The organism is Mycobacterium sp. NGS58 (genome assembly GCF_059812385.1).
Genome location: NZ_JCALCO010000025.1, coordinates 1 through 57,111, shown reverse-complemented (window position 1 = coordinate 57,111; position 57,111 = coordinate 1). Strand labels below are relative to the sequence as shown.

The following is a 57,111-nucleotide window of genomic DNA, read 5'->3' as shown; positions in this document are numbered from 1 at the left end:
TGTCGTTGAACTGACGGATGCTGGAAAAACCGGCGGCGAATGCGACGTCGCCGAACGGCAGGTTGGTGGTTTCGATCAGCACCCGGGCGGTCTGCGCCCGCTGCGCGCGGGCCAGCGCAAGGGGGCCCGCCCCGACTTCGGCCTGTAACAGCCGCTCCAGTTGCCGGGTCGTGTAACCGAGGTGGGCGGCCAGGCCACCGACGCCTTCGCGGTCCACCGTCCCGTCCGCGATCAGCCGCATCGTTCGCGCCACGACGTCACCGCGCACATTCCACTCCGGAGAACCGGGGGACGCGTCGGGGCGGCACCGCTTGCACGCTCGAAAGCCCGCTCGCTGAGCGGCCGCCGCCGTCGGGTAGAACCGCACGTTTCGCGCGAACGGTGGCCGCACCGGGCAACTGGGCCGGCAGTAGATGCGGGTGGTCAGGACTGCGGTGACGAACCATCCGTCGAACCGGGCGTCCTTGGACTGGACGGCCCGGTAGCAGCGTTCGAAATCGTCATGCACTCCTCCAGACTTACACCCGCCCACCGACAAAACTGGCGGAAAAGCGACATCGTCGTGGAAGCGGGGTGACGCACTGATCCCGATGGAAGGCGCCGGCGGCGGACGGACGTGGCCGTCGCCGGGTCACCTAGCGCGACGGCGCGTGGCAGCGGCAGGCCCTCGATAGCGGCAGACCGACCGACCCGTGCCGCGGCGCCGCTCGTTCATCTCGCGAGCAGATGAAGTATCGAGCGGAAGTTATGTGGTTGTCGCTGAGCCTAATCCGGTGCAAACCGATCATTCACGAGTCGACGGGCGACGCCAGTCGGGTGGGACGCTCATGTCCGCGCAGGGTCACGGTGTCGCCCAACGACCAACGCTCCCGCTCGTCTTCACTGGCATGCTCGACGGCATCGGCCGTCGCGAGGAGCCGGCTCGAGCGCGACTTGGCGAGCTCACAGAGCCGGGCCGCCTCGTTGACCGGTTCACCGATCACGGTGTATTCGAAACGCTCCCTGGCGCCGACGTTTCCGGCGACGGCACGTCCCGCCGCCACACCAATGCCGGCGGAGAGCTCAGACATTTCATTGGACAGTCGCTCGGTGATGCAGCGGGCGGCCCCGAGTGCCGCGTCCTCTGGGCTGTCCAGGCGGTTCGGTGCTCCGAAGATGGCCAGCGACGCATCGCCCTCGAACTTATTGACCAGCCCGCGATGTCGGTCCACCTCTTCGACGACGATCGCGAAGAATCGGTTAAGCACACTGACGACTTCGGATGGTGGGCTGTTCGTCACCAACTGCGTGGATCCGATGATGTCGATGAATACGACGGCGACGTGGCGTTCCTCGCCGCCGAGCTTCGGCCGTTCACGTTCTGCGGCAAGGGCGACTTCGCGGCCGACGTGCCGGCCGAAAAGGTCGCGCACCCGTTCGCGTTCGCGCAAGCCGTCCACCATTGCGTTGAAACCGCGTTGCAGCTCACCGAGTTCGGTTCCGTCGAACACCACCAGGTCGCCCCGAAGGTTTCCGCGCTCGACGCGACGCAGCGCGTCGCGGACGACTCGCACCGGGGTCGCCGTGAGCCACGCAAGGATCCACATCAAGACGCAGCCGAAGATGAGTGTGGCGATCGAGACGATCAACACGCCGACTGCGAACTGCGTCTCGGTCAGGTTGCGCATCATGATCTGGAAGCTCGCCAGGAAGGCGATGCCGAGGACGGGCATGCCCGAGCCGACGAACCAGACCATCATGGTTCGGCCCATGAGACCCGCCGCCAACCGGCGCGGCGGCGGTCCCGCCTCGAGCGCCTGGGCCGCCACCGGCCGCAGCGCGAACTCGGCGAGCAGGTAGCTGCCGGTGGCGACCAGGACGCCGCAGATGGTCACCGCGACCAGGAAGCGCGGAATGAAGAGTGTGTTGGCCATGCCGAAGAGGGTCGTGAAGACCACCGCGCCGATGCCCCATAGGACGAGGTCGAAGACGGCGATCCGCCAGGGAGCGAGGAACGTATTGCGTTCATCCTCGGGATTGGGAGCGCGCTCCTCGATCGCCCAGCGCAGCGCGATGACCGTCCGGCGGGTGATCCAATAGGTGCCCACGGCCAGGGCGAGGGCGATGTACGCCGGTGAGGCTACCCAAGTGATCCACGCCGGCGCGTCGTCGAAAACGCTCGGTTGGGGAATGGCGACCGTCACGATGAGCAAGGCGACGGCGATGCCGATCAGGTTGGCCCCCAGGACGAGGACCGTCATGATGACCTGAATGCGGATGCGGCGGCGCCGCTGGCTTTCCGACACCCGGCCCAGCAACAGGGAGCCATATGCCGGGGTTTCCGGCAGCCGGCCGCTCTGACGGGTGACTCTTTCGAGCACCCTGCCCAGGCGTTTTGCAATGTTCTGGTTGGCCAACATGGTGGCGTCAGCCTATGTCGTCGGCCAGGCTCTAAGGTGAGTCGGGTGCGTCTCGTGATCGCTCAATGCACCGTTGACTACGTCGGCAGGCTCACCGCGCATCTGCCATCCGCCCGCAGGTTGCTGCTGTTCAAGGCCGATGGATCGGTCAGTGTGCACGCCGACGACCGCGCCTACAAGCCACTGAATTGGATGAGCCCGCCGTGCTGGCTGACCGAGGAGACCGGTGACCAGGCCCCGGTGTGGGTGGTCGAGAACAAGGCCGGCGAACAATTGCGCATCACCGTCGAGGAGATCGAGCACGATTCGAGCCACGAGCTCGGCATCGATCCCGGGCTGGTCAAGGACGGCGTCGAGGCACACCTGCAGGCACTGCTCGCCGAGCACGTGCAACTGCTGGGCGAGGGATACACGCTGGTTCGCCGCGAATACATGACGGCGATCGGCCCGGTCGACCTGCTCTGCCGTGACGAACGCGGCGGCTCGGTGGCGGTGGAGATCAAGCGTCGCGGCGAGATCGACGGCGTCGAACAGCTCACCCGGTACCTGGACCTGCTCAACCGCGACACGGTGCTCGCGCCGGTCAAAGGGGTGTTCGCCGCCCAGCAAATCAAGCCGCAGGCCCGCACGTTGGCCGTGGACCGCGGAATCCGTTGTCTGACATTGGATTACGACAAGATGCGCGGGATGGACAGCGACGAGTATCGGCTGTTCTGAGGGTCGCGATTAAAGTGGACCCATGGCTCGGCGCCGCACTCCGCCACGTCGGCAGCGGCCGTTGGCGCCGCCCCCGCCATTGCGCCGGGTGGAACTCGGGCCCGATGGCCGCGAGTACGAAGTCCGTCCCGTCCCGGCGGCCCGCGCGGTCAAGACCTACCGGTGCCCCGGCTGCGATCACGAAATACGCTCCGGCTCAGCACATCTGGTGGTATGGCCGATCGGCGCGACCCTCGCCGAAGGTCGGGGTCACGTCGAGGACCGCCGACATTGGCACACGCCGTGCTGGGCGCACCGCGCTACCCGCGGTCCAACCAGGAAGTGGTCGTGAACGGTCTCAGGCGCCCGGTTCGACGAGTTCGATGAGAACGCCGCCGCCATCCTTGGGGTGGATGAAGTTCATCCGGGAGTTTGCCGTACCGCGTCGTGGTGCGTCGTAGATCAGCCGCACACCTTGCTCGCGAAGCTGTTCCGCAAACGTGTCGAGGTCACTGACCCGAACGGCCATCTGCTGGATGCCCGGACCGCGCTTGTCGAGGAACTTCGCGATCGTCGAGGACTCGTCGATCGGGGCCATCAACTGGATCTGCGCGGTGCCCGACGGGGCGCCGCGCACAGCCAGCATGGCTTCGCGGATTCCCTGCTCCTCGTTGACTTCCTCGTGCACCAGGATCATGCCGAGGGTGTCGTGGTACCAGGTGATGGCGGCGTCCAGGTCGGCGACTGCGATGCCGACGTGATCGATCGCCGTGACCAGTGAGGTGGCCAGGATCTGACGGGCGTCAACTTGATCGGTCGTCATCACATAACGGTAACCTGGCGGCAAAGATTGCGCTTCTCCGGGATGCTGAAACGGCCATCGAGGGAGCGCCTAGTAGGCCTTAGGAGATAGTCATGACGACGTCGGTGATCGTTGCTGGAGCCCGGACACCCATCGGCAAGTTGATGGGTTCGCTGAAGGACTTTTCCGCCAGCGATCTGGGGGCGATCGCGATCGCCGGCGCGCTGGAAAAGGCCAAGGTTCCGGCCTCCGCGGTCGACTACGTCATCATGGGCCAGGTGCTGACGGCCGGAGCCGGTCAGATGCCGGCACGCCAGGCGGCCGTGGCGGCCGGCATCGGCTGGGATGTTCCGTCGCTGACGATCAACAAGATGTGTCTGTCCGGTATCGACTCCATCGCCCTGGCCGACCAGCTCATCCGCGCCGGCGAGTTCGACGTGGTGGTGGCCGGCGGCCAGGAGTCCATGACCAAGGCCCCTCACCTGCTGATGGACAGCCGCTCGGGCTACAAGTACGGCGACGTGACGGTGCTCGATCACATGGCCTACGACGGTCTGCACGACGTGTTCACCGACCAGCCGATGGGGGCGCTCACCGAGCAGCGCAACGACGCCGACAAATTCACCCGGCAGGAGCAGGACGAGTTCGCTGCGCGGTCCCATCAGAAGGCGGCCGCGGCATGGAAGGACGGCGTATTCACCGACGAGGTGGTGCCGGTCAACGTGCCGCAGCGCAAAGGTGATCCGCTGCAGTTCACCGAGGACGAGGGGATCCGCGCCAACACCACCGCCGAGTCGCTGGCCGGCCTCAAGCCGGCTTTTCGCCGCGATGGGACCATCACCGCCGGTTCGGCCTCCCAGATCTCCGATGGCGCGGCCGCGGTCGTCGTGATGAGCAAGGCCAAGGCTCAAGAGCTCGGATTGACCTGGCTGGCCGAGATCGGCGCGCACGGTGTGGTGGCCGGACCGGATTCTACCCTGCAGTCCCAGCCGGCCAACGCGATCAAGAAGGCGATCGGCCGTGAGGGCATCTCGGTTGACCAGCTCGATGTCATCGAGATCAACGAGGCGTTTTCCGCGGTGGCGCTCGCGTCGACCCGTGAGCTGGGCGTGAATCCCGACCTCGTCAACGTCAACGGCGGCGCGATCGCCGTGGGCCACCCCATTGGGATGTCGGGAGCGCGGATCACGCTGCACGCCGCCCTGGAGTTGTCCCGACGCGGCTCCGGATACGCCGTCGCCGCCCTGTGCGGGGCCGGCGGGCAGGGCGACGCCCTGATTCTGCGCGCGGGTTAGCCAAGTCAGGGGTTCGCGCCGAGGTTGCTGGCGCGACGCGCCGATGTCGAAGTGTGATCTTCGTCATATTTGCCGTCCATGATTCCGCCCGGGCTGCTTTTCGCCCCTTGTCGGGGTGGATGAGCGCCGTCGCGACCGGGTGGAGGGGTAGCCCGGGCACATGACAAACTTGACGGCGTGACGCGTCCGCGACCCTCTGTCGGCCCAGCCCTGGCTGGTGCGGTCGATCTCTCCGGTCTCAAACAACGGCCCCAGCCGGCGAGCGGGCCTCCCGGAGGGTCGGCGCCACCGGCCGCCGAGGGCGACCCCGGAATCATTGCGGTCACCGAGGCCAACTTCGAGGCTGAGGTGCTGCTCCGCTCCGAGGAAGTGCCCGTCATTGTGCTGCTGTGGTCACCGCGCAGTGACGCGTGCGTCCAGCTGCTCGACACGTTCGCCGGCCTGGCCGCGCAGGACAACGGCAAGTGGTCGTTGACGACGGTCAACGTCGACACCGCGCCCAGGGTCGCGCAGATATTCGGTGTCGACGCGGTCCCGACCGTCGTGGCGCTGGCCGCCGGTCAACCGATATCGAGTTTTCAGGGAATGCAGCCGGCGGAGCAGTTGCGCGGCTGGTTGGATCAGATTCTCTCGGCAACCGCCGGAAAGCTGAAGGGCGCAACGGGTTCCGGTGAGGCGGAGGCCGTTGATCCCGAGCTGGCCGCGGCCCGCCAACAGCTTGAAGACGGTGACTTCGAAGCGGCCAAGATGTCGTATCAGTCGATCCTGGATGCCAATCCGGCCAACGCCGAAGCCAAGGGTGCGATCCGGCAAATCGAATTCCTCACGCGCGCAACCGCGCAACGCCCGGACGCCGTCGCCGCCGCCGACGCCGCGCCCGGCGACATCCAAGCCGCCCTCGCGGCGGCCGACGTCCAGATCCTTAACCAGGATGTCGGGGCCGCCTTCGACCGTCTGATTGCTTTGGTGCGCAGCACATCCGGCGATGATCGCACCCTGGTGCGCACCCGGCTGGTCGAGCTGTTCGAGCTCTTCGACCCCGCCGATCCCGAGGTTATCGCCGGACGGCGTAACCTCGCCAACGCGCTGTACTGAAGAGGCCTTTACTCGGGTTCCAGCCACAGCGCCGACGTGGGCGGCAGCACCAACAGTGCCGAGGCCGGCCGGCCATGCCACGGGTCTTCGGTGGCATCGACGCCGCCCATATTGCCGATCCCCGAACCGTTGTACGTCGTTGCGTCGGTGTTGAGAACCTCGCGCCAGCGGCCCGCCGACGGCAGGCCCAGCCGGTATCCGCTGTGCTCGGCGCCCGCGAAGTTGAACACGCACGCCATCACCGAGCCGTCCTTGCCGTAACGCAGGAAGCTCAACACGTTGTTCCCCGAGTCGTTCGCGTCGATCCAGGAGTAGCCGTCGGGCACGGTGTCCTGGCTCCACAGCGCCGGGTGACTGCGGTAGACGTCGTTGATGTCGCGGACCAGGCGCAGAATCCCGTTGGAGAACCCTTGCTCATCGAGCTGCCACCAATCCAGGCCCCGCTCCTCCGACCACTCGGCGCGTTGCCCGAATTCCTGTCCCATGAACAACAATTGCTTGCCCGGGTGCGCCCACTGGTAGGCGAGCAGGCTGCGCAGCCCGGCCGCCTTGACATGGTTGTTGCCCGGCATCCGGCCCCACAGCGTGCCTTTGCCGTGGACCACTTCGTCGTGGCTGATCGGCAGGACGTAGTTCTCGCTGAACGCATACAGCATCGAGAAGGTCATCTCGTGATGGTGGAAGCTGCGGTAGATCGGATCCCGGCTGATGTAGTCGAGCGTGTCGTGCATCCAGCCCATGTTCCACTTCATCGAAAAGCCAAGGCCACCAAGGTTTGTCGGACGTGTCACCCCAGGCCACGAGGTTGACTCCTCGGCGATGGTGACGATGCCCGGGGCGGTCTTGTGCACCGTGGCGTTCATCTCCTGCAGGAACTGCACGGCCTCCAGGTTCTCCCGGCCGCCGTAGATGTTGGGGGTCCAACCCCCTTCGGGGCGTGAATAATCCAGGTAGAGCATCGAGGCGACCGCGTCCACCCGTAAGCCGTCGACGTGGAACTCCTCGAGCCAAAACAGCGCATTGGCCACCAGGAAGTTTCGGACCTCCCGACGCCCGAAGTCGAATACGTAAGTACCCCAATCGAGTTGCTCTCCCCGCTTGGGATCGGAGTGCTCATAGAGCGGTGTGCCGTCGAAGCGCCCCAGCGCCCACGCGTCCTTCGGGAAGTGCGCCGGCACCCAGTCCACCAGTACGCCGATGCCGGCCTGGTGCAAGGCGTCGACCAGGGCCCGGAATTCATCCGGTGTCCCGAATCGGGACGTCGGCGCGTAGTACGACGTCACCTGGTAGCCCCACGATCCGGCGAAGGGGTGCTCGGCGACCGGCAGCAGCTCGACGTGGGTGAACCCATGCTCCACCACGTAATCGGTCAGCTCACGAGCCAGCTGCCGGTAGTTGAGACCCGGACGCCACGAACCCAGGTGGACCTCGTAAGTGCTCATCGGCTCGAACACCGGGTTGCGCTGCGCGCGCTCCGTCATCCAGTCGGCGTCTTCCCAGGTGTACTCGCTGCGTGTGACCCGCGAGGCGGTGTGCGGCGGCACCTCGGTGGCGAAGGCCATCGGGTCGGCCCGGTCGGTCACGACGTCGTCGGCGCCGTGCACGCGAAACTTGTACAGCCCCTCGAGCGGGAACCCGGGCCAGAACAGCTCCCAGACGCCCGATGAACCGAGCACCCGCATCGGGGCTTCATTGCCGGTCCAGCCGTTGAACTCACCGATCAGGTTGACGCCCTTGGCGTTGGGCGCCCACACCGCAAACGACACCCCGGTGACGACGCCGTCGGCCGTGGTGAACGAACGAGGATGTGCGCCAAGGACTTCCCAGAGCCGCTCGTGGCGTCCTTCTCCGAACAGGTGTAGGTCGACTTCACCCAATGTCGGCAGAAAGCGGTACGCGTCGGCGATGACGTACGGCTCGGCACCTTCGTACGTGATCTGCAGCCGATAGTCGATCAAGTTGACGAACGGCAACACCACGGCGAAAAGACCGGAATCGACGTGCTGCATCGGGAACCGGTCGTCGCCGACCAGTGCTACCACTTCGGCCGCATGCGGCCGGTACGCCCGTATGACGGTGTGATCGTCGTACTCGTGGGCACCCAAAATGCTGTGCGGGTTGTGGTGCGTGCCAGCGACCAGGCGCGACAGGTCGGCCGGATCGGGCGCCAAGTGTGTCCGAGCGAGTTGGTCGGCTTGGCTCATGTCCCTTTCACCTCCGGTCCATTTCATCGCCTGCGTAGCAGGGTCATGCGTGAGTCATGCGGTATGAGTGGCATGTTGATGATGTGCGCGACCGCCTGCCCGGGGTCGATGCGAATGTAATTAGCCTGCCCCCATTGGAATTCCTGGCCGGTGATCTCGTCGCGCACCCAAAACCGCTCGTAGGGCTCCATACCCAAAGCGGCCATGTCTAAAAACAGCGTCGCTTCCTCGGCTCCGTATGCGTTGAGCGTGACGACCACTAACACACAGTCGCCGGTGGTCGGGTCGAACTTCGAGTAGGCGAGCAACGCATCGTTGTCCACGCTGTGGAAATGGATCGTGCGCAGCTGCTCCAGGGCGGGATGGAGTCGGCGAATTGCGTTGAGCTGCGTAATGAACGGCTCGAGCGATCGCCCTTCGGCGAGGGCGCCCGCGAAATCGCGAGGCCGCAACTCGTACTTCTCGGAGTCCAAGTACTCCTCGCTGCCCTCCCGCACCGCGCGGTGCTCGAACAGTTCGTAGCCCGAATACACGCCCCAGGCCGGACCCATGGTCGCCGCCAGCACCGCGCGGATGGCGAACATTCCGGGGCCATTGTGCTGCAAGATGGCGTGCAAGATGTCGGGCGTGTTGACAAACAGGTTGGGCCGGCGGAAGTCGGCGAGTTTGGCGATATCGATGCCGAACTCGGTCAGCTCCCACTTCGCCGTGCGCCAGGTGAAGTAACTGTAGGACTGGGTGAACCCCAGTTTCGCCAGACCGTACTGCCGTGCCGGTGGCGTGAACGCCTCGGACAGGAACAGCACGTCGGGGTCGGCGGCCTTGACTGTGGCGATCAGCCAGGCCCAGAAATCCGGTGGCTTGGTGTGCGGGTTGTCGACGCGAAAGAACTTGACGCCGTGGTCGATCCAGTGCCGAACCACGCGAAGCACCTCGTCGTAGAGGCCGGCCGGGTCGTTGTCGAAATTGATCGGATAGATGTCCTGATATTTCTTGGGCGGGTTTTCCGCGTAAGCGATGGTGCCGTCGGGTAATTCGGTGAACCAGTTGCGGTGGTCACGCGCCCAGGGATGATCTGGTGCGCATTGCAGCGCCAGGTCCAGCGCCACCTCCATGCCCAGCTCGCGCGTCGCGGCGACGAAGGCGTCGAAGTCATCGATGGTGCCCAGGTCCGGGTGGACAGCATCGTGGCCACCCTCGTCGCTGCCAATTGCCCAGGGAGACCCCACATCCCCGGGGGCAGCGGTCGGGGAGTTGTTGCGCCCCTTGCGATGTACCTTGCCGATGGGGTGGATCGGCGGCAGGTAGACGACGTCGAATCCCATTGCCGCGATGCGCGGAAGCTGGGCGGCGGCCGTGGCGAAGGTGCCGTGCACCGGGTTGCCCTCGGCATCCCACCCGCCGGTCGAGCGGGGGAACATCTCATACCAGGAGCCGAACCGGGCCAGCGGCCGGTCCACCCAGACGCCGTGCTGTTCACCGCGGGTGACCAGATCGCGCAGCGGATAGTCAGCCAGAATCTCTTCGATCTCCGGTCCCAGCGCCAGCGCGGTACGGGTGACCGGGTCGCCGGGCTTGCGCAGCGCAGTGGCGGCGGCCAGCAGTGGTTCGCGCAGTGGGCGCGGCACACCCGTCGCCGCGCGCTCGAACAGCCCGGCGCCGACCAGAAGGTCGTTCGACAACTCGGTCTCGCCCTGACCGGCGTCCAATTTGGCGATCACACCGTGCCGCCACGAATGAATCGGGTCGCCCCATCCGTCGACCCGGAACGTCCACAAGCCGACTTGGTCGGGGGTGAACTGACCGTGAAAAACGTAAGGCTCGAGACCCATCGTCATCGGCAGCGACAGCGGCTTGATTCGTTGCGGGTTGACCTTGCCATCGCGTTCGGTCAGCGGCTTTGCCGGCGCCTGGACCGCCTTGACCCGGCGGCTCTCGGTTACTTGCGGATAGCCGGACCCGAGGTAGCGCACGACCAAGGTGGCCGCGACGGCTTCGTGGCCTTCTCGCCATACCGCGGCGCTGACCGGGACGACCTCGCCTACCACCGCTTTCGCGGGATACGCGCCACAGGAAACGACCGGTTGGACGTCATCGATCTCGACACGACCGGGCACCAGTACTCCGTTCCGATTGTGTGCGGCCGACCCGCGATGTGCTGCGTGCGGAATGCCGCTCGTCGGGAAACTTCCTGTCGTGGGGAACTTTCTGTGCGGGGAGGCATCGTTGCGACCCCGATAACTACCCGATACCCACCCTAGTCTTCGGTCACACACCGGCGGGAGAAAGCGATCCTTCCCGCGGTGCGCGGGCCGAGAACCTCAGTAAGGTATTAACGCGTGAAAGCCCTCCGCCGGTTTACCGTCCGTGCTCACCTTCCGGAGCGTTTGACCGCGCTGGACCAGCTGTCGACCAACCTGCGATGGTCCTGGGACAAGCCCACCCAAGAGCTCTTCGCGACGATCGACCCAGACCTCTGGGAGCGGTGCAGCAGTGATCCGGTGGCGTTGCTGGGCGCGGTCAAGCCAGCGCGGCTCGACGAGTTGGCGCTCGACGAAGCGTTCCTAGGCCGGCTGGACGGGTTGACCGCCGATTTGAACGATTACCTGAGCCGCCCGCTGTGGTACCAGCAACAGCAGGAGCGCGGTGGCGAAATGCCGGCCACGGTCGCCTACTTCTCGATGGAATTCGGCATCGCCGAGGTGCTGCCCAACTACTCCGGTGGTTTGGGCATTCTTGCCGGTGACCACTTGAAGTCCGCGTCCGATCTGGGTGTGCCGCTAATAGCGGTGGGCCTCTACTACCGCTCCGGGTACTTCCGTCAGTCGCTGACGGCCGACGGCTGGCAGAACGAGACTTACCCGTCGCTGGACCCGCAAGGCCTGCCGCTGCGGCTGCTGACCGATGCGACCGGCGAGCCCGCCCTGGTTGAGTTGATGCTGCCGGACTCCGCGCAGTTGCACGCCCGGATCTGGGTCGCCCAAGTGGGCAGGGTTCCATTGCTGTTGCTGGATTCCGATGTCCCGGAGAACGAGCACGATCTGCGCGGCGTCACCGACCGTTTGTACGGGGGTGACCAGGAACATCGGATGAGGCAGGAGATCCTGGCGGGCATCGGCGGGGTGCGGGCGATCCGTGCATTCACCGGCATTCACGGCCCGCCCGCGCCCGAGGTGTTCCACATGAACGAGGGCCACGCTGGTTTCCTCGGAGCGGAACGCATCCGCGAGCTGATGACGGGCTCGGGATTGGACTTCGACACCGCGCTCACGGTGGTGCGCTCCAGCACGGTGTTCACCACGCACACCCCGGTGCCCGCCGGCATCGACCGGTTCCCCATCGAGATGGTGCGGTTGTACTTCGATGACCACGCGGGCGACGAAGCCGAACCGGGCGGGAAGGCCGCGACGTCCGACGCCTCGCCCGTGTTGTTGCCAGGAGTGCCGACGGCTCGCATCCTTGCTCTCGGCGCCGAGGACGACCCGACCAAGTTCAACATGGCTCACATGGGCCTGCGGCTGGCCCAGCGCGCGAACGGTGTGTCTTCGCTGCACGGACGGGTGAGTCGATCCATGTTCAACGAGCTGTGGCCCGGCTTCGACGCGAGCGAGGTGCCGATCGGCTCGATTACCAACGGAGTTCATGCCCGCACCTGGGCGGCGCCGCAGTGGCTGCAGCTGGGCCGCGAACTGGTCGGGTCGGATTCGTTCAGCGATCCCGGTGTTTGGCTGCGTCTCAAGCAGGTCGACGCCAGCCATCTGTGGTGGATCCGCTCGCAGCTGAGGTCCATGCTGGTCGACGACGTCCGGCTGCGGCTCCGTCGGTCATGGCTGGAACGGGGCGCCTCGGATGCCGAATTAGGTTGGATAGCAACGGCATTCGATCCAGAGGTGCTGACCATCGGGTTCGCCCGGCGGGTGCCGACGTATAAGCGGCTGACGCTGATGCTGCGTGACCCGCATCGGCTGGAGCAGCTGCTGCTCGACCAGGAGCGGCCAATTCAGCTGATCGTCGCCGGAAAATCGCACCCGGCCGACGACGGCGGCAAGGCGCTGATTCAGCAGGTGGTGCGCTTTGCCGACCGGCCCGAGGTGCGCCACCGCATCGCGTTTTTGCCCGACTACGACATGTCCATGGCGCGGCTGCTGTATTGGGGTTGCGACGTCTGGCTGAACAATCCACTGCGACCGCTGGAGGCATGCGGTACTTCCGGAATGAAGAGCGCACTCAACGGCGGGCTGAACCTGTCCATCCGCGATGGCTGGTGGGACGAATGGTACGACGGCGAAAACGGTTGGGCCATACCGTCTGCCGACGGCGTAGCCGACGAAAACCGGCGGGACGACCTGGAATCCAGTGGGCTCTACTCACTTCTGGAAGAAGCCGTAGCACCGAAGTTCTACGAGCGCGACGAACACGGCGTGCCGCCGCGCTGGATCGAGATGGTGCGCCACACCGTGCAGACGCTCGGGCCAAAAGTGTTGGCGTCCCGCATGGTGCGCGACTACGTCGAGCAGTACTACACGCCGGCCGCGCAGTCGCTGCGCAGGACGATCGCACCCGCCGACGGAGCCGAAGACGCGGCGGCCGGCGGCGAGTTCGGCGCGGCCCGGGAACTGGCCGCCTACCGCAGGCGCGCCCAGGAGGCCTGGCCCAAGATCGTCATCACCGACGTCGACAGCACCGGCCTGCCGGACAGCCCGGTGCTCGGCTCGAAGCTGACCCTGACCGCCACCGTCCAGCTGGCCGGGCTGGCGACCGACGAGGTCACGGTCCAGGCGCTGGTGGGCCGGGTCGACGCCAGCGACGCGCTGCTGGAGCCAATCACCGTCGAGATGTCCTACACCGGCACCGCCGAGGGCGGCAACCAGGTCTTCTCGACGACGACGCCGCTGCCGCTGGCGGGATCGGTCGGCTACACCGTGCGCGTGCTGCCCCACAATCCGATGCTGGCGGCCGGCAACGAGCTCGGCCTGGTCACGTTGGCGCGATAGCCGGATCGGTCAGGCCGACAGGCCCTCTTCCGACGGGGTCGCGGTGCGCAGTCGCTGCAGCGCCTGGCGCACCTGATCGCCGTTGGTGGTCTGCCAGAACGGTGGCAGCGAGGCCCGCAGGTAGCCGCCGTAGCCGGCGGTGACCATGCGGGAGTCGAGCACCGCGACCACGCCGCGATCGGTGACGCGGCGCAACAGCCGCCCCGAGCCCTGAGCCAACAGCAGTGCTGCATGGTTGGCCGCGACGGCCATGAAGCCGTTGCCGCCGCGCGCGGCGACCGCGCGCTGCCGCGCGCCCAGCAGGGGGTCGTCGGGCCGGGGAAACGGGATGCGGTCGATCAGCACCAATGACAGCGACGGTCCGGGCACATCGACGCCCTGCCACAGCGACAGCGTGCCGAATAAGGACGTCTGGGGGTCGGCGCTGAACTGCTCGACGAGCGCCGAGGTGCTGTCGTCGCCCTGACACAGCACCGGCGTCGACAGCCGGTCGCGCATCGCCTCGGCCGCCGCCCGGGCCGCACGCATCGACGAGAACAACCCCAGGGTGCGCCCGTCGGCGGCGGCGATGAGTCCAGCGATCTCGCTCAGCTGCTCGGTCGAGCCGGTGCCGTCGCGTCCGGGTGGCGGCAGGTGCGCGGCCACATACAGAATTCCGGCCTTGGCGTGCTGGAACGGTGAGCCCACGTCGACGCCGCGCCATCGCGCGTCGTCGCCATCCTCGGCCGTCAATCCCCACGCCGTGGCCATGGCGTCGAAGGAACCGCCGATGGTCAGCGTCGCCGACGTCAACACCACCGTCGAACGCGAGAACACCCGGGACCGGAGCAGGCCGGCGACCGACAGCGGCGCCACCCGCAACACCGGGCGCGACGAACCCCTGATCTCCTCGTGCTCCAGCCACACAACGTCGGTGCGGTCGGGGATTGCCGGGCCGAACGATTCCAGCACGCGCGAGGAGGTGTCAGATATCTCGCTCAGCGCCGCAACGGCTTCGGCGCGCGCCGACGCCGCCTTGGGGTCGTTGGTGGTGTCGATCGCCGAGCGCGCCGCCGTCGCCACGTCGCGCAGCGCGGTCAGGTAGGTCGCCAGCTCGTCGTCGAGGCGATCGATGCGGCCCGGCGTGCCGTCGTGGATGACCGAGGCGAAGTTCGCCGTCGTCGCCTCTAGACGCTGGACCATTTCCGGGTCCACCAGACGGGCGATCCGGCGGGCGGCCACGCCGAGGGAGGCCGACGTCAGCTCCGCGGTGGCCACCGACGTCACCCGATCCACCAGCTCGTGTGCCTCGTCGACGACCAGCAGCGCATGTTCGGGCAGCACCGCCGATTCGGCCACGGCGTCGATGGCCAGCAGCGCATGGTTGGTGACTACGACGTCGGCGCGGCCGGCGAGGCCACGCGCCCGCTCGGAGAAGCACTCGGTGCCGAAGGGGCAGCGCGTCACGCCGAGGCATTCCCGCGCGGAAACGCTGACCTGCGACCAGGATCGGTCTGGAACGCCGGGTTTCAGGTCGTCGCGATCACCGGATTCGGTGCTCGACGCCCATTCCGTGAGTCGTTGCACGTCGCGGCCCAACGCGCTGACCGCCATCGGGTTGAAGAGTTCCTCTTGCGGCCGGTCGTCGCCTTCTTCGCCGTCGGACGCCCCACCGTTGTGAATTTTGTTCAGGCACAGATAGTTTCGCCGGCCCTTGAGCAAGGCGAACTGCGGCCGCCGCGGCAGCGCATCGGCCAGGGCATCGACCAGCCTGGGCAGATCGCGGTCGACGAGCTGGCGCTGCAGAGCGATCGTGGCCGTCGACACGACGACGGGGGACTCGTCGTCGATCGCGTGGACGATCGCGGGCACCAGATATGCGAGCGACTTACCGGTACCGGTGCCGGCCTGCACCACCAGGTGCTCCTCGGTGTCGAAGGCCCGCGCCACCGCGGCGGCCATCTCCTGCTGGCCGCTGCGTTCACTGCCACCGAGCGCCGCCACCGCGGTGGCCAGCAGCTCGGACACGGAAACGTCGGACGTGGCTACCCTCTTCGCTGTTCAGGGCGGCGCTCGGGCCGCGGAGGTTTTCGCGCGGCGCTAGCGCCGGCCGGCGCCGATTTGCGTCGTCGTGATCGCCGGATCGCCGTGCGACAAGTTCAATCCCTCCCACGGCAGACTTCGCAGCCCGGAAGTTACCAGCTCCCGCGCCGCGGCGAGGTTCGGTTTGGACACCAATTCGCCACCACGGACCAGCGGTACGGTCAGCACCCGAGCCGGCTCGGAGACGGCGGGCCGATGGCCGGCCGAATACACCACCTCCTCGGTGACGATGCCGGAATCGCGCGCCAGGCGAAGCGCCTCCTTGCGCCCGCCGCGGGATTCCTTGTGACTGCTGCGCTTTTGGACCGGCAACCCGTCCACCTCGACGAGCTTGTACACCATGTTCGCCGTGGGGGCGCCCGAGCCCGTCACCAGCGACGTGCCCACGCCGTAACTGTCGACCGGCTCGGCGGCCAGGGCCGCGATGGAGAACTCGTCGAGGTCGCCCGAGACCACGATGCGGGTCCGGGTCGCTCCCAGCTTGTCGAGCTGTTCACGCACCTGTCGGGCCAGCACGCCCAGCTCGCCGGAGTCGATGCGCACCGCACCCAACCCGGTGCCGGCGGCGGCCACCGCATTGGCCACACCGGTCGTCACGTCGTAGGTGTCCACCAGCAGGGTGGTATCCACTCCGAGCGCGTCGACCTGCGCCCGAAATGCCGCCAATTCGGTCGATTCCGAAGGGGAGTCGGCGTGCGCATGCAGCATGGTGAACGCGTGCGCGGCGGTGCCCTCGGTGGGGATTCCGTAGCAGCGCTGCGCCTCCAGATTGGACGACGCCGCGAAGCCGGCCAGGTACGCGGCGCGGGCCGCGGCGACGGCGGCCTGTTCGTGAGTTCGTCGCGAGCCCATCTCGATCAGCGGGCGTCCCCTGGCCGCGCTCACCATGCGCGCCGCGGCGGACGCGACTGCGGTGTCGTGGTTGAAAATGGACAGTGCCAGCGTCTCGAGCACCACGCATTCGGCGAACGTCCCGCTCACCGAAAGCACGGGGGATCCCGGGAAATACAGCTCGCCTTCGGCGTAGCCGTCGATGTCACCGCCGAACCGAAATTCGCGCAAGTACCGCACCGTATCCGCGTCGAGGAACTGCTCCAGGGACTGGCACGCCTGGTCATCGAAAATGAACTGCGGCAGCGCTTCGAGCAGCCGGCCGGTTCCGGCGACTACGCCGTAGCGGCGGCCTTCGGGAAGCCGGCGGGCAAAAAGCTCGAACGTGGTCCGTCGATCCGCGGTGCCGCCGCGCAGCGCCGCCGCCAACATCGTCAACTCGTACTTGTCGGTCAGCAGCCCAGTAACGACCGGGTCGTTCATTCCATAACGGTATCGGCTGCGATTGGGGCTCGGTAACGTCGTCCATCCCTCGGTATCGTGTAGGCCATGGTTGTTATGTCAGCGCCCACTAAGCCGGGCACTACAGGACAACGAGAGTCCGCCCCGGTGGAGGCCACGGCGAGTCCGTGGGTCACGATCGTCTGGGATGACCCGGTCAATCTGATGACCTATGTGACGTATGTGTTCCAGAAGTTGTTCGGCTACAGCGAGCCGCACGCCACCAAGCTGATGTTGCAGGTGCACAACGAAGGAAAAGCCGTAGTGTCCGCCGGCAGCCGTGAGTCCATGGAAGCCGATGTGTCCAAACTGCATGCCGCCGGTTTGTGGGCGACGATGCAGCAGGACCGCTGAATCCGAGGCGCTGGCGATTCCCTGTGCGCAAGTGGAAGCGGGTCGAGACCGCGAGCGGTCCCCGCTTTCGGTCGTCCCTGGCATCGCACGAGGCGGCCCTGCTCAAGAACTTGGCCACCGCGATGATCGGCCTGCTCGACGAGCGTGAATCTTCCTCGCCCGCAGACGAACTCGAGGAGATCACCGGGATCAAGACCGGCAACGCAGATCCGCCGAAGGATCCCACGTTGCGCCGGCTGCTGCCCGACTTCTACCGGTACCACGACGAGGACACCGCGCCGCCCGATGCCGCCGACAGCCTCAACGCCGCGCTGCGCAGCCTGCACGAGCCCGACATCATCAACGCCAAACGCGTTGCCGCACAGCGGTTGCTGAGCACGGTTCCCGACGCCGGCGGCCGCTTCGAGCTGACCGAGGACGACGCGAACTCCTGGATTGCGGCGGTCAACGACATCCGGTTGACCCTCGGAGTCATGCTCGAGGTCGGACCGGAGGGCCCGGAGCGTCTGCCCGCCGACCATCCCCTGGCCGTGCACTTCGACGTCTATCAGTGGTTGACGGTGTTGCAGGAGTACCTGGTCCTGGTGCTGATGGGGCCCCGCGACCGATGAACGCCATCACCGACGTCGGAGGCATTCGCGTCGGTCACTACCAACGACTGGACCCCGACGCGTCCCTGGGCGCCGGCTGGGCCCGCGGCGTCACCGTCGTGCTCACTCCGCCGGGCACCGTCGGCGCCGTCGATTGCCGCGGCGGCGCACCCGGCACCCGCGAGACCGACCTGCTGGATCCGGCCAACACCGTGCGGTTCGTGGACGCGGTGTTGCTCGCCGGCGGCAGTGCGTATGGGCTGGCCGCCGCCGACGGTGTCATGCGCTGGCTGGAGGAACGCGAACGGGGCGTGGCGATGGACGGCGGGGTGGTGCCGATCGTGCCGGGAGCGGTGATCTTCGATCTGCCGGTCGGTGGCTGGGAGCGCCGTCCGACGGCCGAGTTCGGTTACGCGGCCTGTGCCGCCGCCGAAGACGGCACGGCGATGGAAGTCGGGACCGTCGGCGCCGGGGTGGGGGCCCGCGCCGGCGCGCTCAAGGGCGGTGTCGGGACGGCGTCGAGGGCGCTGCCGTCCGGCGTGACCGTCGGAGCGGTCGCCGTGGTGAACTCCGCGGGCGAGGTCGTTGACCGGGGCACCGGCTTGCCGTGGATGGCGGAGTTGACCCGAGAGTTCGCTCTGCAGCCGCCGCCGGCGGAGCAGGTCGACGCCTTCGCCCAGTTGCCCTCACCGTCGGATCCGGTGGACAACCCGCTCAACACTGTCATCGCGGTCGTGGCCACCGACGCAGCCCTGAGCCCGGCGGCATGTCGGCGGGTGGCGATCTCCGCCCACGACGGCCTGGCCCGCAGCATCCGGCCGGCGCACACGCCGCTCGACGGTGACACGGTGTTCGTGCTGGCCACCGGGGCGGTCGAGGTGGCTCCGGCGGCCAGTTCGAAACCGGTGCCCGCCGCCTTCTCCCCGGAGACCCGGCTTGCCACCGAGGTCGGCATCGCCGCCGCCGATTGCCTGGCGCAAGCGGTGCTAGGCGGTGTGCTCGCGGCGACATCGATCGCCGGCATACCCAGCTACCGCGACGTGCTGCCCGGGGCATTCGGTTGATGGGATCGTCCGGCCCAAGCGCCGGTAGCCTTGACGATGCTGGAAAACGCTGGAAGGGCAGCCATGGGTAAGACCGCGTCGCGACGATGCGGAGCGAAGCGATGAGGAGCGGCGCCCGCGGCTCCTCGCGGGGACGGCCCGGCGCACCCGCAGCCCAGGGAAAGAAGCGATCCACCGCGGCCGTGGGAGCCGCCACGATCCTCACCTTCGTGGCGTTGCTCTACCTGATCGAACTGATCGACCAGTTGACCCGGCACTCGCTGGACGTCAACGGCATCAGGCCACTGGAGACCGACGGCCTGTGGGGCGTCATCTTCGCCCCGGTGTTGCACGAGAGCTGGCAACACCTGATGGCGAACACCGTGCCGCTGCTGATCCTCGGATTTTTGATGACGCTCGCCGGCCTGTCCCGGTTCGTCTGGGCTACCGCGATCGTGTGGATCCTGGGCGGCTTCGGCACCTGGCTCATCGGCAACGTCGGCAGCAGCTGCGGGCCCACCGACCACCTCGGCGCGTCCGGCCTGATCTTCGGCTGGCTGGCCTTCCTACTCGTGTTCGGCATCTTCGTCCGCCGGATGCGCGACATCATCATCGGGATGATCGTGCTGTTCGCCTACGGCGGCGTCCTGCTCGGAGCCATGCCGGTGCTCGGCAGATGCGGAGGCGTGTCATGGCAGGGCCATCTGTGCGGAGCGATCGCGGGCGTCGTGGCCGCGTACATGTTGTCCGCACCGGAGCGTGAGGGCCGGACCTCGAGGAAGGGCGGCACCCCAGTGCCGCGGCCCAAGATATGAGCTCGGCGCTGGCACCCATCGGGGTCTTCGACTCCGGTGTCGGGGGACTTACCGTCGCACGGGCGATCATCGACCAGCTGCCCGACGAGGACATCATCTACGTCGGCGATACCGGCCATGGTCCGTATGGGCCGTTGACCATTCCCGAGGTCCGCGCGCACGCGCTGGCCATCGGTGACGACCTCGTCGCCCGCGGCGTCAAGGCGTTGGTGATCGCCTGCAACACGGCGTCCGCGGCGTGCCTGAGGGACGCACGCGAACGCTACGACGTGCCCGTCGTCGAGGTGATCCTGCCCGCGGTGCGCCGCGCGGTCGCCACCACACGCAACGGGCGTATCGGCGTCATCGGCACCCTGGCGACCATCAACTCGCACGCGTATCAGGACGCGTTCGCCGCCGCCCGCGACACCGAGGTCACCGCGGTGGCCTGCCCGCGCTTCGTCGACTTCGTGGAGCGCGGCGTGACCAGCGGACGTCAGGTGCTCGGACTGGCCGAGGGCTATCTGGAGCCGCTGCAGCGCGCGCAGGTCGACACGCTGGTGCTCGGCTGCACGCACTACCCACTGCTGTCCGGGCTCATCCAATTGGCGATGGGTGACAACGTCACGCTGGTTTCCAGCGCCGAGGAAACGGCCAAGGAAGTCCTTCGGGTGCTGACCGAACGGGATCTGCTTCGCCCCCACGACGCACCGCACGCGACTCGGGTCTTTGAAGCCACCGGTGACCCCGAGGCATTCACCGCATTGGCGGCGCGCTTCCTGGGTCCCGCGGTCACCGGTGTGCAGCCCGTTCACCAGGTCCACGTTGATTAGCGACCGGACGAGATTCTCGTCACACCAATGCGGCGATGTTTTCGTCACGGTCCTATCGGGCATGGCACAGTAGTGTCCGTGCGAATAACCGTGCTCGGCTGCTCGGGCAGCGTGGTCGGTCCGGATTCGCCCGCGTCGGGTTATCTGCTCCGGGCACCGGACACTCCGCCGTTGGTCATCGACTTCGGCGGGGGCGTCCTCGGCGCGCTACAGCGGTATGCCGATCCCGGTTCCGTGCACGTGCTGCTGTCCCATCTGCATGCCGACCATTGTCTGGATTTGCCCGGACTGTTCGTGTGGCGGCGCTACCACCCGACACGTCCGCTGGGCAAGGCGTTGCTCTACGGGCCGGGGGACACCTGGTCGCGCTTGGGCGCCGCGTCGTCGCCCTACGGCGGTGAGATCGACGACTGTTCAGACATTTTCGATGTTCGCCATTGGGTCGACGGTGAGCCGGTGACGATCGGCGCGCTGACCGTGACACCGCGCGTGGTGGCTCATCCCACCGAGTCCTACGGCCTGAAGATCACCGATCCCTCCGGCGCATCCTTCGTCTACAGCGGTGACACAGGCGCCTGCGATCAGCTCGTCGAGCTGGCTCGTGGTGCCGACGTCTTCCTCTGCGAGTCCTCGTGGACGCACTCGCCGGAGCGGCCGCCCGCACTGCATTTGTCGGGCACCGAGGCCGGCCGGGCCGCGGCCGCGGCCGGGGTTCACGAACTGTTGCTGACGCACATCCCGCCGTGGACGTCGCGTGAGGACGTGATCAGCGAGGCCAAGGCCGAGTTCGATGGACCCGTGCATGCGGTGGTGTGCGGGGAGACATTTGATATCCGCCGCTCCGAGCGGGTCTGAGCCACCCGCGGCGGCGCTGAATTGCCCGCTAGTGTTGGCGGCGTGACGAGACGAGAAGACGGCCGCCTCGACGACGAGCTTCGACCCGTTGTCATCACCCGCGGTTTCACCGACCACCCCGCCGGTTCGGTGTTGATCGAATTCGGCCACACCAAGGTCATGTGTACGGCGAGCGTGACCGAGGGCGTGCCGCGGTGGCGCAAGGGATCGGGCTTGGGGTGGTTGACAGCGGAGTACGCGATGTTGCCGTCGGCGACCCATACCCGCTCGGACCGCGAATCGGTCAAGGGCCGCCTGTCCGGGCGCACTCAGGAGATCAGCCGCCTGATCGGGCGGTCGCTGCGGGCCTGCATTGACCTGGCAGCGCTGGGGGAGAACACCATCGCCGTCGACTGTGACGTCTTGCAGGCCGACGGCGGCACGCGCACCGCGGCGATCACGGGCGCGTTCGTGGCGTTGTCCGACGCGGTGACCTATCTCGCGGCGTCGGGCAAGCTGTCGGATCCCCGGCCGTTGTCCTGTGCGATCGCGGCGGTCAGCGTCGGCGTCGTCGACGGGCGGATCCGCGTCGACCTGCCCTACGAGGAGGACGCGCGCGCCGAGGTCGACATGAACGTCGTCGCCACCGACACCGGGACCCTCGTGGAGGTACAGGGGACCGGTGAGGGGGCGACGTTCCCGCGGTCGACACTGGACAAACTGCTCGATGTGGCGCTGGCCGCGTGTGACAAATTGTTCGCCGCGCAGCGCGAGGCGCTGCAGCTCCCGTATCCCGGTGTGCTGCCGGAGGGCGCCCCGGCGCCGAAGGCGTTCGGAAGCTGACCCGCCTGTTGGTGCGACCCTGAACTTGGCCTAACCGCCCCGCCGTTTGTCGTCGCCGATGCAGCGGCCAAGACCAGACCCCTTCCCGTCGGTCATGACTCGTACTTCTGCAGCTCGAATATCGGGATGGTGCGTGTGGTTTTCGACTGGTAGTTCGCGAACGCGAATGCGGGTACGGCCGCGTTGATCTTGGGGATGATCGCCTCACGTTCGGACGAGTCGAGCTCGTGCGCGACGACGTCGAATGAGTCGGTGGCGACTTCAACGCGGGCCCGCGGGTTGGCCCGCAGATTATGCACCCACGCCGGGTTGACGTCGGCGCCACCGTAACCCGCGACGATCAGCAGCCTGCCGTCGACACGGAAGACCACCAGCGGCGCGACGCGCGGCTCGCCGGACTTCGCGCCCGTCGTAGTGAGCAGCAGCAGCTCGTTGCCTTCGAATCGCCCGCCAACCTTGCCGGCGTTGGTGCGAAACTCATCGGTGATATTGCTATTGAGCGCCTTGAGCGTCTCGGAATCGGGTTTTTGGCTCATCCTGGGGGAAGCTGGTTCGTCGCCCTGTCTATTCCTTGCGCTCCGTAAGGTGGCGGGTGCATCGGCAACTGCCCGGACGCACATTTTAGGAAGAGATGATGACCCGCCTGTTGGTCGCCAGCCGCAACCCGAAGAAGCTGGCCGAGTTGCGCCGGGTGCTCGATGCCGCCGGCCTGACGGGGTTGAGCGTGGTGTCGCTCGACGACGTGGCGCCGTTCGAGGAAGCACCGGAGACCGGCCTGATCTTCGAGGACAACGCCCTGGCTAAGGCGCGCGATGCGTTCAGCGCGAGCGGGCTGGCGAGCGTGGCCGACGATTCCGGGCTGGAGGTCGCCGCGCTGAACGGCATGCCGGGTGTGCTGTCGGCGCGCTGGTCGGGCACCCACGGCGACGACGCGGGCAACACCGCGTTGCTGTTGGCGCAACTGCGCGACGTGCCCGACAAGCGCCGCGGTGCGGCATTCGTGTCCGCCTGCGCGCTCGTCTCGGCCGCAGGAGAGGTCGTCGTGCGCGGTGAGTGGCCCGGAAGCATCGCGCGCGAACCGCGCGGTGACGGCGGCTTCGGGTATGACCCGGTCTTCATTCCCGATGGGCACGACCGCACGGCAGCAGAGCTGAGCCCGACGGAGAAGGACGCGATCTCGCATCGTGGGCGCGCGCTGCGGCTGCTGTTGCCGGCGCTGGAAACGCTGGCCCGAAACGGGGGGTAGTTACGTTGGCGAGCGCCGGCCGGGCGTCGTTGACTCTCGTCTTACCAGACGCTGCGCAGGTTGACCTTTTGCCCGCCTTCTAGCGACAACTTGTCTGTGCCCCGCGTTGTCGCTCGGAGCTGGGCACTCGCGGTGCCATGCCCGGGAGAGACCGGCGTGGCAGAGGTGGCCTATAAGCCGAAGCGCGCCTTGACGTCCCGGGTCTGGAAGTGTTCGACGATGATGCCGAGCAGCGGGATGGTCCCGGAAAGCAGCACACCGACGGTTTTGCCGAGTGGCCAGCGCACCTTGACCGCCAGATTGAACGCGGTCAATACGTAAATGAAGTACACCCAACCGTGGACGACTTCGATCCACCGGATCTCGTGGTTGAAGGCGAGGTGCGAGACGATCTCGTAGCACAACGCGATGAGCCACAGGCCGGTCGTCCACGCCATGATCCGGTAGCCGAGCACTGCGGTGCGGATCTTGTCGACGGGGACTGCAGGCACTGATGTTCCGGGCTCCGGTGTCGTCATGCGGATGTCCTCTTCTGCTTTTCGGCGTCTTGCGCGGCGAGCTCGGCCAGGTAGGTGTTGTACTCGCGCAGCGCTGGGTCGTCGGATGTCTGCGGCGTCGGCTCGGGCCGGTCGGGCAGCAGCCCGGCGGGTATCTCCTGCATCGCGTCCGCGCTTCGCGGCTGTGGTGGTTCCTCTTCGTAGCGAACGAATTTGCGGTACGCGTACACGCAGAATCCAGCAAAGAGCGGCCATTGCAACGCATAGCCGAGGTTCTGGAATGAGCCGGAGACGGAATTGAACCTCGTCCACTGCCACCAGCCCAGGGCCAGGCACCCGCACGAGGCGACGAAGACCAGCGCGATGAGCGCCGGCCTGCGACGATGCGTAGTGGACACCCCTTGACCGTACCGCTCATGATTTGGACCCGACGAATTCGCCGGCCCCGCTCGCGCGCACTCGGAGCTCTCGCAAGCGATACGATCGCTACGCGCGCGGGCGTGGTGAAATCGGCAAACACGCCGGCTTTAGGTGCCGGTGCTCGTGAGAGTTTGAGGGTTCGAGTCCCTCCGCCCGCACCGATGTTGAAGCAGCTCAGAGGAAATTTGGTGCCCCGACTTCGTGCCCGTGGTGTCTAGGTCGTCACCGCAACGGGTTCAACTGTCGTGCGTGCCGCGGAGCGCCCACCATATCCATGCCCTCGATGCCGACAGGTAGACAAGAGCAAATTACGAGCGCCGCGGCAGACGCACTATTCCGCCCTGAATGCTCCAAGGTCGATCGTTACCCAGCTCGACGACCCCAGAATCACACTGGTGAGTACTGCGAGCGCTGCAACGGCTTTCAGTATGTTGATGCCCTTCATCCCCATCGGTCACACCTTTATAGTGGTGAGATCACTGCGGCAGGCTGATTCCCCCGGGCCAGCTGATGCTACCGCGGTCTTTTGACGCATGTGCAATATTGCGTAAATCGCGAGTAAACCATCGGTGCACTCCAAGGCCGTGGCGCTCGCCCGTTGTGGCACCTGCCCTGGTCTTGCTACGGCATCCAACGCAGGCACGCAGCTAGCCAGTGCAGCACAGCGCAAGAGAATTGGCGCAGCTGCGATTTGGTGGTTAGTTCAGGCCGACTGTCTGGCCTACGCACAGCCTGAAGAGGTGCCAGGAGATCTCGGCGCGCACGCCGGCCTGGTCCAGGTACCTTCGCCAGTCGTTGCGGCGGAAGCTGCGCGCAATGGAGATGACCCCATCCTCTCGTAGGATGCGATGCCAGCCCATCAGCCGTGCCAGAGCCGGGAAACTGTAGTACGGCAGCGCGTGGCGGTGCAGGTCGACGATATGCCAACCGTAACCAGAGTTTTCGTTGAGCCAGGTCAAGAACCTGACGACATCTTCGTCGCTGAGGTGGTGGGTGAAGTCTGAAGTGACGATGAAGTCGGGCCGCTCGGCGAGCGCGTACGAGAATACGTCCGCAGTCTGGTACTCGATATCCATCCATCGAGGCGTCGCCTCGCGTGCGATGGCTGCGCTGCGCGGGTTGACGTCGATGCCCGACAGTCGCACTTTCAGCCCACGTTGGTGCGCCCACACAGCGACAGCGCGCAACAGGTCGCCATGCCCGCAGGCAACGTCCAACACGCTGACTGTGCTGTCGGTCGGGCGTGCCTGGGTGGCTCGCGTCAGCCACCGAAGCGTCGGGTAGTGGGTGAAGGTCAAACGATTGACGGCGGCGAGCTCACCCAGGCACCGGTGATAGGTGGCCAGGTCTGTGCTTTGGTCGTCCAATTGTTCCGGTTGCGTACTGCGCGCCGAGAGGCGCATCGGCTGCCCCTTAGCTTGCCTCTGCTGTCGCAGCGAGCGTATGACGCTCAGACGTGGCGCGGGGCGAAACAGCGAACATGCAACGTCGCGTCGACGTGGCCGACCGGGGTTGGCCCGGCGCTCTTATTTTCCAGGACGCACGCCGAAATGGACCGTTGCAAAGCCGGTGCGCAGCGAGACGTAGCGGACATTCCCAAAGCCCGCTTCCAGCATCGCCTCGCTCAGCTCGTCCCGCGACAGCCAGGTGCGGATGGAATCGGACGTGTAGTGGTGCGCGTCGCGGTGCCAGGAAAACGCCCATCCCGCCGCCGGCATCACGCGGAAGTACAGCAGGTCATGAATCACTGCGAGCAGCTTTGATTTCGGCCTGCTGAAGTCCAGCACCATCAAGCGGCCACCAGGCCGCAGGACACGCCGGAACTCACGTAGCGCCTGCCCGCGATCGGCAACGTTGCGCAGCCCGAAGCCGATTGTCACTGCGTCGAACCCTGCGTCCGGGAACCTCAGATCCGTGGCGTCCCCTTCCTGGAAGGCGACGGCGCCGCTCCGCCGGCCCCGGGCGACCTCAAGCATCGCCGCGCAGGAGTCGACCGCCACGACTTCGCCGTCGGGCCCCACCGCGGTCTCCACCGCGAACGCCAGATCGCCCGTCCCGGTGGCAACATCCAGCACGCGCTCGCCGGGACGAAGGGCGCACAGCTCCAAGGCCTGTCGCTTCCACACGCGATGAAGCCCCACCGTCCAAACATCGGTCATCACGTTGTAGCGCGGCGCGAGCGTCGAAAACAGCTCCTTGACGTACCTGCTCTTGGCTTCGTCCGACTGGTTCCATCGCCTTGTAACCACCGGGAGCCTCCGCACCTCGCGACGTTGCCCCCGACTCGTCGATGGGAGCATAAGCGCTTCTCCGCTTATCCACGTAGGTATTTCGCGATTACAGCGGCTGGTCGTAGCCCACCCACGGCGACCCCCACGGCGCGGCGGCCACGCAGCACTGGATACGTGGGGCTTGGGGAGAAAAGGTGGCCAACCCCGGTTGGGGCATCGGCATGAATTTCCTGGTTCAGAACAAACTGCCCATGACGATCAAAAACGGCCGGGCGAAGCGATTTCGGTGATTCACAAAGTATTGCACACGCGTCCAATGACCGCTATAAATCAAATGACCGACGGTACTTGGATGCCACGGTAATTGAATCCGAAGAAAGGCGTGACCGATGACGAAGAGCACCAAGAAGATCCTGAAAGCCGTCGCACTCGCCGCAGTGCTGGGTGGGGTGATGCTGGGATCGTCGGGCTGCATAACGATCGACCTCGGGGCACCGGGCTCAATTGCCACGCGTTGACCTCCCGGCCGCGATGCTGGAGTAACGCTGGCTAGGCCAAGTCAAATAGAGCGATTCATCGCTAAGTAGTTGCCGTAAGAAGCAACCCAATTCGCGTTTAGTCGTCGAGATCGCCGGCGTGCCGATCCGGCGACGAAAACCGAGTGGAATCGCACGCACGCCGCGTCCGGCGGACGCCTATTCGACGACATTGAAGCCGACAGGCCGATGGTGCGAATAATGGTCGTCGATGGGCCGCCAATGGTGTGGGTGTCACGGTCACGCTTTTTGGGCGTCGGCCGCCTTTGCAACGGCATTGAATCGCGGTCAGAAAGCGCTTCGCCGAGCTGGTAGAACACCAGCGCGCACAAAGCAGGCGCCGCCGTCCGCCGTGATCGTGGGCGCGGCTCCGCACCCCCCGGACGAAATCTGGACCGGCGTAAGCGTCAAATCCCTCCTGGCGGGTACCTGGAACTCACGGGCAACAAGGGAGAGACGCCATGCGCACTGAAAACGAACCATCAAGCGAAAACGCCGTCACCGCAGAGGACGTCGCGCTTGCCGAACGCAATGCCGGCGCGGCGCGCGAACGCGCCGCTCGCGCGGGACTGTCAGCTGCACATAGCCTCGAGGAAACCGCAGCTGAGCACGAGCGATTCGCGAGAATCCAAGATCAAAGCGTTCAGCAGGGCGTCTCGCACACGGCAGAACACCGTCGGTCTGCGCTGAAGCACCGTCAAGCGGCTGAGGACGACCGCAGGCTGGCCGAGCTGAAGCGCAAGGAGTCCGAGGCGGACCTTGCATCGGCGCCGCCGATCATTGATTGACGCCGGTCAGTCTCCCACGAAGCGGGCGCGGACATCCGGCGCAGGCAACGGACAGCTGTCGTACTTGCCGCCCACGCGGTACCGAATCGCGGCAAACCTGTCGTAGAGCCAGTCGCGTAGCGGAGCTGGAATCACGCGCGCGACCGTGCACATTCGCCACGCTCCGCCGAGATAACTCGCCACACGCAGCACCGCCTCGGATCGGACGGCCACCCGCTCCATGGGCCCGCCCGGGTCATCCACGAACACCACCGAGTCGACGCTGCCAATCTCCGGGTGCCGGTCGATGATCGCCTTGGCGAAAACACTCTCCAGCGCCGCGAATCGCAGGGGGCCGGTGGGATCGAATCGCAAAATCGTGCGCACCGACCGATTGCACACCCCACATACCCCGTCATAAAGCAGCACGGGCGTCGCCGACTCGGTGCTCACATTTCCAGGTTACTGGCCGGGGCGAGAACGGGCACCGCGACCGACCTATGGTAAGGCAACCCTTAGTTTGTGGGGTAACGTACCAACTCGTGACCGTGAGAAAGGACCGCTAATGGCACGCGGATTCTCCGGTGTGATGCTGCGCAGCTTCGGCGCGCGGGACCACAGCGCGACGGTCCTCGAGACCGTCGCGATCGCCCCACACTTCGTCCGCGTGCGCATGGCGTCGTCGACGCTGTTCGAGGACGTCGATACCGAACCGGCTGCGTGGCTGCGGTTCTGGTTCCCGGATCCGGACGGATCCAAAACGGAATTCCAGCGCGCGTACACGATCTCGGAGGCAGACGTTTCCGCGGGTCGCTTCGCGGTCGACATCGTGCTGCACGAACCCGCCGGGCCGGCGTCGTTATGGGCGCGCACCGTGCAGCCCGGATCCACCATCGCGGTTATGGCTTTGATGGGCTCGTCGCGGTTTGACGTGCCCGACGAGCAGCCGGCCGGTTACCTGCTGATCGGTGACTCGGCATCCATCCCGGGGATGAACGGGATCATCGGCGTGGTCCCCGACGACGTTCCGATCGAGATGTACCTCGAACAGCACGACGACAACGACACCCTGATCCCGGTCGCGCAGCATCCTCGGCTGCGCGTGCACTGGGTTGCCCGCCATGACGAGAGGTCGCTTGCCGCCGCGATAGAGAGTCGGGATTGGTCCGACTGGTACGCGTGGGCGACGCCAGAAGCCACGACGCTCAAGCAGGTGCGAGCACGGCTGCGCGACGAATTCGGCTTTCCCAAATCAGAGGTCCACGCCCAAGCCTATTGGAGCGCCGGGCGTGCGATGGGCACCCGGCGCGGTGACGAGCCGCGGGCACCCGATCATGTCGTGCCCAGCGCGGAAGACGTTGTGGCGCAGCTGGAACCGGATCAGCAGGTGTCCGATACGGCCCCCGCCGGGGCGGCCCGCGGGAACTGGCGTGCCCAGGGCGCCGGGCGACTGCTCGCGCCGCTGCGCTCGGCGTTGATCGTCTCGGGCGTGCTGCAGGCGATGATCACGCTGGTGCAACTTGCGCCCTTCGTGTTACTGGTCGAGTTGGCGCGGCTGCTGCTTTCCGGGGCGCCCGCGTCCCGGCTGTGGGGTGTCGGTATCGCCGCCGTGTCGCTGCTTGGTCTGGGTGCCTTGCTCGGCGCCGCCCTCACCCTCTGGCTCCACGTCGTCGACGCGCGGTTCACCCGCGACTTGCGATCGCGACTGTTGCACAAGCTGTCTCGGCTACCCCTTGGCTGGTTCACCGCACGTGGGTCGGGGTCGATCAAGCAACTGCTGCAGGACGACACCCTGTCGTTGCACTACCTGGTCACCCACGCCGTCCCCGATGCGGTGGCCGCGGCGGTCGCGCCGGTCGCGGTGTTGGCCTACCTGTTCGCCGTCGACTGGCGGGTCGCGTTGGTGTTGTTTGCGCCCGTTCTCGTGTACCTGGTGCTGACGTCGTCGCTCACGATCCAGTCGGGCCCGCGCATCCCGCAGTCGCAACGCTGGGCGGAGACGATGAGCGGCGAGGCCGGCGGATACTTGGAAGGCCAGCCGGTGATCCGCGTCTTCGGCGGGGCCGCCGCATCCAGCTTCCGGCGCCGCCTGGACGAATACGTCGGCTTCCTGGTCGCCTGGCAGCGCCCGCTGGCCGGCAAGAAGACCTTCATGGATCTGGTCACCCGTCCCGCAACGTTCCTCTGGCTCATCGCGGTCACGGGCACACTTTTGGTAGTCGCCGGCCGGATGAATCCGGTGGATCTGCTGCCGTTCTTATTGCTGGGCACCACATTCGGCGCACGGTTGCTCGGCATCGCCTACGGCCTCGGCGGCATCCGTGCCGGCATGTTGGCCGCCCGGCGCCTGCAGAACGCGCTCGACGAGGCGGACCTCGCCGTGCGAGACGACGACGAAGCCCCCCAGGATTCGGAAGCCACGGTGGTGTTCGACAGAGTCGGGTTCGGCTACCGGCCCGACGTTCCTGTCATCCACGATGTCTCGCTGACTCTGCGGCCCGGCACGGTCACCGCGCTGGTCGGTCCCTCGGGGTCGGGCAAATCGACGCTGGCCGCCCTGCTCGCCCGATTCCACGATGTCGGGCAAGGAGCCATACGCGTTGGGGGACAAGATATTCGGTCGATGACCGCCGATCAGCTCTATGCCCAGGTCGGATTCGTGCTGCAGGAAACGCAATTGGTGCGCGGCACCGTGGCAGGAAACATCGCCCTGGCCGCCCCCGATGCCACCGCCGCACAGGTCGAACAGGCGGCGCGCGAGGCGCAAATCCACGACCGCATCATGTCGCTGCCGCACGGCTACGACACCATGCTCGGCGCCGGAAGCGGGCTCTCGGGCGGCGAACGCCAACGGCTCACCATCGCCCGCGCGATCCTGGCCGACACCCCGGTGCTGATCCTCGACGAGGCCACCGCCTTTGCCGACCCGGAATCGGAATACCTTGTGCAGCAAGCGCTCAGCCGGCTGACGCAGGACCGCACAGTGTTGGTGATCGCGCATCGATTGCATACGATCACCCGGGCCCATCAGATCGTCGTGCTTGATCATGGCCGCATCGTCGAACGCGGAACACATGACGAATTGCTGCGCGCCGACGGCAGATACCGGCGGTTGTGGGAGGGTGGCCGTCGCGACCAGTTGACGGCCGGCGCGATTGGCGAGGGGCCACGATGATTCGCACGTGGTTGAGGCTGGTCCCGGCGGATCGCCGCAGCCGGGTCATCACCTACACGGTGCTGGCATTGATCTCCGTCATGGTGCGCGCGGTGGCCACCGTGCTGCTGGTCCCGTTGGTCGGGGCGCTGTTCAGTGCCGACCCGCCGCGCGCGCTGGCCTGGCTGGGCTGGCTCACGGCGGCCACCGCGACCGGCTGGGTGATCGACACCGCAACGGCGCGTATCGGTTTCAACCTGGGCTTCGCCGTGCTGGATCACAGCCAGCACGACGTGGCGGATCTGCTGCCCGGAGTGCGGCTGGATTGGTTCACCGCCCAGCACACCGCGACCGCGCGGCAGGCGATCGCGGCCACCGGCCCGGAACTCGTCGGTCTGGTCGTCAACCTGCTTACCCCGCTGATCTCCGCCATCCTGCTGCCCGCGGCCATCGCGGTGGTCTTGTTGCCGGTCTCCTGGCAGCTGGGGGTCGCCGCGCTGGGTGGGCTGCCGCTGCTGCTGGGCGCGCTGTGGGCATCGGCCCGCCTGGCGCGCCGCGCCGATGCCGCGGCCGCCGACGCCAACAGCGCACTCACCGAACGGATCATCGAGTTCGCCCGAACACAGCAGGCGTTGCGAGCCGCGCGACGCGTCGAGCCCGCGAGGAGCCTCGTCGGCGACGCACTGGCCGCCCAACACGGCGCCACCATGCGCTTGCTCTCCATGCAAGTTCCCGGGCAGCTGCTGTTCAGCCTCGCGAGCCAGCTTGCGCTGATCCTGCTGGCCGGGGCGACCACCGCGCTGAAGTTGAATGGAGCGATCACGGTGGCCGAGGCCATCGCGCTGATCGTCGTCATCGTGCGCTATCTCGAACCGTTCACCACCATCAGCGAGCTGGCGCCGGCGTTGGAAAGCACCCGTGCCACGCTCGACAACATCCGCTCGGTGCTCACCGCGCCGCTGATGAATGCCGGCGCCGCCACGACCGCGGGCAACGCGGCACCCCGCATCGATTTCGACGATGTCGTGTTCCGCTACGACGGTGCCGGTGCGCCGGTGCTCGACGGGGTCAGCTTCACCTTGGAGCCGGGCAGCACCACGGCGATAGTCGGACCGTCCGGCTCGGGCAAGAGCACCATCCTGGCGTTGATTGCCGGGTTGCACGAGCCCACCGGCGGCCGGGTGCTGATCGATGGAGTGGACGCGGCGACGCTGGACGGTGAAGCGCGGCGCGCCACCAGCAGCGTGGTATTCCAGCATCCCTACCTGTTCCACGGGTCGATCCGTGACAACGTGTTCGCCGGTGATCCTGGCGCCGGCGACGAGCGGTTCGCGCGGGCGGTCGCGCTCGCCCGCGTCGAGGAGCTCGTCGGGCGGCTGCCCGACGGTGCCGACACCGTCGTCGGCGAGGGCGGCTCGGCGCTGTCCGGTGGTGAGCGGCAACGCGTCAGCATCGCCCGCGCGCTGCTCAAACCCGCGCCAATCCTGCTGGTAGACGAGGCGACCAGCGCTCTGGACACCGAGAACGAAGCCGCGGTGGTCGACGCCCTCACCGCCGACCCGCAGTCACGTACCCAGGTGATCGTTGCGCACCGGCTGGCCAGCATCAGTCACGCCGACCGCGTTCTGTTCGTCGAGAACGGCCGAGTGGTCGAAGACGGAACGGTTGACGAATTGCTCGCTGCGGGCGGTCGTTTCGATGAATTCTGGCGCCAGCAGCGCGAAGCCGCCGAATGGCGGATTCTGGCAGAATAGCGCACCGCGGTTCGCCGCTGCTCTTGCGGTATGCCTTACAGTTTGTCAGTCAGACCGAGCTGTACAGGAGGCGCGCTGCGTATGAGTGCTGTGCTGTCGATACCGCGTTACCCCGGCGACGTGACCCCGCAGTGGTTGTCGGCCGCGCTCAGCGGGGGCGGCACGCCCGTCGACGTCGCCGACGTGGAGGTGGTCGCGATCGGTACCGGACAAACCGGCGCGACCTACCGGGTAGCCGCTCGCTATGCAACGGATCCGGGCGATTTGCCGCAAACGTTTGTGATCAAGCTGCCCGCCCAGGACGATACGGTGCGCGACCGGGTGGTCATCGGCTATCGCAGCGAATGCGCGTTCTACTCCTCGGTGGTGGATCGGGTTCAGGTGCCGACACCGCGGTGTTTCTATTCCGAGATCACGGATGATGCAATGGAGTTCGCTCTGCTACTCGCCGACCAGGCGCCTGCGGTGCAGGGCGATCAGCTCATCGGATGTGGCGAAACCGAAGCGCGCCTTGCGGTTACCGCGCTGGCGGGCCTGCACGCACCCAGTTGGTGCGATCCTGTCTGGCTCGATTTTCCCGGTATCGCGTTTGGCCGCCCGGACGAAGCCGGTGCCAACGGTATGGGCGAGGTGGCGAAGATGAGCGCGGACATCACGTTGGAGAAACTCGGTGATCGGATGAGCCCGGAAGACCGCGACACGTTCAGAGCGGCAATGGGTTTGATTGCACCGTGGTTGCTGTCCGAGTACGACCGGTTCGCCTTGCTGCACGGCGACTATCGGCTGGACAACCTGCTGTTCGATCCCGAACGAACCAGGGTCAGCGTGGTGGACTGGCAGACGCTCGGCGTGGGCTTACCGGCCCGGGATCTCGCCTACTTCGCCGCAACCAGTCTCAATCCGCGGTTGCGTGCCGCGGTCGAACGAGAGCTCGTCGCCGACTATCACCAGGCGCTGACGGCCGGCGGCATCAGCGACTACGACAGCGAAACATGTTGGCGCGATTACCGGCTCGGGGTGTTGCAGGCGCCGCTGATCTCGGCGTTGGGTTTTGCGTTCGCCGCGGCCACCGAGCGGGGCGACGACATGGTGCTGGCCATGCTCAGCCGCGGCTGCCAGGCGATCCGCGAGCTGGGGACGCTTGACCTAATCGAGCACTGATCGGCGAGACGCTTCCTGCGCCAACTGCACGCGTGACGTGAGTCCCAGCTTCGTGTAGACGTGGGTGAGATGGGCCTGCACGGTCCGCGGCGAGATGAACAGCCGGTCGCCGATGTCCTTGTTGCCCAGTCCTTCGCTGACGAGGCGGACGACGTCGCGCTCGGCTGGTGTCAGTGAGTCCCAACCGCTGGACGGTCGCTTGCGTTCACCTCGTCCCCGGCGCGCGTAGGCGATTGCCTCGTCGGTGGACAGACCCGCACCCGCGCCCCAGGCGTCATCGAACTCCCTGTCGCTTAACGCTTGACGGGTCGACTCCACGGATGCCGCGTAGTCGGCGTCGTACACCCGAAAGCGGACGATGCCGGTTCGCTCACGCATGGCGTGCGCCGCGCCGAGAAGCCGCGCGGATTCCAGGTGGCTTCCGGCGAGGTGGGCCAAACGGGCAAGGCACTCCAGCAGGTCTGGAAGAAACAAGTGTGCTCGCGTCTCCGCCGCACGGTTCAGTGCGTCGTGGAGATCGCGTTCGGCTTGGCCTGGCTCGTTTTCCGCCAAGGCCACGCGCGCTCGAGTCATCAGCGCCTGGACCGCGAACCATCCGGAAGCGCCGGCGACCTCATCCTCGGCGAAACGACGCGCCACCGCCAGATCGCCACGGGCCAGCGCGACCTGAGCCGAGGGCTTGGCGGTGGTGGTTACAACCGGCCAGTCGCCGAACCGTTCGCGGGCTGTGTCGCTGGCTTCGATGGCCACGTCGAGATCGCCCTCGGCGAGCGCGGCGAACGCGAGCGCCGCATACACCACCCCTTCTTGGAACCGGCCGATGTCGGCGGCGCCGTCGAGCGCCTCAAGCGCCAAGCCGCGGCCTTCGGCTGGCCTTCCGCTCTGAGATAGCACCAGGCACAGGCTCGACCGGACGTTTACCTGCCAGATCAGGGCGTGCGCAGCGTCCGCTTCGTTCAACAATTCACGAGACCGCGCTTCCGCCCCGGCCACATCGCCTTGCACCCATTGCGCTCCCAGGAGGCACCACCGGCACCCGCGCGAATAGCCTTGATCGCCTACTTCGTCGGCGAGGTCGCGGCCCTCGGTTGCCGCAGCGACCGCGGCGCCCAGGTCTCCGGCGCCGACTATGGCGGTGATCGCCTGAGCGTAGAGGAGCTGGCTCAGTCTCCACCGGTCGCCCATGGGTCGGATCAAGCTCTCCGCCTCCGCCAAGTAAGGCCGGGCCAGTCCGGTGTTCCAGGCGGCGAGGCGTCCGCAAGTGGTGAGGGTGCGGCCCAGCAGTGCCGGGTCATCCAGCTGACGCGCGATGGCCAGTGAACGCTGCGCCTGCGCAAAGCTTTCCGCGTCCCGCATGTTGTCCAGGAATGCTTTATCGGCCAACGCACGCGCCATCGCTCGTGGCGTCACATCGGCGCCTCCTGTCTCAGCGTCGGCCAGGCCCAGGTCGAGCCAGTCCGACCCTTCCCTCAGGCGTCCACGCGAAAGCCATAGCGGCTGCAGCGACGTGGCGAGTTCCAATGCGCTATCGGTGTCCGAATTGTCCCGGCTCCACGCGAACGCGGCTCGGAGATTGTCGATGTCGGTCTCCGCTTGATCCATCAGGCGATCAAGGCTGACTTCACCAGGAGTCTCGAGTGCCGCTGCCATCGCAGTGAAATGGTCGCGGTGCCTGTGCCGGACACCGATGGCCTCGGGAGACTCGCTCAATCTTTCCTGCGCATATTGGCGAATCGTTTCCAGCAATCGGTATCGCATTGCGCCGCCCACGGATTCGGCGATCACCAGTGACTTGTCAATCAGCAGAGCCAGCACATCGAGCACCTGGTGGGTCGCCAGGTCCTCGTCGCAGACCACTTCTCGGCAGGCATCGAGGTCGAAGCCGCCCATGAAAACCCCGAGCCTGCGGAACAAGATTCGCTCAGGCTCGGTCAACAGCGCGTGCGACCAGTCCACCGAGGCTTGCAGTGTCTGCTGGCGGCGCACAGCGGTCCGCGACCCGCCGGTCAGCAATCGGAAACGGTCCTGCAAGCCGGCGAGGATCTCGTTGGGAGACAATGCACGCACCCGTGCGGCCGCCAGCTCGATGGCGAGGGGCATGCCGTCGAGCCGGCGGCAGATCTCGTTGACCGCGGCGGCGTTGTCGTCGTTGACGCTGAACCCGGGACGCGCGTGGCGGGCGCGGTCGTCGAACAGCCGCGCGGCGTCGCCCTCGAAGGACAGCGACGGCACACGCCATATCACTTCGCCGCTCACGCCGATCGGCTCGCGACTCGTCGCCAAGGCCGTCAACCGCGGGCAGGCCGCCAGCAACGCGGTGGTGAGCGCCGCGGTGGCATCGAGCAGATGCTCGCAGTTGTCCAGCACCATCAGCATGTGCCGGTCGCCGATGAACTGCAGCAGGGCTTTCTCCGGAGATCGCCCCGGCTGGTCGGGCAAACCGAACGTCCGGGCCGCGGTGATCGGCATCAGGTCGGGGTCGGTGATCGGCGCCAGGTCGACATAGCAAATCCCGTCGGCGTAGTCGTCCGCGACAGAGGCCGTTACCTCCACCGCCAAACGCGTCTTCCCCACGCCGCCGGCGCCGGTCAACGTCACCAACCTGTTTTGCGCGAGAATGCTTCGCACGTCGCCCATCTCGGTGTCGCGGCCCACAAAGCTGGTCAGCTGGGTGGGAAGCCGTTGTGCGACAACGGTGTCGCGCTTTCGAAGGGGCGGAAATTCGTTGCAGAGGTCGGGATGGCATAACTGCACCACTCGCTCGGGACGGGGCAGATCTCGCAGCGCATGGGTGCCGAGGTCGGTCAGCCACACGTCGTCGGAAAGCGTGTCGGCAACCAGATCGCTGGTGGTGCCGGACAACACCGTCTGGCCGCCATGCGCAAGCTCGCGAAGTCGGGCGGTCCGGTTGATGGCCGGACCGACGTAGTTGTTCTCGTCCCGCAGTTGCACCTCGCCGGTGTGCACCCCGATGCGTAGCCGCAACGGCGCGAGGGGAGCGCGCTGCAACGCGAGCGCGCACGCCACGGCATCGGACGCTCGGCTGAAGGCGATGACGAAGCTGTCACCCTCACCCTGCTCGACCGGACGGATTCCGTGATGGGCGGCCACGAACTCGGCAAGTGTCTGGTCCAATTTCGCGATCGCCGCGGTCATCTCCTGCGGCTGGGAGTCCCACAGCTGGGTCGAACCCTGGACGTCGGCCAGCAGCAACGTCACCGTGCCGGTCGGCAAGGGCTCATTCATGCCTAGTTCGCTCCAGTCCAACGGCTGCACGCCCGCCCGTGGATCGATTTCGCTCATGTTAGCCAGCATGAGCTGAGCGCATGCCGCAAAACATCGGCGGATGCGCGTATATCTCGCGGCTCAGAGGTCGCCGGTGAAGTCGGCGCTCAGCCAGCGGTCGGGCCGGATGGTGAACAACACCTCCTCGACGCCTTCCATGCTTTGCACGAACGCGCGCCCGCCCTCCTCCCCGAGGTAACGGATGGCGATCGATTCCTGCAGGTCGGCCGGAGCCGGGTTGGTGGTCTCGACGACGGTGCCCTCGACCACGACGTACTGATACGGCGGCTCCTCGCGCTGAACCACCAGCGTCACCGCACCCGTTTGCGTAATGAGACGGGCCTTGCGGCTAGACGCCCCGGTCATGATCCGGACGTTGCCACCGGGGGTGTAGTCGTACCAGATCGGGACGCTGGCCGGCGGCCGGCCTTCGGTGGCCGCGACGGACAGCACCGCCACGTGCTTGTCGGCGAGGAATTCCTGGCGCTCGGTTTCGCTGAAGGCTTTCATGACGAGTCCAAACGCCGCGACCGTGGAGCTATTCCCGCGCGACCGGCGATCAGTACTGCGTCGAGCCCTGGTCGACCGGGATCTGGGCCGCGGTGACCTTACGCGACTCGTCGCTGGCCAGCCAGCACACGGTATCGGCGATCTCCTCCGGCTCGGCGACCCAGTCCGGCAAGAACGGTGTGAGGACGTGCGACAGCTGCGGATTGGTCTCCATGGTCTTGCCCACCGCGTTGACCATGTCGCCCGAGCCCATCGCGGTGTTCACCGGACCCGGGTGAACGCTGTTGACTCGGATAGAGTGCTTGCCCAATTCCGCGGCGAAGGCCCGCGCCAGCCCGGTGACGGCGTGCTTGCTGGCGGTGTAGTGGATCATGAAGGGCTGCATCTTCATGCCGGCCGCGGAACTGATCAGGATGATCGAGCCGCCGCGTCCCCCTTCGATGATCTTGTCGGCGCCGGCCATCACGGTGTTCCAGGTGCCGGTCACGTTGACGTCCATGACGTCGCGGAAGTTCTCCGGTGTGATGTCGTCCCACGCCTGCGGAGCCGCCACCCCGGCGTTGGCGACGATGATGTCCAGCCGGCCCAACTCCGCGACACCATCCGCGACGACCTTTCGCAGACCATCGAAGTCGCGGATGTCGACAACCGACGAGATGATCCGTTGGTTGGTTGCTTCGACCAGGCGCACGGTTTCGCTCAGGTCGTCGGGAGTCGCCGGATCGTAGGGCACGCATGACGGCAGCTTGCCGGCGATATCGACGGCGATGATGTCGGCGCCCTCCTGGGCCATGCGCACCGCGTGCGCCCGGCCCTGGCCGCGGGCCGCGCCGGTAATGAATGCCACTCTTCCGGCAAGCCTGCCGCTCATAGATGCTCCTCCATTCGATTTCGGCTGCGTAGCCGCTCTTACCGCTGCGCCGCCTTGACGAGGCTCGATCCGATGATCAGACGCTGAATTTCGCTGGTGCCCTCGTACAGCCGCAGCAGGCGCACATCGCGGTAGATGCGCTCGACGGCAACGCCTCGCATATAGCCCGTGCCGCCATGAATCTGCACCGCGAGATCCGCGACATTGCCGGCCATTTCGGTGCAGAAGACCTTGGCCGCCGATGGCGCGACCCGGCGATCCTCCTCGGCGACCCACAGCCGAGCTGCTTCGCGCACCAGCGCGCGGCCGGCCATCACGCCGGTCTGCTGGTCGGCGAGCATGCCCTGCACCAGCTGGAAGTTCCCTATCGGCGTCCCACCCTGCGTCGCGGTGGCGGCGTACGACACCGATTCGTCCAGCGCGCGTTGGGCGGCGCCCACCGCGAGCGCTGCGATGTGCACCCGTCCACGGGCCAACGACGTCAGGGCCGCCCGATATCCGTGGTCTTCACTGCCGCCGATCAGCGCATCGGAGCCGACTCGCACGTCGTTGAAATTGACGTCGGCCGTCCAAGCCCCCTCCTGGCCCATCTTGGCGTCCTTGGCGCCCACCTCGACTCCCGCGGCGTCTGCGGGGACCAGGAAGACGGCGATTCCCGGGCCCTGATCGTCGGCCGGCCGGGTACGCGCGAACACCACGAAGAGATCGGCCACGGGCGCGTTGGTGATGAAGCGCTTCTGCCCGGAGATCACCCAAGCCGCGTCCTTCCCGGAGCCGTCGCGAACGGCTTTGGTACGCAAGCCGGCCGGGTTCGACCCGGCGCCGGGTTCGGTCAGCGCGAAGGAGGCGACGACGTCGCCGGACGCGATCGACTCGAGCCAGCGGGATTTCTGTTCGTCGGTGCCGAACCCCACCAACACCTGTCCGGCGATGCCGTTGTTGGTGCCGAACATCGAACGCAGCGCCAGCGACGTGTATCCCAACTCCATCGCCATCTCGACGTCCTGCATCAGGTTGAGGCCGAGGCCACCCCACCGCTGGGGAATCGCGTAGCCGAACAGGCCCATCTTTTTGGCCTCGTCGCGCAGGCCGTCTGGGACACAATCGGTGTCGAGGATTTCCCGCTCGCGGGGAACGACGGCGCTGCGGACGAACTGCCTTGTCTGAGCGAGGATCTCGCGAAAGTCCTCGTCGGACACTTCGGCGGCTTCGGCGGTGGCCATGGGCTCCACACTCCTCTCTCGATCCGGGACACCCCGGTTCCGAGCAGGATCCTATATCAAATATGATATTTGCTTAACGAGTGTTCGTTCGTGGCGACAACAGTGAAGGGTGTGTGATCCAGGTGGCGATGTTGACGGGTCAGACCGCGGTAATCACCGGGGGAGCGCAAGGGCTGGGCTTGGCCATCGCGGAGCGCTTCGTCGCCGAGGGCTCGCGAGTCGTGCTCGGCGACGTCAACCTCGAGGAAACCCAGGTGGTGGCCAAACAGTTGGGTGGCGACGATGTCGCGATCGCGGTTCGGTGTGACGTCACCCGGTCGTCCGACGTCGAAACCTTGATCCAGACCGCGGTCGAGCGATTCGGCGGGCTGGACATCATGGTCAACAATGCCGGGATCACCCGCGACGCGACGATGCGCAAGATGACCGAGGAGCAATTCGATCAGGTGATCAACGTGCACCTGAAGGGCACCTGGAACGGCACCCGGCTGGCCGCCGCCGTCATGCGTGAAAACAAGCGCGGCGCCATCATCAACATGTCCTCGGTGTCCGGCAAGGTCGGCATGATCGGCCAGACCAACTACTCGGCGGCCAAGGCCGGCATTGTCGGCATGACCAAGGCGGCCGCCAAAGAGCTCGCCTACCTCGGCGTCCGGGTGAATGCGATCGCTCCCGGCTTGATCCGCTCCGCAATGACGGAGGCTATGCCACAGCGCATTTGGGATTCCAAGGTTGCCGAGGTGCCGCTGGGCCGGGCCGGCGAGCCCAGCGAGGTCGCCAGCGTGGCGCTGTTCCTGGCTTCCGATCTGTCGTCGTACATGACCGGCACCGTCATGGAAATCACCGGCGGTCGGCACCTATGAACGCCGAGGCTGTCATCTGTGAGCCCATCCGGACGCCGATCGGCCGCTACGGCGGAATGTTCAAGGCGTGCAGCGCCGTCGACCTCGGCGTCACCGCGCTGAAGGGGTTGCTCGAGCGGACCGGGCTGGCGCCGGACGCCGTGCAGGACGTGATCCTCGGCCACTGCTATCCCAACAGCGACGCGCCGGCGATCGGGCGCGTGGTGGCGCTGGATTCGGGCCTGCCGGTGACGGTTCCGGGTATGCAGGTCGATCGGCGTTGCGGCTCGGGCCTGCAGGCGGTCATCCAAGCGTGCCTGCAGGTGAGCGCCGGGGACAATGACCTCGTCGTCGCCGGGGGCTGCGAGAGCATGAGCAACGTCGCCTTCTACTCCACCGACATGCGTTGGGGCGGCGCCCGCAATGGTGTACAGGTGCACGACGGGCTGGCCCGGGGGCGCACGACCGCCGGCGGCCGGAGTTACCCGGTGCCCGGCGGAATGCTGGAAACGGCCGAGAATCTGCGTCGCCGGTACGGCATTTCACGCCAGGAGCAGGACGAGCTCGCCGTGCGGAGCCACCAGCGAGCCGTCGCCGCGCAGAAAGACGGCATCTTGGCCGAAGAGATCATCCCGGTCGCGGTCCGCACCCGCAGCGGCGAGGAGCTCCTCGACACCGACGAACACCCGCGCGCCGACACGTCGGTCGAGTCGCTGGGCAAGCTCAAACCCGTTCTACTGAAGGATGATCCGGAGGCGACGGTCACCGCCGGCAACGCCAGCGGGCAGAACGACGCGGCATCGATGTGCGTGATCACCACGCCGGAGAAGGCCCATGAGTACGGCCTGAGGCCGCTCGTGCGCCTGGTGTCGTGGGGCGTGGCAGGCGTCGCACCCGACGTCATGGGCATCGGGCCGGTGCCTGCGACCGAGGTGGCGCTGGCCAAGGCGGGCCTGCGGCTGACCGACATCGACCTCATCGAGCTCAACGAAGCCTTTGCCGCGCAAGCGCTTGCGGTGATGCGGGAATGGAAGTTCGGCGCCGCCGATCACGAGCGGACCAATGTGCACGGTTCGGGGATCTCGCTGGGCCACCCGGTGGGTGCGACGGGCGGCCGGATGCTGGCGACCCTGGCGCGCGAGCTCCATCGGCGCGAGGCGCGCTACGGCCTGGAGACCATGTGCATCGGCGGCGGCCAGGGCCTGGCCGCCATCTTCGAGCGGGTTGTATCGCAATGACCGACCCGGCGTCGCCGTTGGCCGGCGTGACCGTCGTGGAGGTATCGAGTTTCGTCGCCGCGCCACTGTGCGGCATGACGCTGAGTCAGCTTGGCGCGGAGGTCATCCGGGTCGACCCCATCGGCGGCGCTTCCGATGTGCAGCGGTGGCCACTGGCGGCGGACGGTACGTCGATCTACTGGACCGGCCTGAACAAGGGTAAGCGTTCGGCCACTATCGATCTGCGCTCACCGGATGGCCGTGAACTGGTCCAGCGGTTGATCATCGAGGGTGACGGCATCGTGGTGACCAACGCTGCGGGCTTGGCCTGGCTCAGCCACGAAACCCTGGCGGCCGAACGCTCGGACGTGATCCACGTTCAATTACTCGGGCGCGGTGACGGTTCCACCGGCGTGGACTACACGGTCAACGCCGGTCTCGGCTATCCACTCGTCACCGGACCGGCCGGTCATGCCGGTCCGATCAACCATGTGCTGCCGGCCTGGGACGTGTGCTGCGGCCTGTACGCCGCTCTGGCCGTCGTCACCGCCGTCCGCCACCGCGAGCAGTCGGGCGCGGGGGCCCGGATCAGCCTGGCGTTGGAGGATGTCGCCCTGGCCACCGCGGCGAACCTGGGGTTGCTGACCGAGCCGCAAGTGAATGGGACGCAACGTGAACGGCTGGGTAACGCGATCTACGGCCAGTACGGACAGGACTTCATCAGTAGTGACGGGGCCAGGTTCATGGTGGTTACCTTGACCGGCCGGCATTTTCGCGACCTGCTTGCGGTGACGGGCACTGACGACGCGGTGTCGGCGCTCGCCGGGGCGTTGGGCGCCGATTTCGGGTCCGAGGGCGATCGTTACCGTTACCGTCACGTGCTGTCGAGTTTGTTCGCCACGTGGTTCAGCGGTCACACCGCCGACGAGATCGCCACCGCGCTGTCCGGCACCACGGTGCTGTTCGAGCGGTACCGCACCTTCGCCGAGGTCGCTGCGGGACCGAAAGTCACTGATAATCCGATGTTTTCGCGATTACGACAACCCGGCCTCGGCGAATACTTCGCCCCGGGCCTGCCGGCCGCGTTCGACGGCACACATCCGGCCAGCGCGCCCGCGCCCGCCCTGGGCCAGGACACCGCCGACGTCCTCGCGCGGTTGGGGTTGAGCGCCGCCGACATCGACCGTCTGGTGACCGACAAGACCATCGCCCGCTGAGCAAAGGAACGCAGCACATGACCAGACTCGCCCAGACCCTCGGGTTGACCGAGGTGCAGACCGAGATCATCGCCACCGTACGGAAATTCGTCGAGAAGGAAGTCATTCCCCACGCGGCCGAGCTGGAACGCGCTGACACCTATCCGCAGGCGATCGTCGACCAGATGCGGGAGATGGGGTTGTTCGGCCTGATGATCCCCCAGGAGTACGGCGGGCTGGGTGAGTCGCTGTTGACCTATGCCCTATGTGTCGAGGAGCTGGCCCGCGGTTGGATGAGCGTGTCCGGTGTGCTCAACACGCACTTCATCGTGGCGTACATGCTGCGCCAGCACGGCACCGACGAGCAGAAGCAGCAGTTCCTGCCGCGGATGGCGGTCGGTGAGACGCGGGGCGCCTTCTCGATGTCGGAGCCGGAGCTGGGTTCCGACGTGGCCGCGATCCGCACCCGGGCCCGGCGTGATGACGACGGCACCTACACCATCGACGGCCAGAAGATGTGGCTGACCAACGGCGCAACGTCGACGCTGGTGGCGGTGTTGGTTCGCACGGACGAAGGCTCGGACAAACCGCACCGCAATCTCACCGCGTTCCTCGTCGAGAAGCCGGTCGGTTTCGGCGAAGTCGTTCCCGGGCTGCGCATTCCCGGCAAAATCGAGAAGCTGGGCTACAAGGGGATCGAAACCACGGAGATGATTTTCGACGGCTACCGGGCCAGCGCCGACGACGTGCTCGGCGGCACCACCGGCCAAGGCTTCTTTCAGATGATGGACGGCATCGAGGTGGGCCGGGTCAATGTTTCGGCCCGCGCGTGCGGTCTCGGGATTCGCGCCTTCGAGCTTGCGGTGCGTTACGCGCAGCAGCGCCAGACCTTCGGAAAGCCGATCGCCGAGCACCAGGCCATCGCGTTTCAACTCGCCGAGATGGCGACCAAAGTCGAAGCCGCACATCTGATGATGGTCAATGCCGCACGCCTGAAGGACTCGGGGGAGCGCAATGACGTCGCCGCCGGGATGGCCAAATACCTGTGCAGCGAGTATTGCACCGAAGTCACCCAACAGAGTTTCCGGATCCACGGCGGCTACGGCTATTCCAAGGAATACGAAATCGAGCGGCTGATGCGCGACGCGCCGTTCCTGCTCATCGGCGAGGGCACCAGTGAGATCCAGAAGAACATCATCAGCAAGCGACTGCTCGCCGAGTATCAGGTGTAGGCAGATGACCGTTCCGGATTTCGCTGCGCGGCCTCAACTTTCCGAGGACGTCGCACGCCTCATTCGCCGGCGGATATTCGATGGGGCGTATGCCGCCGGATCGTACGTTCGGCTGGATCAATTGGCCGCGGAGCTGGGTATCAGCGTCACACCGGTGCGCGAGGCGCTGTTCGCGCTGTGCGCCGAAGGCCTGATCAATCAGCAGCCGCGCCGTGGCTTTGTGGTGCTGCCGGTGACCGGACGCGACGTCACCGATGTGGCGAATGTGCAGGCGCACGTCGGCGGTGAGTTGGCCGCGCGGGCGGCACTCAACATCACCGATGAGCAACTGCACGAGCTGACGCAGATCCAGGCGCAGCTCGAGGATGCGTACGCCGGCGATGAGCACGAACGCACCGTGCGGCTGAATCACGAATTTCACCGTGCCATCAATGTCGCGGCGGACTCGCCCAAGCTCGCTCAGCTGATGTCACAGATCACCCGGTATGCCCCCGAATCGGTGTTTCCCGCCATCGAGGGCTGGCCCCGGCAATCGATGCAGGACCATCGGCGGATCCTGTCCGCGCTGAAGAAGCACGACGACAAGCTCGCCCGCGCGGCGATGTCGGAACACCTTGCCGCCGGCGCGGTGCCGCTGATCGACCACCTCGTCGCGCGCGGGGTGGTGGCCGACATCGGCGGTTCAACGCCCTCCTGAAGCCGCCCCGGCGCCATCTCTTGTCGCGCTGCGCACCTACGCCTACGCTGCAACCCAAGGGGGCAGGAGAGCAAAGCGAGGAACAATGTCCCCACCGCTTCGCATTTCAGCAGTATATTGGTTGCCTGCGTTTCAGCGATCGTGATTCCAGCACCGGCGGATGCCGACCTGCTCGACCCGATCCCCGGCAATGGAATTTTTGTGGTGGGCCCCGATATCCTGCCGGGTCTTTACCGAACGGCGGGTTCGGCCTCGACGTTTGGGGTGTGGATCAACAATGTGCCGACCCAAGACTCGATGTGTGCGTGGTTCACCTACAGCACGCCGGACGCGAACAAGGACCATGTGGTCCAAACGAATATGTCCGTCGGTCCGATGTTCGCGAACATCAACTCATCGGTGAAGGCGTTCGAGTCGCAGAACTGTCAGCACTGGACGCGGGTCCCCTGAGCCCGGTCGGACAACATCGCGCGCAGTCGACGGATGTCGACCTTGCCGGTGCCACCGCGCGGGACATCGTCGTCGGATTCCAGCAGTAGCCACACCGTCGGGACCTTGAAGGCGCTCAACAGAGTTCGCGCGGAGTCGCGCAACTGCTCGGCTGTCAGGGCGCGGCACACCACCGCCGCGCCCACCCGATTGCCCGCAGCGCCGGGGACATTGGTGACGAAGGCGTTGTCGATGCCGTCGATCGTGCGCAGCGCACTCTCGACCTCACTGGGGTAGACGGTCGCGCCGCTGACTTTGAACATGTCGTCGGATCGCCCGTGATAGAACAGGAATCCATCGTCGTCGAGGTGGCCTAGGTCACCGGTGGGGTAGAAGCCGTCGGCCGTGAAGAGGTCCTCGCGCGTGCGTCCGCAGATGCCGCGCAGCGTGTGCGGCCCGCGGATGTGAATCATGCCGGTGGCGCCGCGCGCGACGGGCACACCGCTGTCGGCATCGATGATGCGGACATCCATGCCGGGGAACGGTTTTCCGCAGCTACCCCATGCAGAAGCGGGCATGTCGGTGTCGGCGGGATAACCGCAGTACGGCCCGAAGGTTTCGGTCATGCCGAACAGCGTGGCCCGCGCGCCGGGCTGGGCGCGCTGCTCGGGCGGTAACAGGGCCTGCAGACTTCCCGGCCCAAGAGCCGACAGGTCGGCGCCGATGTCGGCGGCGTGTCGTGCCAATGCTTCGGCCTGGTCCGGCCAGCCGCGAAACAGGTTGACCCGTTCGTCTTCCAGCAGTCTCAGGGTCGTCGCCGGCCGCGGAATTTCTTCGGTCACCAGGGTGGCGCCGGCCAGCAGGACCGACAGTATGCCGCTGCCGAAACCGCCCACCCAGAAGAAGGGCATCGGCAGATACAAGCGGGTCTTAGAGGTGATGCAGCGAGCCGCAAGGCCCGACCGCACGGCACCCAATGCGTTGCCGTGCGAGTGGATAACTCCCTTGGGCGGGCCGCTGCTGCCGGAGGTGAACATGATCACCAGGGAGTCGGCGGGTGTGACCGTCGCTGCCATGGGGTCGACGATGTCGCGGGCCCGCTCACTCGCGCGGGCGTTTTCGAGCCGGTCGGCCGACCAAACCGCGCGTAAGGCTGGTAGGGCGGTCGGCCGTATCGCCTCGAGGTCATCGAGGTAGCGGTGCCCACGATATTCTTCGACGCTGAGCAGGAATTGCACCGAGCCCGCTCTTAGCTGCGCGGTCAGCTCTGCTGCTGTCAGCAGGGTGCTGAGTGGGACCAGCACCGCGCCGATACGGGTGAGGGCGACGGCGATCTGCACCCAGCGGGTGCCGTTGGGCATGATGAGCCCTACCCGTGTGCCCTTGCCCACGCCGGCCTCGATCAAGATGGCGGCCAAATCACGTGTGGTCGAGTCGAGTTCGCGGTAGCTGATGCGAGAGGTGGGATCGATCGCCATCGGCGCGTCACCATCGCGGTCGGCCCGCAACCGTACCAGCTCGTCGATGGTGCTACTCATCGAAGAGCTCCCTGAGGCGGCGCATGTCGACCTTCCCACTGGACAGCAGCGGAACCTCGGCACTGCGCAGGGCGACGAATCGCTTGGGGATCTTGAACGCGGACAGTTCCGTTTTGAGAAGCGCGGCCAGTGCGGCTCCGTCGAAGTGGTCAGCGCCGTCCGCCTGGACGACCACCGCGGCGACGACCTGCCCACGCCGGGAGTCCGGAATCCCGATCACATAGGCCGGCGCCCCGTCGGTGACCTTACTGATGGCTTTCTCCACCTCGGCCGCCGAGACATTGGCGCCGCCCGTTTTGATCATCGTGCTGAGCCGGCCGACGAAATAGGCGAATCCGTCGGCATCGACGCGCGCCAAGTCGCCGGTGTGGAACCATCCGTCAGCGTCGAAACATTCTTCGCGGCTGCGCTTGTGATAGCGCTGCATCAAATACGGCCCGCGAATACATAACTCGCCGACCTCGCCGACCGGTTTGACGGCGCCGGTTTCGGGATCGATGACCTTGGTCTCAAACCCCGGAGCCGGCTTGCCGAACGAGCCGCGCCGGCGCTCGGGCTGGTCGGATTCGTCATCGCCGATCAGCACGACGCTGCCTGCCTCGGTCATACCCAGCATGTTGTGCCGCAGCTCCGGGTCCGCCGGGCGGGCGTCGGGAGCCATGATCGAGTACAGGTTGCCGCGCCGCATCGAAGTCAGATCGCGCTGGGGGAAGGTCGGGTGGTCGGCCAGGTGGGCGATTCCGGCCGCGAACCCGTTGGTCATGGTTGGTCTTTCGGCTTCCAGCAGGTCGAGTGTCGCGCCCGCGTCGGTGGCGTTGGAACACACCAGAGTCGATCCGGCCGCCAGGGTCGCGAGCAGGCCGTACGCAAACCCGCCGATCCAGAAGAACGGCGAATTACAGAACAGCCTGTCGTCGTCGGTCAAGCCCCGGATCCCGTTGAGGCTTTGCTGATGCGCGAGCAGGGAGCCGTGGGTGTGCATCGCTCCCTTCGGTGCGCTGGTGGAACCCGACGTGTACACGATCGCCAGCGGATCAGCTTCCGAAACGTCCTCTTCCATTGCCGCGACGAGCGCGGGATTCACGGTGTCGGCCCGCCCGTAAACGGCCTCGTGAGTGACCGCGACATGACGCAGCTGCGGTGCCGCGGCACAAAACAATCGGGAGCCGAGATCGGCATCGGAGAGGATTTCGGACAGCCGTTGCACGTAATCGTGAGAGCGAAAAGATGCGGTGGTCAACAGGATTTCTACGTCGCTGTCGACCAGTTGCTCGCGCAACTCGCGGGCGGTGACAAAGGTGGAGAACGGAACCACTACGGCACCTATGCGCGCCGCAGCCAGCATCCCGACCACAAACTCGGGCCCGTTCGGATAGAGCAGCCCTACATGCGTCCCCTTGCCGGCGCCCAAGGAGATCAGACCGCGGGCGAGCTTCGTCGAGCGGTGATCGGCCTGGGCGTAGCTGATCCGGTCGCCATCACAGACGAGAAGCGGGTGATTTTCGCGCGAGCGGGCTTGGCGTCGCAATATCCCGGCGACCGTCAATGAATCAACGCGCATGGTCGCGCCGCGCGGCGGGCTCGCGGAAGTAGTCCCGTACCGCACCGAGATCGGCTTTCCCCGAAGGTGTTCGGGGGATGGTATCGACGATCGCGATCTCGGTGGGTATCTCGTAACGTGCCAACCGCCCTCGTAGGTACTCGACCAGCGCCTCCGCATCGGCGTGGGCCCTCTCACGCAGCTCAACCATGGCGACCGGTGTCTCGCCGAGCCGCTCGTCGGGCCGGGCGATCACGGCCGCGCCGGCCACCGCGGGGTGGCTTTCCAGCACGGCACGAACGTCGTCGGGCATCACCTTGAAACCGCCGCGGATGATCGCCTGGTCGGCGCGCCCGACGATCCAGAGAAACCCGTCGTCGTCGATCCGCGCCATATCAGTGGTCCGCATCCATGGCGCGGCAGGCCCAAGCTGTCCCGGCTTGACCTCCAGCATGCCGACTTCGTCTGGGCCCAAGGGGGTTCCGTCCTCAGCGACCACCCTGAGCTGAGCGCCGGAATTGGCCCGGCCGACGCTGCCCCGTTTGGTCTGCCAGTAGCGCTGATGGTCGGGAAGGGTCCAGCCGGCCACACCGCCACCGAATTCGGTTGCCGCATAGGAGGTCAACACCGGTACGCCGTACTTCTCGGTGAAGGCGTCGGCATCCTGGGCCGACAGCGGCGCCGTCCCGCAAGTGACGGCCCGCAGGCTTTCCAGGTCGGCGCGCGGAACATCGGAGTGCAATACGGTGCGCAAGGCGGCCGGCACCAGCGACGCCGCACGGGGTCGATGCTTGCGCACCGCCTCGGCCCACGCGTTGAGCTCGAATCGTTCCAGCAGCACGAACGGTCGCGCCTCGGCGACGCATTGCAGCACGCGGAATACCCCGCCGATATGCACCAGCGGTGAATTCACGATCGCGACGCCGCGCCGCAGTCCGTCGGGCGACGCCGCCCGCTCCGCGTTCGGACCCATGACGCTGCGCGCCAGCGTGTCATAACTCAGGTCGATTCGCTTGGGCGGGCCGGTCGTACCGCTGGTCAACATGCGCACCGCGACGTCGGACGGCGGGCCGGTGTCGCAGGCGGGCGGCGCGACCGTATCGGCGTCATCCAATAGGCCCGAAATCGGGACCGTCGGCGTGCCCGCGGGTACCAGCGTCGTCAGATCGTCGCGCTCGCCGACGATCACCGGAAGCCGCAGACCCACGATGTCGTCCTTGGTGCGCTCGTGACCGCGCGACGGGTTGATGACCACGACCGTTCCACCGCCCAGCAGCACGCCCAAAAAGGCGGCCACGTGTCCAGGCCGGTTGCGTAACATCATCCCGACCTCGGCTCCGGAGGTAATGGCCGCGATGCGTTGTGCTGATGCCGCGACCCGAGCCCAGGAGATCCACTGCCCGCCATACTCAACAGCATGCGAGTCCGGCTCTAGGTCAAGCACTTCGGCGATGCGTTGGGCCAGGGTGTGACGCGACATCAGCGAATCTCCGGTTTGCCCATCCGGGTTTGGGAGTCGCTCTGAGCCGCCAGCTCGGCGGTGCCCAGCGGGTTTCCCAGCCGGGTGTAGATCAGGCCCTGATCCAGTGCGGCACGGTACGGCTTGTCCAGCGACTCCCAAATCGCTTTCACCGTTCCCGCGGTCGCGGTCGGCGGTTTGGCGGCGATGGTCGCCGCAATCTCGTGGGCGCGGCTCCATAGCCGTTCGGCCGCAACGACCTCGGATACCAATCCAATACGGAGCGCAGTGTCGGCGCTGACCCGTTCGTCGTTGCCCATCAGTGCTATACGCAGAGTCTCGCCCAGGCCGATGCGCCGCATCAGGCCGATCGGCTCCAATGCGCAGACCAGGCCCGCGGACACGTGAGAGTCGAAGAACGTGGCGTCCTCGGAACAGATGACGATGTCGGATTCGTTGATGAAGTAAAACGCGCCCGCCGTGCACATGCCCTGGACCGCGCAGACGACGGGTTTCCACATCTTCTGCCACTTGGGGCTCAGGGATTCGCCGGGATCCTCATGGTTCCAGATGTTTTCGGGCTGCCCGTACGGCGTCTTGATGTCCAGGCCGGCGCTGAACGCCCGATCTCCGGCGGCGCGCAACACCACCGCATGCACCGAGTCGTCGAGCTTGACCGTGCGCCACGCGCGGGCCATCTCCTCGCACATGGTGCGGTTGAACGAATTCAGCTGATCGGGGCGATTCAGCGTGATGGTCGCGACGTGGTCCTGCGCGTCGACCTCGAGCAGGATGGTTTCGAACGTCATCGGCATTGCCAGTTCGGCCTGCGTTTCTCGACGAACGCCTTCGGTCCCTCCTGCGCGTCCTCGGTGCGCAGCACCCGCTCGCGGAAGGTCTCGGCGAGTATCTCCGCCTCGTGCAGCGGCACGTTCAGGCCCTTGAGAATGGCCAGTCGCGTGCCCCGAACGGCCAGCGGCGCATTGGAATTGACGATATCGGCGATCTCGTGGGCGCGCTCCAGCAGGCGGTCGTGTTCGATGATTTCGCTGATCAAACCGAGCTCGTAGGCGCGTTGGGCACCCATCCGCTCGTGCTTGCCCATCAAGGCCATTCGCAGCGCAATCGTGCGGGGCAGCACGCGAGACACCCGCACCAGTTCCCGGCCGGCCACCAGCCCGATGCTGACGTGCGGATCGAAGAAGGTCGCCTGCTCGGATGCGATCACGATGTCGGTCGTGGTGACCCAATCCATTCCGGCGCCGCAGCAGATTCCGTTCACGGCGGTCAGCACGGGCTTGGCCGTGCTGCGAAACGGTGGCGTGCCCTCCTGCGGTGCCTCCCATTGGTCGTACGTCGACAGGTATGGGCGCTCGTAGATCACCTTGCCGTCTTCCGGAATCTCCTTGACGTCGGCGCCGGTGCAAAAGGCGCGGCCGGTGCCGGTGACGATGGTCAGCCAGACTTTGTCGTCGCTTTCGGCTTCGTCGTAGGCGGCGCGAAGCTCGGTGATCATGTGCGGGCTGAGCGCGTTGAGGGCATCCGGCCGGTTCAGGGTGATGGTCGCGGTGTGGCGAGCGACTTCGTACTTGATCGTGTCGAACGAATCAGTGGGCATCAATCATTCCTTCGATCATCGGCCATCGAACTTCGGATCCCGCCGCTGCCCGAAGGCCGCCAAACCTTCTTTGAAATCGCTTGTTCTGCACGACAATTCCAGGTTGAACAGCTCCTGGGTCAACGATTGGCCCAGCGTTGCCTGCTGGCCGAAGTTGAGCGCCTGTTTGGCCAGGCCGATCGCGGCCGTCGGCCCGCAGGCCAGTCGGCCCACCAGCTCCCCGGCGGCATGGTCGAGATCAGAACCGCTGACCGTCTGGTGGATCAGTCCCCAGTCGGTCGCATCCCGCGCGCTGACCTGCTCGCCAAGCAGCAGCATGCGCCGGGCCCGCGCCAGACCGACGAGGCGGGGGAGCAGCCAGGTGGACCCCGAGTCCGGGCTGAATCCGCGGTCGATGAACGGCTCCCAGAAGATTGCATCTTCGGCGGCCACGGCGAAGTCCGCGGCCAGGGCGAGATTGCAGCCGAACCCCACGGCCCAGCCCCGCACGCTGCACACCACCGGCAGCTGAATGGTTGCGACGAGCTCGATCACCCGGTGAGCGGCATGGGGGATCCGCCTCACCAGGTCCCCGGTGCGGGGGCGCCGCGCGCCGGGATCGTTGGCGGCCACCCAGTCGGCGCCCGCGCAGAAGTGATCGCCTGCGCCCCGGATGTGCACGGCGCGTAGCGAGTCGTCGACGGCAGCATCGGTGAGCGTGTCGACCAGCGTACCGATCATCAACTGTGTCAACGAATTACGCCGGGCTGGGCGATCGAGCGTCACCAGCAACACCGCACCGTCTCGGTGCACTGTTACCGAACCCTCGGCACCGGCCGTGTCGGCCCCCTGACTCACCGTCGAATCCGGCCTTTCTCCGCCGATACGGTTACCCATACAGTAGGCAATACGATTGATACGCTGTATAAGTTAGCAAGGATACGCTGCCTGCGGAACACTCAGGTGAAAGAGAGAACCATGGCCGCGCCGGCGACGATGCAGAGCGCAGCGATGTGGGGGTACCTCCCGCTTGCGGGGAAGAGGAGTGGCGCAGATGACATTGTCGGAGGGGCATACAGCGCCGACGTCGACGGGCAACGGCGGCGCGCGATTCGGTGAGGCACCGCTCGCCCAGACCGTGGCCGCGGCTGCCGCCATGCGGCGCCTGAGCTCGTTGCTGGTATCGCTGGAGCACCCGCACCGCGCGGTGGACGCCATGCTGCAGAAGTTCGCCGAGTGGGAAAACGAACTGGCGGCCGCGGCGCCGACGGACAACGCGCCGCGCATCGGCGAATTGCCCGACGACGCCCGGCGCGTCTACCTCAACCACGCCACCGACATCGGTGCGTACAACCCGTGCTTTCCCGAATACCGGTTCGACCAACTCGATGCCGAGAAGGCAACGGGCACTGTCGAGTTCCCGCTGGTTTATGAGGGCCCACCGGGACTGGTGCACGGTGGGTTCCTGGGTGTCTTCTTCGACTGCGTCATTCAGCACCACAACTGCGTCACCGGCCTTTCCGGCAAAACGCGATCCCTGGTCGTCACCTTCCGCAGGCCGGCACCGGTGTTGACCGAGCTGCGATTCGACGTCGCCCGATCCCAGGGCGAACGCGGCATCACGTCGACCGGGCGGCTGTTGCTCGACGCCGAAGTCCTGTGTACCGGCGAGGTTAACACCTTGGCGTCACGGCCGGAAAAGCTTGCCGGAACGCGATTCGGCAGACGCCGAAAGGAGCCCGACACATGACCGCATCGAGCACCTCAGACGATCGCGTGGTCTTCGACATCGATCCCGACCGGCGCATCGCGACCATCACGCTGAACAATCCCAGACAACGCAACTCCTACGACGCGGCGATGCGTGAGGCCGTCGCCCGCTGTCTGGACCGGGTGGCCGAAGACGACGACCTCACGGTGGTGCTATTGCGTGGCGCCGAGGGGGTCTTTTCCACCGGAGCCGACATGAACAACGCCTACGGTTGGTACGGCTCGTCCGCGCCGACGGACCAGGCGGCCGCCGACGACCGGGCCGCCAAACGTCGCCCCAGCCAGCGCCGGCGACTTACCGTGGATCGCAAGTCTTTTGGCTTCTACCACAATTTCATGGGCTTCCCGAAGGTGACGGTGGGAGAGATCGCCGGCTACGCCCTCGGCGGCGGATTCGAGATGGCTTTGATGACCGACATCTCCGTCATCGCGCGCGACACCAAGATCGGGATGCCGGCGACGCGTTTCCTGGGCCCCGCACTCGGCAGCCTGCACATGTTTTTTCACCGGCTCGGACCGGTGCTGGCCCGGCGCCTGCTGCTGACCGGCGACATCATCGAGGCGGCCGAGATCGAACACCTCGGAATCTTCACCGACACCTGCGCGCCCGGCGCGGTGACGGCCCGGGCGCGATACTGGGCCGAGAAGGCGGCGAAGATGCCCGCCGACGGGGTCGTCATCGCCAAGGAGGCATTCCGGCTCGTCGAGCAGAGCCAGGCGTACCAGGGTGAAGAGGTCGCCAGCTACCTGTTCCACGCCTTCGGCACCAACCTGCAATTCGGGCCTGACGAATTCAACTTCGTCAAAACCCGTGCGCAGCACGGCGCCCGGGAGGCATTTCGGTTGCGCGACGAGCACTTCCACGTGCCAGAACCCGAAGGCTGACAGAGCCTTTCGGGCTCAGCGAGCCGCTGCCGCCTTGGTTCGGCTCCGAGTGGTAGCAGCAGACTTGGCCGGCTTGCGCGGTCGTGCTGGGGCCGGCTTGGCGCCCTTCGGCGCTTTCCCTTCCTCGATCAGCCGGCTGGCGTGATCGAGGATGCAGGTGAGGCCGTACTCGAAATTGGGCTCATCGGGCGCGGCGATGCGGTGGCCGATCCGGGTGATCTGCGCAAGGAGCGGCGTCTTTTCCGGGTCGATGGAGACGGCGTCCTCGATCGCCCGGGGTCCGATGTCCGACGATTGGTTCTTCTCGTAGAGCCGTTGCAGCACCACCGATCCGCGCACGTGAACCGAAACCGCCGAATAGGTGTCGAACGCATCCTCCGGTGACAGGCCGGCCTCCACCAGATTGGCCACCGCCTTTTCCATCTCCTGAGCACCCATCCGCGCCGCCTTCGGGGAAAGGGCCGCACGAATCAGAATCAGGTCGCACAGAATTGGGTTGCCCATGAAGGTCTTACGCATCAGGCGCGCGTGGTTGGCCAATGTCTCGCGCCAGTCGCTGGCCTCGACATAGGGAGTGGCGAACACGTACCTGCTCAGGGCGCGGTCGGTCATTGCGTTGAGCAGGTCGTCCTTCTTGCGGAAGTACCAGTAGATGCTCGTCACGCCGACCCCGAGATGTTTGCCGAGCAACGGCATGCTCAGGTTGTCGATGGATACCTGCTCCGCGAGTTCGAAAGCGCCACTGATGATGTCATCGGGATTGATGGACCCGCGCTCGCGGCGTTGGCGTTTATCGGCGGTTGCCTGTTTTGCCACTGCGGGCACCTCCATCAAAATCTTTTTCGTGCATGCGGTCTGGCGGCCGTGCCGCCGGTACAGTTGAATTTACCGGCACTTCTGTTCTGACCTGCGTATACGCCTTCGTGTCGCATTCTTCCTCTGCTACTGTAATACCTATCGTAGGCTTTTTGGTAAATCGGCTGGACGGGCGAAAATGACCAGGCTGGAGCTACGGATCAAGCAATGGATCTAGGGCTGGCGAATGCCACTGCGGTGGTAGTCGGCGGTAGCCGCGGTATGGGCTTGGCGACGGCACGCTGTTTCGCTGACGACGGCGCCCGGGTGGCGTTGGTCGGCCGTAGCCGCGATGCCCTCGATGCGGCGGTGGTCGATCTCACGCAACGTGGCAGCCCGGATGCGATCGGACTGGCCGCCGACATCGGGGACGACGATGCGGTCGGGGCGGTGTTCGACGAGCTCGCCGAGCGATGGGACGGCGAACTCAACGCTCTCGTCGTCACGGTGGGGCCGGGCGCCGCGGGCACGTTCGAAGAGCTGACCGACGACCAGTGGCGCCAGTCCGTCGAAGACGGCGTGCTGGGGATGGTGCGCTGCGTGCGAGCGGCGCTTCCGCTGCTGCGCAAGGCGCAATGGGCCCGGATCGTCAACTTCTCGGCGCACTCGACTCAGCGGCAAAGTGTCATGCTGCCCGCCTACACGGCGGCGAAATCGATGCTGGCCAGCGTTTCGAAGAACCTGTCCCTATCGCTGGCCACGGACGAGATCCTGGTCAATGTAGTGTCGCCCGGCAGCATCGCGTCCGAATCCCTGGTCGGCTGGGCGAAGTCGGTGGGGGTCGACGGCAACGACCCCTACGCCCTGATGGGGGCCATCGCCGCGCATTTCGGTCATCCCGCGCACATGCCGCGGGCGGGCCTGCCGGACGAAATCGGCCCGGTCGCGGCCTTTCTGGCATCGCGGCGTAACTCGTACATGACCGGAGCCAACATCAACATCGATGGCGGCTCAGACTTCACCTGAGGATGGGTCGAAGAAATCGATTGGCAGACAAGAGGAGTCGAGTGTGGCTACGGCAGCGGAGGCGCGTGCGTGGGCGCCCGGCGCATTGCAGGGGATCGGTGACTCCCTCTACACCCCGTTCTGCGGCACCGACGGCGATGATATCGACTGGGACGCCTACCGAACGCTGGTGCGTTATTGCGTGGGTGACCTCGGGCATCCGATGTTGTGGTGCACTAGCGGAATCGTCGAATTCTGGTCGCTGACCCTCGACGAGCGCAAGCGCCTTCTGGAGGTGGCCGTCGAGGAAGCACGCGGTATCAATCCCGACGTGGTGGTGCAGGCGTGCACGGCGGCCATGTCGGCGAAGGACTGTGTGGACTTGACGTTGCACGCCCAAGAGGCGGGCGCCGACATCGCCTACATCCAGACGCCGATGATGGAGGCGCACGGCGGTGACGGCGTGCTGCGCTTCTTCGAATACGTGGCGGCGCGCACGGATATCGCTCTGGGCATGTTCAATTCGCCATCCTCGGGTTATGTGCTGACGCCCGCCGAAAGCGCCCGGATCTACCACGAGATTCCCGCGGTGTGTGCCACCAAGGAGGGGGCCTTCCGGCCGGCGAGCAGCCGGCTGCTGCATGAACTCGCGCCCGGTCTCGCGGTATGGGAGTGCGACAAGACGGTCTACCGGGCCGGTTGGCTGCGCGACGGGATCGTCTGTCCGGCGCAACTGGGCACCTCGGGTTACCTTTTCGAAACGCCCACGCGGCGATTGTTCTCCGAATACTGGGAGCTGGTACGCAGCGACAAACTCGTCGAGGCCATGGACTACGGCCGCGAGTCCGGGCTGGACCAGTTCGACCTCGACGTGGGCTCCTGGTGGACCTGCTATCCGGGGCGAGCGGATTACTTCACCCACTGGGCCGGTGCATTCAAGTACGCCGCGTCACTGCTAGGGCTGCCCATCGGTGCGTACCCGCATTCCCGGCCTCCGCAGGCCGAGCTACCCGACGAGGCGAAGGCCCAGATCGAGGGCGCCTATCGGCGGTTGGGCCTCCTCG

The 57,111-nt window shown here is 66.4% G+C and carries 52 protein-coding genes and 1 tRNA gene (1 of these 53 only partly in view); 29 read left to right on the top strand and 24 right to left on the bottom strand.

Features of this window, described 5'->3' with window-relative positions:
* Positions 1–508, bottom strand: partial view of an AlkA N-terminal domain-containing protein gene (locus tag AC5Y4H_RS21210; RefSeq protein WP_499984693.1) — the 5' end (the start) only. The gene continues 980 nt to the left of window position 1, outside the view; only the first 508 of its 1,488 coding nucleotides appear in the window; its start codon is at positions 506–508; its stop codon lies off the left edge, out of view.
* 280 nt (positions 509–788) lie between these two features.
* A complete protein-coding gene (locus tag AC5Y4H_RS21205) occupies positions 789–2,399 on the bottom strand; it encodes an adenylate/guanylate cyclase domain-containing protein (RefSeq protein WP_499984691.1) in 1,611 nt (536 codons plus the stop codon).
* A 45-nt stretch (positions 2,400–2,444) separates the two neighbouring features.
* Between AC5Y4H_RS21205 and nucS the strand changes: the two genes are divergently transcribed.
* Together nucS and AC5Y4H_RS21195 are read left to right on the top strand one after the other, a co-directional pair.
* Complete coding sequence (gene nucS, locus AC5Y4H_RS21200) at positions 2,445–3,116, top strand: endonuclease NucS (RefSeq protein WP_499984689.1); 672 nt, start codon at positions 2,445–2,447, stop codon at positions 3,114–3,116.
* A 22-nt stretch (positions 3,117–3,138) separates the two neighbouring features.
* Entirely contained in the window at positions 3,139–3,447 is a 309-nt protein-coding gene (locus AC5Y4H_RS21195) for an Rv1322 family protein (protein WP_499984687.1), read from the top strand.
* Between the two features lie 6 nt (positions 3,448–3,453).
* On the opposite strand, the gene mce is transcribed toward AC5Y4H_RS21195, so the two are convergent.
* Entirely contained in the window at positions 3,454–3,921 is a 468-nt protein-coding gene (gene mce / locus AC5Y4H_RS21190; protein WP_499984686.1) for a methylmalonyl-CoA epimerase, read from the bottom strand.
* An 89-nt stretch (positions 3,922–4,010) separates the two neighbouring features.
* Here mce and AC5Y4H_RS21185 point away from each other — a divergent pair, with 89 nt between their 5' ends.
* Complete coding sequence (locus AC5Y4H_RS21185) at positions 4,011–5,192, top strand: acetyl-CoA C-acetyltransferase (protein ID WP_499984684.1); 1,182 nt, start codon at positions 4,011–4,013, stop codon at positions 5,190–5,192.
* 177 nt (positions 5,193–5,369) lie between these two features.
* On the top strand, positions 5,370–6,287 hold the full coding sequence (locus tag AC5Y4H_RS21180) for a co-chaperone YbbN (RefSeq protein ID WP_499984683.1): 918 nt from the start codon (positions 5,370–5,372) through the stop codon (positions 6,285–6,287).
* Between the two features lie 8 nt (positions 6,288–6,295).
* Here the strand turns inward: AC5Y4H_RS21180 and glgB are convergent, their stop codons facing one another.
* Positions 6,296–8,491: a 1,4-alpha-glucan branching protein GlgB gene (gene glgB / locus AC5Y4H_RS21175; RefSeq protein ID WP_499984682.1), complete on the bottom strand. Its 2,196-nt coding sequence runs from the start codon at positions 8,489–8,491 to the stop codon at positions 6,296–6,298.
* Positions 8,492–8,514: 23 nt separating this feature from the next.
* Entirely contained in the window at positions 8,515–10,608 is a 2,094-nt protein-coding gene (locus AC5Y4H_RS21170; RefSeq protein WP_499984681.1) for an alpha-1,4-glucan--maltose-1-phosphate maltosyltransferase, read from the bottom strand.
* 222 nt (positions 10,609–10,830) lie between these two features.
* Here AC5Y4H_RS21170 and glgP point away from each other — a divergent pair, with 222 nt between their 5' ends.
* A complete protein-coding gene (gene glgP, locus AC5Y4H_RS21165) occupies positions 10,831–13,485 on the top strand; it encodes an alpha-glucan family phosphorylase (RefSeq protein ID WP_499984679.1) in 2,655 nt (884 codons plus the stop codon).
* A gap of 9 nt (positions 13,486–13,494) precedes the next feature.
* Here the strand turns inward: glgP and AC5Y4H_RS21160 are convergent, their stop codons facing one another.
* Both AC5Y4H_RS21160 and AC5Y4H_RS21155 read right to left on the bottom strand, forming a co-directional pair.
* Positions 13,495–15,492 (bottom strand): ATP-dependent DNA helicase, encoded by a 1,998-nt coding sequence (locus AC5Y4H_RS21160; protein ID WP_499984676.1) that lies wholly within the window; start codon positions 15,490–15,492, stop codon positions 13,495–13,497.
* A 72-nt stretch (positions 15,493–15,564) separates the two neighbouring features.
* Complete coding sequence (locus tag AC5Y4H_RS21155; RefSeq protein ID WP_499984674.1) at positions 15,565–16,881, bottom strand: nicotinate phosphoribosyltransferase; 1,317 nt, start codon at positions 16,879–16,881, stop codon at positions 15,565–15,567.
* A 66-nt stretch (positions 16,882–16,947) separates the two neighbouring features.
* Here AC5Y4H_RS21155 and clpS point away from each other — a divergent pair, with 66 nt between their 5' ends.
* The 7 genes from clpS to rph all read left to right on the top strand — a co-directional run bounded on the left by clpS (position 16,948) and on the right by rph (position 22,190).
* Positions 16,948–17,253, top strand: coding sequence for an ATP-dependent Clp protease adapter ClpS (gene clpS / locus AC5Y4H_RS21150; RefSeq protein WP_067127731.1), 306 nt, complete (start codon positions 16,948–16,950; stop codon positions 17,251–17,253).
* Between the two features lie 23 nt (positions 17,254–17,276).
* Entirely contained in the window at positions 17,277–17,864 is a 588-nt protein-coding gene (gene aosR / locus AC5Y4H_RS21145) for an oxidative stress transcriptional regulator AosR (protein WP_499984671.1), read from the top strand.
* Positions 17,861–18,907, top strand: a complete 1,047-nt coding sequence (locus AC5Y4H_RS21140; protein ID WP_499984669.1) for a P1 family peptidase — start codon at positions 17,861–17,863, stop codon at positions 18,905–18,907. The genes aosR and AC5Y4H_RS21140 overlap by 4 nt, the downstream gene beginning before the upstream one ends.
* Before the next feature lie 101 nt (positions 18,908–19,008).
* Positions 19,009–19,701: a rhomboid family protein gene (locus AC5Y4H_RS21135; protein WP_499984667.1), complete on the top strand. Its 693-nt coding sequence runs from the start codon at positions 19,009–19,011 to the stop codon at positions 19,699–19,701.
* A complete protein-coding gene (murI, locus tag AC5Y4H_RS21130) occupies positions 19,698–20,513 on the top strand; it encodes a glutamate racemase (RefSeq protein WP_499984665.1) in 816 nt (271 codons plus the stop codon). Before AC5Y4H_RS21135 ends, murI begins: the two co-directional genes overlap by 4 nt.
* A 72-nt stretch (positions 20,514–20,585) precedes the next feature.
* Positions 20,586–21,368 carry a cyclic nucleotide-degrading phosphodiesterase gene (locus tag AC5Y4H_RS21125; protein WP_499984664.1) on the top strand — a complete coding sequence of 261 codons (783 nt, stop codon included), beginning with the start codon at positions 20,586–20,588 and terminating at the stop codon, positions 21,366–21,368.
* 42 nt (positions 21,369–21,410) lie between these two features.
* Positions 21,411–22,190 (top strand): ribonuclease PH, encoded by a 780-nt coding sequence (gene rph / locus AC5Y4H_RS21120; protein WP_499984663.1) that lies wholly within the window; start codon positions 21,411–21,413, stop codon positions 22,188–22,190.
* Between the two features lie 92 nt (positions 22,191–22,282).
* Here the strand turns inward: rph and AC5Y4H_RS21115 are convergent, their stop codons facing one another.
* Positions 22,283–22,726, bottom strand: coding sequence for a nitroreductase family deazaflavin-dependent oxidoreductase (locus AC5Y4H_RS21115; protein WP_499984662.1), 444 nt, complete (start codon positions 22,724–22,726; stop codon positions 22,283–22,285).
* 95 nt (positions 22,727–22,821) lie between these two features.
* Here AC5Y4H_RS21115 and rdgB point away from each other — a divergent pair, with 95 nt between their 5' ends.
* The gene (gene rdgB, locus AC5Y4H_RS21110; protein ID WP_499984661.1) at positions 22,822–23,436 is read left to right on the top strand and encodes an RdgB/HAM1 family non-canonical purine NTP pyrophosphatase; all 615 of its coding nucleotides are present in this window, start codon (positions 22,822–22,824) and stop codon (positions 23,434–23,436) included.
* Positions 23,437–23,606: 170 nt separating this feature from the next.
* Here the strand turns inward: rdgB and AC5Y4H_RS21105 are convergent, their stop codons facing one another.
* Both AC5Y4H_RS21105 and AC5Y4H_RS21100 read right to left on the bottom strand, forming a co-directional pair.
* Positions 23,607–23,954: a DUF3817 domain-containing protein gene (locus AC5Y4H_RS21105; protein WP_499984659.1), complete on the bottom strand. Its 348-nt coding sequence runs from the start codon at positions 23,952–23,954 to the stop codon at positions 23,607–23,609.
* Positions 23,951–24,331 (bottom strand): hypothetical protein, encoded by a 381-nt coding sequence (locus tag AC5Y4H_RS21100; RefSeq protein WP_499984658.1) that lies wholly within the window; start codon positions 24,329–24,331, stop codon positions 23,951–23,953. The genes AC5Y4H_RS21105 and AC5Y4H_RS21100 overlap by 4 nt, the downstream gene beginning before the upstream one ends.
* 96 nt (positions 24,332–24,427) lie before the next feature.
* Here AC5Y4H_RS21100 and AC5Y4H_RS21095 point away from each other — a divergent pair.
* Positions 24,428–24,511 (top strand) — tRNA-Leu (locus tag AC5Y4H_RS21095).
* 540 nt (positions 24,512–25,051) lie between these two features.
* On the opposite strand, the gene AC5Y4H_RS21090 is transcribed toward AC5Y4H_RS21095, so the two are convergent.
* Together AC5Y4H_RS21090 and AC5Y4H_RS21085 are read right to left on the bottom strand one after the other, a co-directional pair.
* The gene (locus tag AC5Y4H_RS21090) at positions 25,052–25,756 is read right to left on the bottom strand and encodes a methyltransferase domain-containing protein (RefSeq protein ID WP_499984657.1); all 705 of its coding nucleotides are present in this window, start codon (positions 25,754–25,756) and stop codon (positions 25,052–25,054) included.
* A gap of 123 nt (positions 25,757–25,879) precedes the next feature.
* Positions 25,880–26,617 (bottom strand): ubiquinone/menaquinone biosynthesis methyltransferase, encoded by a 738-nt coding sequence (locus AC5Y4H_RS21085; RefSeq protein WP_499984655.1) that lies wholly within the window; start codon positions 26,615–26,617, stop codon positions 25,880–25,882.
* 356 nt (positions 26,618–26,973) lie between these two features.
* Between AC5Y4H_RS21085 and AC5Y4H_RS21080 the strand changes: the two genes are divergently transcribed.
* Together AC5Y4H_RS21080 and AC5Y4H_RS21075 are read left to right on the top strand one after the other, a co-directional pair.
* Entirely contained in the window at positions 26,974–27,102 is a 129-nt protein-coding gene (locus tag AC5Y4H_RS21080) for a hypothetical protein (RefSeq protein WP_499984654.1), read from the top strand.
* 479 nt (positions 27,103–27,581) lie between these two features.
* The gene (locus tag AC5Y4H_RS21075) at positions 27,582–27,908 is read left to right on the top strand and encodes a hypothetical protein (protein ID WP_499984652.1); all 327 of its coding nucleotides are present in this window, start codon (positions 27,582–27,584) and stop codon (positions 27,906–27,908) included.
* Positions 27,909–27,914: 6 nt separating this feature from the next.
* Here AC5Y4H_RS21075 and AC5Y4H_RS21070 read toward each other — a convergent pair whose 3' ends face one another.
* The gene (locus AC5Y4H_RS21070) at positions 27,915–28,340 is read right to left on the bottom strand and encodes a thiol-disulfide oxidoreductase DCC family protein (protein ID WP_499984651.1); all 426 of its coding nucleotides are present in this window, start codon (positions 28,338–28,340) and stop codon (positions 27,915–27,917) included.
* 112 nt (positions 28,341–28,452) lie between these two features.
* Here AC5Y4H_RS21070 and AC5Y4H_RS21065 point away from each other — a divergent pair, with 112 nt between their 5' ends.
* The 3 genes from AC5Y4H_RS21065 (at position 28,453) to AC5Y4H_RS21055 (ending at position 33,956) form a co-directional block, all read left to right on the top strand.
* On the top strand, positions 28,453–31,062 hold the full coding sequence (locus AC5Y4H_RS21065; RefSeq protein ID WP_499984649.1) for an ABC transporter ATP-binding protein/permease: 2,610 nt from the start codon (positions 28,453–28,455) through the stop codon (positions 31,060–31,062).
* Positions 31,059–32,795: an ABC transporter ATP-binding protein gene (locus AC5Y4H_RS21060; RefSeq protein WP_499984648.1), complete on the top strand. Its 1,737-nt coding sequence runs from the start codon at positions 31,059–31,061 to the stop codon at positions 32,793–32,795. Before AC5Y4H_RS21065 ends, AC5Y4H_RS21060 begins: the two co-directional genes overlap by 4 nt.
* An 81-nt stretch (positions 32,796–32,876) precedes the next feature.
* Entirely contained in the window at positions 32,877–33,956 is a 1,080-nt protein-coding gene (locus tag AC5Y4H_RS21055) for a phosphotransferase family protein (RefSeq protein ID WP_499984647.1), read from the top strand.
* Here the strand turns inward: AC5Y4H_RS21055 and AC5Y4H_RS21050 are convergent.
* The 4 genes from AC5Y4H_RS21050 to AC5Y4H_RS21035 form a co-directional block, all read right to left on the bottom strand.
* Positions 33,942–37,259, bottom strand: coding sequence for a helix-turn-helix transcriptional regulator (locus tag AC5Y4H_RS21050; protein WP_499984645.1), 3,318 nt, complete (start codon positions 37,257–37,259; stop codon positions 33,942–33,944). The genes AC5Y4H_RS21055 and AC5Y4H_RS21050 overlap by 15 nt on opposite strands.
* Before the next feature lie 63 nt (positions 37,260–37,322).
* Positions 37,323–37,751 (bottom strand): pyridoxamine 5'-phosphate oxidase family protein, encoded by a 429-nt coding sequence (locus AC5Y4H_RS21045; RefSeq protein WP_499984644.1) that lies wholly within the window; start codon positions 37,749–37,751, stop codon positions 37,323–37,325.
* A 49-nt stretch (positions 37,752–37,800) separates the two neighbouring features.
* A complete protein-coding gene (locus AC5Y4H_RS21040; protein WP_499984642.1) occupies positions 37,801–38,622 on the bottom strand; it encodes a mycofactocin-coupled SDR family oxidoreductase in 822 nt (273 codons plus the stop codon).
* A 38-nt stretch (positions 38,623–38,660) separates the two neighbouring features.
* Positions 38,661–39,845 (bottom strand): acyl-CoA dehydrogenase family protein, encoded by a 1,185-nt coding sequence (locus AC5Y4H_RS21035; protein WP_499984640.1) that lies wholly within the window; start codon positions 39,843–39,845, stop codon positions 38,661–38,663.
* Between the two features lie 128 nt (positions 39,846–39,973).
* On the opposite strand from AC5Y4H_RS21035, the gene fabG reads away from it, so the two are divergent.
* The 6 genes from fabG to AC5Y4H_RS21005 all read left to right on the top strand — a co-directional run bounded on the left by fabG (position 39,974) and on the right by AC5Y4H_RS21005 (position 45,479).
* A complete protein-coding gene (fabG, locus tag AC5Y4H_RS21030; protein ID WP_499984766.1) occupies positions 39,974–40,708 on the top strand; it encodes a 3-oxoacyl-ACP reductase FabG in 735 nt (244 codons plus the stop codon).
* Entirely contained in the window at positions 40,705–41,925 is a 1,221-nt protein-coding gene (locus AC5Y4H_RS21025; RefSeq protein ID WP_499984639.1) for an acetyl-CoA C-acetyltransferase, read from the top strand. The genes fabG and AC5Y4H_RS21025 overlap by 4 nt, the downstream gene beginning before the upstream one ends.
* Complete coding sequence (locus tag AC5Y4H_RS21020; protein ID WP_499984637.1) at positions 41,922–43,121, top strand: CoA transferase; 1,200 nt, start codon at positions 41,922–41,924, stop codon at positions 43,119–43,121. Before AC5Y4H_RS21025 ends, AC5Y4H_RS21020 begins: the two co-directional genes overlap by 4 nt.
* Positions 43,122–43,138: 17 nt before the next feature.
* The gene (locus AC5Y4H_RS21015) at positions 43,139–44,332 is read left to right on the top strand and encodes an acyl-CoA dehydrogenase family protein (protein ID WP_499984635.1); all 1,194 of its coding nucleotides are present in this window, start codon (positions 43,139–43,141) and stop codon (positions 44,330–44,332) included.
* Between the two features lie 4 nt (positions 44,333–44,336).
* On the top strand, positions 44,337–45,029 hold the full coding sequence (locus tag AC5Y4H_RS21010; RefSeq protein ID WP_499984634.1) for a GntR family transcriptional regulator: 693 nt from the start codon (positions 44,337–44,339) through the stop codon (positions 45,027–45,029).
* A 141-nt stretch (positions 45,030–45,170) separates the two neighbouring features.
* The gene (locus AC5Y4H_RS21005) at positions 45,171–45,479 is read left to right on the top strand and encodes an Rv1352/Rv1906c domain-containing protein (protein WP_499984632.1); all 309 of its coding nucleotides are present in this window, start codon (positions 45,171–45,173) and stop codon (positions 45,477–45,479) included.
* Here the strand turns inward: AC5Y4H_RS21005 and AC5Y4H_RS21000 are convergent.
* The 6 genes from AC5Y4H_RS21000 to AC5Y4H_RS20975 are packed head-to-tail and all read right to left on the bottom strand — an operon-like array spanning position 45,455 to position 52,450.
* Positions 45,455–46,996 carry a class I adenylate-forming enzyme family protein gene (locus tag AC5Y4H_RS21000; RefSeq protein WP_499984631.1) on the bottom strand — a complete coding sequence of 514 codons (1,542 nt, stop codon included), beginning with the start codon at positions 46,994–46,996 and terminating at the stop codon, positions 45,455–45,457. The two genes, AC5Y4H_RS21005 and AC5Y4H_RS21000, sit on opposite strands and share 25 nt — an antisense overlap.
* Entirely contained in the window at positions 46,989–48,557 is a 1,569-nt protein-coding gene (locus AC5Y4H_RS20995; protein WP_499984629.1) for a class I adenylate-forming enzyme family protein, read from the bottom strand. The genes AC5Y4H_RS21000 and AC5Y4H_RS20995 overlap by 8 nt, the downstream gene beginning before the upstream one ends.
* Entirely contained in the window at positions 48,547–50,016 is a 1,470-nt protein-coding gene (locus AC5Y4H_RS20990) for a class I adenylate-forming enzyme family protein (RefSeq protein WP_499984627.1), read from the bottom strand. Before AC5Y4H_RS20990 ends, AC5Y4H_RS20995 begins: the two co-directional genes overlap by 11 nt.
* A complete protein-coding gene (locus AC5Y4H_RS20985; protein WP_499984626.1) occupies positions 50,016–50,810 on the bottom strand; it encodes an enoyl-CoA hydratase/isomerase family protein in 795 nt (264 codons plus the stop codon). Before AC5Y4H_RS20985 ends, AC5Y4H_RS20990 begins: the two co-directional genes overlap by 1 nt.
* On the bottom strand, positions 50,801–51,613 hold the full coding sequence (locus AC5Y4H_RS20980; protein WP_499984624.1) for an enoyl-CoA hydratase/isomerase family protein: 813 nt from the start codon (positions 51,611–51,613) through the stop codon (positions 50,801–50,803). The genes AC5Y4H_RS20985 and AC5Y4H_RS20980 overlap by 10 nt, the downstream gene beginning before the upstream one ends.
* A 15-nt stretch (positions 51,614–51,628) precedes the next feature.
* A complete protein-coding gene (locus tag AC5Y4H_RS20975; RefSeq protein ID WP_499984623.1) occupies positions 51,629–52,450 on the bottom strand; it encodes an enoyl-CoA hydratase/isomerase family protein in 822 nt (273 codons plus the stop codon).
* A 196-nt stretch (positions 52,451–52,646) separates the two neighbouring features.
* On the opposite strand from AC5Y4H_RS20975, the gene AC5Y4H_RS20970 reads away from it, so the two are divergent.
* The gene (locus AC5Y4H_RS20970; RefSeq protein WP_499984622.1) at positions 52,647–53,342 is read left to right on the top strand and encodes a hotdog family protein; all 696 of its coding nucleotides are present in this window, start codon (positions 52,647–52,649) and stop codon (positions 53,340–53,342) included.
* On the top strand, positions 53,339–54,247 hold the full coding sequence (locus tag AC5Y4H_RS20965) for an enoyl-CoA hydratase/isomerase family protein (protein WP_499984620.1): 909 nt from the start codon (positions 53,339–53,341) through the stop codon (positions 54,245–54,247). Before AC5Y4H_RS20970 ends, AC5Y4H_RS20965 begins: the two co-directional genes overlap by 4 nt.
* 15 nt (positions 54,248–54,262) lie before the next feature.
* Here AC5Y4H_RS20965 and AC5Y4H_RS20960 read toward each other — a convergent pair whose 3' ends face one another.
* Positions 54,263–55,078, bottom strand: a complete 816-nt coding sequence (locus tag AC5Y4H_RS20960) for a TetR/AcrR family transcriptional regulator (RefSeq protein ID WP_499984618.1) — start codon at positions 55,076–55,078, stop codon at positions 54,263–54,265.
* Positions 55,079–55,270: 192 nt separating this feature from the next.
* Between AC5Y4H_RS20960 and AC5Y4H_RS20955 the strand changes: the two genes are divergently transcribed.
* Together AC5Y4H_RS20955 and AC5Y4H_RS20950 are read left to right on the top strand one after the other, a co-directional pair.
* Positions 55,271–56,068 (top strand): SDR family NAD(P)-dependent oxidoreductase, encoded by a 798-nt coding sequence (locus tag AC5Y4H_RS20955; protein WP_499984616.1) that lies wholly within the window; start codon positions 55,271–55,273, stop codon positions 56,066–56,068.
* Positions 56,069–56,111: 43 nt separating this feature from the next.
* The coding region (locus AC5Y4H_RS20950) for a dihydrodipicolinate synthase family protein (protein WP_499984614.1) at positions 56,112–57,111 on the top strand (1,000 nt) is incomplete at its 3' end.

Coding starts and splice junctions, on each gene's coding strand:
- AC5Y4H_RS21205 (WP_499984691.1), bottom strand. CDS start 2,399: ATGTTGGCCAACCAGAACATTGCAAAACGCCTGGGCAGGGTGCTCGAA.
- AC5Y4H_RS21195 (WP_499984687.1), top strand. CDS start 3,139: ATGGCTCGGCGCCGCACTCCGCCACGTCGGCAGCGGCCGTTGGCGCCG.
- AC5Y4H_RS21185 (WP_499984684.1), top strand. CDS start 4,011: ATGACGACGTCGGTGATCGTTGCTGGAGCCCGGACACCCATCGGCAAG.
- glgB (WP_499984682.1), bottom strand. CDS start 8,491: ATGAGCCAAGCCGACCAACTCGCTCGGACACACTTGGCGCCCGATCCG.
- AC5Y4H_RS21155 (WP_499984674.1), bottom strand. CDS start 16,881: ATGAACGACCCGGTCGTTACTGGGCTGCTGACCGACAAGTACGAGTTG.
- clpS (WP_067127731.1), top strand. CDS start 16,948: ATGGTTGTTATGTCAGCGCCCACTAAGCCGGGCACTACAGGACAACGA.
- AC5Y4H_RS21140 (WP_499984669.1), top strand. CDS start 17,861: ATGAACGCCATCACCGACGTCGGAGGCATTCGCGTCGGTCACTACCAA.
- AC5Y4H_RS21135 (WP_499984667.1), top strand. CDS start 19,009: ATGAGGAGCGGCGCCCGCGGCTCCTCGCGGGGACGGCCCGGCGCACCC.
- murI (WP_499984665.1), top strand. CDS start 19,698: ATGAGCTCGGCGCTGGCACCCATCGGGGTCTTCGACTCCGGTGTCGGG.
- AC5Y4H_RS21115 (WP_499984662.1), bottom strand. CDS start 22,726: ATGAGCCAAAAACCCGATTCCGAGACGCTCAAGGCGCTCAATAGCAAT.
- rdgB (WP_499984661.1), top strand. CDS start 22,822: ATGATGACCCGCCTGTTGGTCGCCAGCCGCAACCCGAAGAAGCTGGCC.
- AC5Y4H_RS21105 (WP_499984659.1), bottom strand. CDS start 23,954: ATGACGACACCGGAGCCCGGAACATCAGTGCCTGCAGTCCCCGTCGAC.
- AC5Y4H_RS21090 (WP_499984657.1), bottom strand. CDS start 25,756: ATGCGCCTCTCGGCGCGCAGTACGCAACCGGAACAATTGGACGACCAA.
- AC5Y4H_RS21080 (WP_499984654.1), top strand. CDS start 26,974: ATGACGAAGAGCACCAAGAAGATCCTGAAAGCCGTCGCACTCGCCGCA.
- AC5Y4H_RS21075 (WP_499984652.1), top strand. CDS start 27,582: ATGCGCACTGAAAACGAACCATCAAGCGAAAACGCCGTCACCGCAGAG.
- AC5Y4H_RS21065 (WP_499984649.1), top strand. CDS start 28,453: ATGGCACGCGGATTCTCCGGTGTGATGCTGCGCAGCTTCGGCGCGCGG.
- AC5Y4H_RS21060 (WP_499984648.1), top strand. CDS start 31,059: ATGATTCGCACGTGGTTGAGGCTGGTCCCGGCGGATCGCCGCAGCCGG.
- AC5Y4H_RS21055 (WP_499984647.1), top strand. CDS start 32,877: ATGAGTGCTGTGCTGTCGATACCGCGTTACCCCGGCGACGTGACCCCG.
- AC5Y4H_RS21050 (WP_499984645.1), bottom strand. CDS start 37,259: ATGAGCGAAATCGATCCACGGGCGGGCGTGCAGCCGTTGGACTGGAGC.
- AC5Y4H_RS21045 (WP_499984644.1), bottom strand. CDS start 37,751: ATGAAAGCCTTCAGCGAAACCGAGCGCCAGGAATTCCTCGCCGACAAG.
- AC5Y4H_RS21040 (WP_499984642.1), bottom strand. CDS start 38,622: ATGAGCGGCAGGCTTGCCGGAAGAGTGGCATTCATTACCGGCGCGGCC.
- AC5Y4H_RS21035 (WP_499984640.1), bottom strand. CDS start 39,845: ATGGCCACCGCCGAAGCCGCCGAAGTGTCCGACGAGGACTTTCGCGAG.
- fabG (WP_499984766.1), top strand. CDS start 39,974: ATGTTGACGGGTCAGACCGCGGTAATCACCGGGGGAGCGCAAGGGCTG.
- AC5Y4H_RS21025 (WP_499984639.1), top strand. CDS start 40,705: ATGAACGCCGAGGCTGTCATCTGTGAGCCCATCCGGACGCCGATCGGC.
- AC5Y4H_RS21020 (WP_499984637.1), top strand. CDS start 41,922: ATGACCGACCCGGCGTCGCCGTTGGCCGGCGTGACCGTCGTGGAGGTA.
- AC5Y4H_RS21015 (WP_499984635.1), top strand. CDS start 43,139: ATGACCAGACTCGCCCAGACCCTCGGGTTGACCGAGGTGCAGACCGAG.
- AC5Y4H_RS21010 (WP_499984634.1), top strand. CDS start 44,337: ATGACCGTTCCGGATTTCGCTGCGCGGCCTCAACTTTCCGAGGACGTC.
- AC5Y4H_RS21000 (WP_499984631.1), bottom strand. CDS start 46,996: ATGAGTAGCACCATCGACGAGCTGGTACGGTTGCGGGCCGACCGCGAT.
- AC5Y4H_RS20995 (WP_499984629.1), bottom strand. CDS start 48,557: ATGCGCGTTGATTCATTGACGGTCGCCGGGATATTGCGACGCCAAGCC.
- AC5Y4H_RS20990 (WP_499984627.1), bottom strand. CDS start 50,016: ATGTCGCGTCACACCCTGGCCCAACGCATCGCCGAAGTGCTTGACCTA.
- AC5Y4H_RS20985 (WP_499984626.1), bottom strand. CDS start 50,810: ATGCCGATGACGTTCGAAACCATCCTGCTCGAGGTCGACGCGCAGGAC.
- AC5Y4H_RS20980 (WP_499984624.1), bottom strand. CDS start 51,613: ATGCCCACTGATTCGTTCGACACGATCAAGTACGAAGTCGCTCGCCAC.
- AC5Y4H_RS20970 (WP_499984622.1), top strand. CDS start 52,647: ATGACATTGTCGGAGGGGCATACAGCGCCGACGTCGACGGGCAACGGC.
- AC5Y4H_RS20965 (WP_499984620.1), top strand. CDS start 53,339: ATGACCGCATCGAGCACCTCAGACGATCGCGTGGTCTTCGACATCGAT.
- AC5Y4H_RS20960 (WP_499984618.1), bottom strand. CDS start 55,078: ATGGAGGTGCCCGCAGTGGCAAAACAGGCAACCGCCGATAAACGCCAA.
- AC5Y4H_RS20955 (WP_499984616.1), top strand. CDS start 55,271: ATGGATCTAGGGCTGGCGAATGCCACTGCGGTGGTAGTCGGCGGTAGC.